The organism is Gluconacetobacter tumulicola, assembly GCF_014174215.1.
Taxonomy (GTDB): Bacteria; Pseudomonadota; Alphaproteobacteria; order Acetobacterales; family Acetobacteraceae; genus Gluconacetobacter; species Gluconacetobacter tumulicola.
On record NZ_JABEQL010000026.1, the window covers coordinates 1 to 55,533 of the forward strand.

Genomic DNA, 55,533 nt, shown 5'->3' on the forward strand with positions numbered 1-55,533 from the left:
GACGTGTCGATGGCAATGCGTTTAAACTCGCTCATGGGCGGCTCCTGGGTTCAGTGTGATGACCCCCTGAACCTTGGCACATGATGCCGTGGGGGCCGTCCACCCCAACACAGGCCATCAAGGTCGTGGCTGTGTTTGGAGCCGGATCGCGGAACCCATCTGGGCCCGCGGGCATGAGCCCGCACCAACAGGCCGGACACATGACCGCAATCGCTCCGATCCTCACATATCAGCCAGATCCCTCTTGCTTTCCCAGGGCCGTCCACACATGAGCATTGGAGCGCAGGAAACGCGCGTCGGACCGCCACCAGCGCGCGGTGACGGGCAGGCTTTCAGTTGACGCGAGGGAGGCTTCGGGCCCGGTTCCTGAGCACCTGCTCCTCGTAATCCATCTCCTGCATCAGGAGGGATTCGGTCTCGTCATTGATATACTGGGCGTCTCGCAGGTTGCGCAGCTCGATCCGCGAGGTGCGCAGGTTGTTCAGGCGCAGGGCCAGTTCCAGGCGCATGCGGCGGATCGAGGTGATCTGGGCCACGCTGGCCTCGCCATTGCTGTTGCGGCGGAGCTGGTTCAGGCGGTTTTCGTATTCCTGCATCAATCGGGCGATGATCTCGATGCGCATTTCGCCGGCTTCGTCGCGTGTCTTGGCGCGCGTGGTCAGGGTCTGCTGCTCGTCACGCATGGCGCGCAGCATCGTACGCACCAGGACCAGCCGCGCCCAGCTGACTTCCCGCGCCTGGGGGTCGACCATTCCGTCCATCAGGCCACTGGTCAGCCACGGTAGCGAGAAGCTGGCCGTCAGCAGCGACACCAGGATTACCCCCACCGACACCGTGACCAGCAGGTCGCGCGCCGGAAAACCCGCAACACCCTCTGCCGCCTGCGGCAGGGACAGCACGGCCGCCAGCGTGACGGCGCCGCGCACGCCCGCGACGGTGCTGACCAGCAATCCGCGCCAGCCGGGCCAGCGGAACACGCCGTGATCGTGCCGGGCGCGCCAGGCCGCGATGCCCAGGATCAGCGCCAGCCCGGCCGCGCGCAGGATGCACATCGCCGCATGGATGGCGACGATCAGCAGCAGCAGCATCCATGGCGAGCGGTCGGCGGCGCGTACCAGCGCCATTCCGTTGGTCGCCAGTGCCGGCAGTTGCAGGCCCAGCAGCAGGAAGATGACGGAATTGAAGATGAAGCCGACCATGTCCCACATCGTGCGGGCCTGGAGGCGGGTCGTGATCTGGGTTTCCTGCAGCACGCCCGTCAGCTTGATGGTCATGCCGCCCGCCACCGCCGCCAGAATGCCCGAGCAGCCGACTGCTTCGGCCGACATGTAGGCGGCGAAGGGCAGCAGCAGCATGAAGGTGATCTGCGTCGGCGGATCGTCATAGCCCCGGGCGAGCAGGATCTTGTCCAGCCGGGCCGCCGCCAGGCAGACGGCGATGCCGATCGCGATGCCGCCCAGCGACAGCAGGCTGAAGGTGGTCAGCGCGCCGCGGAGCGAGAAGGCGCCCGTCATGGCGGCGACGGTGGCGAAGCGGAAGCAGACCAGGCCCGATGCGTCGTTCAGCAGGGATTCGCCTTCGAGCATATGGACGATGGTGCGCGGCACCGATGTGCCCAGCATGCCGCCCACGGCCACGGCATCGGTCGGTGACAGGACCGCCGCCAGCGCGAAGCAGACCGGCAGCGGCATGGGGGGCAGCATCCAGTGAATGGCGTAGCCGCACAGGATGGTCGTCGCCAGGACCATCGGCCCCGCCAGGGCGAAGATGATGGTGCGCAACTGGCCGAATTCGCGCATCGGCATATGGAACGCATCGCGGAACAGCAGCGGCGGGATGAACAGCAGCATGAACATGTCCGGGTCGAGCGTGACATGCAGCCCGGCGATCGACCCCAGCACGCCCAGGGCGATCTGCAACAATGGCAAGGGGACCGGAACGGGCATCAGGCGGGCGGCCAGACTGCTGAAGGCCGCGACGAATAACAGGATCAGGCTGAGGATAACGTCATGCATGGGCGGTCCCGGGCTCGTGCCCCCGCTTCGGCGCGCGAGGCAGGCACCACCCCCGGTCCAAAGTGCGCGCACCATACACACGCCCCCCTATGCTGACCATCTGAGGCGGCCATGACAGGATGGTGACAGAAAGGCACCACCCGCGACCGACAAGGCGTCTCCCGCGCCAGGCGTGCGGGCAGTACAAGCGCCGTCGGTATGGCGTCGGTGGCGGCGCCCCTCCCCCCGCGATCAGGCCCTTCAGACAACGAGGACAGGCGACCATGTCATCCAGCAATTCCGCCCTTCAGGCGCGGCGCGAGGCGGCTGTGCCGCGCGGCGTCGGCTCGGCCACCACCATCCATGCCGCCCGCGCGGAAAACGCCGAATTGTGGGATGTCGAGGGCAGACGCTACGTCGATTTTGCCGGCGGGATCGCGGTGCTGAATGTCGGCCACCGTCACCCGAAGGTGATGGAGGCGGTGCGGCGGCAGCTGGACCTGTTCACCCATACCGCGTTCCAGGTTGCGCCCTATGAATCCTATATCGCGCTGGCCGAGCGGCTGAACGCGCTGGCCCCCTTTCCCGGCCCGGCCAAGACCATCCTGTTCACGACCGGCGCCGAAGCGACCGAGAACGCGGTGAAGATCGCCCGCGCCGCCACCGGGCGCAGCGGCGTGGTGGCCTTTACCGGCGGGTTCCATGGCCGCACGCTGCTGGCCTCGGCCCTGACGGGCAAGGTGCAGCCCTATAAGGCGCCGTTCGGCACCATGCCCGGCGGGGTCTATCACCTGCCCTTCCCGGCCGGCGATATCTCGGTTGCCGACAGTCTGCGCGCGCTCGACCTGCTGTTCGCGGCGGATATCGACCCGACGCAGGTTGCCGCCATCATCATCGAGCCCGTGCAGGGGGAAGGCGGCTTCCGCCCCGCCCCCACCGAATTGCTGCAAGCCCTGCGCGCGGTCTGCGACACACACGGGATCAAGCTGATTGCCGACGAGGTGCAGACCGGCTTTGCCCGCACCGGCAAGCTGTTCGGCATCGAGCTTTCCGGTGTGGCGCCCGACCTGGTGTGCGTTGCCAAGTCGCTGGGTGGCGGCATGCCGCTGTCGGGCGTGATCGGCCGGGCCGAGCTGATGGATGCTGTCGGCCCCGGTGGGCTGGGCGGCACCTATGCCGGCGCGCCGCTGGCCTGCGCCGCCGGGTTGGCGGTGCTGGACGTGATTGCCGAGGAAGGGTTGGTGGAACGCGCCAACGTGATCGGCGCGCGCATCCGCGACCGGCTGGACTCGCTGCACGGCAAGCCGGGCCTGGTGCCCTTCAGCGCCGCGCGTGGGCCCGGTGCGATGATCGGCTTCGATATTCTGGAAGCCGACGGAAAGACCCCGCGTAAAGGTGGCGCCGGCACCATTTGCGCCCGTGCCGCCGAACGTGGGTTGATCCTGCTGTCTTGCGGTGTGCTGGGCGAGACTGTTCGCATTCTGGTGCCCCTGACCGCGCCTGACAGCGTGATCGAGGAGGGGCTGGCGATTATCGAGCAGGCTCTGGCGGGGTGAAATGTGGGTAGGGTGTTTTGGAAAGATCCGTTTTTAACGGGATTTTTTGGAACAGCCTCTTCTTTTCCCGGACTATTTGCCGGGAGGGCTTGAATCCAGGGCTCTGCCCTGGACCCGGCAGGGCCTGAGGCCCTGCACCCCAATCATTTGATAACGAATGGGGCTCCAAAGGGCGAACTGCCCTTTGGTGGGTTCAAGGGCAGCGCCAGCCTGATCAGGCTGCTCCGGCAGTCGCCTTGGCTGCTGCCCGCGCGGCCTGCTTCTCTTCCTCGGTCCAGACTTTGCGTTCGCGCTTCTCCTGCGGCTTGGCTTCCTTGGGCGGCGCGCCGCCCAGCAGGGGCGGACGCATGGTCGAGTTGCGCGCCGCTTCCGAGTGCCACGGATGATCGTCCTGAACGGTCAGGGTGCGACCGATTTCCCGTTCCACATCCCGCAGCCAGGCGCGTTGCTCGGCATCGCACAGCGTGATGGCGAAGCCGTTGCGCCCGGCGCGGCCGGTGCGGCCGATGCGGTGGACATAGCTTTCCGGCAGGCTCGGCAGGTCATGGTTGAAAACATGCGTGACGGTATCGACGTCGATGCCGCGCGCTGCGATATCCGTCGCCACCAGGACCTGCGCGGTTCCGGCGCGGAAGGCATCGAGCGCGCGCTCCCGCTGGCCCTGCGACTTGTTGCCGTGCAGGGCCTCGGCCGTGATGCCGGCCTCGGTGATGAAGGCGCAGACTTCGTTGGCGATGTTCTTCTGCAAGGTGAAGACCACGGCCTGGCCGATGCCGGGCGTTTGCAGCAGTTCCAGCAATGCCGCCTTCTTGTCGGCGGCATCGACGAACATGACCGATTGCTCGATCCGGTCGACGGTGGTCGAGGGCGGGGCGATCTCGACCTTCGCCGGGTCGCGCAGGAGGCTTTCGACCAGTGCTGCGATGGATTTCGGCATCGTTGCCGAAAACAGCACCGTGTGCCGGTCCTTGGGCAGCGTCGCGACGATGCGCTCGATCGGCTTGGCGAAGCCCATGTCGAGCATCTGGTCGGCCTCATCCAGCACCAGCGCCTCGAGCTGCGACAGGTCGCACAGGCCCTGGTTGATCAGGTCCAGCAACCGGCCCGGCGCGGCCACGATGATGTCCACGCCTTCCTTGAGCGCATTGATCTGGTGAAACTGGCTGACGCCGCCGAAGATCGTCGTCACGCTGAAGTTGAGATGGCGACCGAAGCTTTCGAAACCGTCCGCGATCTGCGAGACCAGTTCGCGCGTGGGCGCGAGGACCAGGACGCGGGCCCCGCCCTTGGGCGCCGGGCGGGGAGACGCGGCCAGGCGATGCAGCAGCGGCAGCGCGAAGGAGGCCGTCTTGCCCGTGCCGGTCTGGGCCATGCCCAGCAGGTCGCGGCCTTCCAGCAGCAGCGGGATCGACTGGGCCTGGATCGGGGTGGGGGTGACATACCCTTCCTCGGCCAGTGCGCTCAGCAGGCTCGGCGCCAGAGAGAGGTCGGCGAACGTCATGGACATGGTCAAGCGGCGCCTCCGGCGCTTAAGTCAAGGCTGCGCCTGTTCGGGCTTCGCTGGTTGGGGACGCGGAGTTCTTACGGGGGATGCTGTATTGCGTCAACGCCGGGGATGAGGGGCGGTGGACAAGCTGTACTGCCAAGACCGCTTTGCGGGGTGAACGGTCGGTCGGCTTTCGGCAGCGAGAAGAGATAGTCGGACATCCGCGTCACGGATCGGAAGCCCGGTTCCTTGGAACGTTACCTACCTGACTGAACCGGTGCCGACCAAAATCAGACCCGAAAGCAATTTAGACGTGCACGCAGGTGTCACGCAGGGCACGAGATGATACCATCTGGTGCAGAAACGGGGACGCAGCAGGTTTGAGTGGCGTCCATCGTGCGGATTTCACGTCGATGAAGGCCGAGTGATCCTCATTTGCCGCTCGGCATGCGCACAACCGATCTGGGAAGCTAAACATCGGCCTCCTGATCACTGCCGCCAAGCCCGTCCACGATCTCGGACCGATGAGAAAGCCCCCAGTCGGCCATCGACTGCATGATCGGCCGCAGCGTATCGCCAAGATTGGTTAGACGGTATTCCGTCTTCGGCGGGATCACGGGATATTCCTTGCGGGAAAGCAGTCCCCATTCCTCCAGTTGGCGCAGTTCTTTTGTCAGCATGCGGTCGCTGATCGGCGGACAGGCTCTTCGTATCGCAGAGAACCGTAACGGTTGGCTCCGAATGAGTGACCACACGATACGAGCTTTCCATCGTCCGCCGAGGATCTTCGACGTAAATGCCACAGGACATGGGGTAGTGAGCTGCATAGCGCTTACACTAACAAAAATATCCGCACTTGTGTAAGGTAAGTGTTTCGATTTCGATGGTCGTCGAAGTCGATCCAGACTGGATCGAGCAAAGGAGACCTCGAAGATGAAGGCCATTTGCGTCACGGAAACCCGCCAGCTTGAGGTGCGCGAGGTCCCAACGCCCGCCTTTCCTCCAAGCGGACACATCCTGGTGGACATTGTTGCCTCCGCCATTAACCATGGGGACAAAGCCTTCCTCTCAAGACCGACGATTACCACGGGGTTGAAAACCAGTCTTTATGAAATCTGGGGAGCCTCTTCGTCCGGCAAAGTGCGCGCCATTGGCAACGATGTCCCGGCGGAGTTTGCGGGCAGGAATGTGGCGCTCTACCGCTCGCTGACGCCGAGCCCGCATATTGTCGGATTGTGGTCCGAGCAAGCCGTCGTGCCTTATACCAGCGCCCTTATTCTTCCCGAGTGCGTTGCAGTCGAGGATTATTCCGGTTCTCTGGTCAATGCGATGACCGGGTACGCATTTGTGGAAGAGATGTTGAGCGAAGGACACAAAGGCCTGATCGTGACGGCGGGCGCTTCTGCGACCGGCCTCGCCATCACGGCGATTGCCCGGAGAAAGCATATCCCGTTGCTCGCTCTGGTACGCTCCGAGCAGGCTGGCGAAGAACTTCGTAGATTTGGTGTAGAGCATGTGCTTGTTACGGAATCGAATGATTTTGAAAGTCAGTTTGCCACGCTTGCAGAACAGCTCGGCACAACGGCTGTCTTCGATGGCATTGGAGGAGAACTGATCAATCGGATCGCTCCTCATCTGCCGGTAAACAGCACCGTTTCGTTTTACGGCTTCCTTGGTGGAGCAAGCCCGATCTCGGTTCCATCCGTGCTCTTCGTAGCAAGGAAGCTCACGATGAAGGGATTCAGCAATTTCAACAGCAGGACCGTCAAGGACACCCAGAAGCTTCGTGCCGCGCTGACGTCTCTCGCAGATATCATCGCCGACCCGATGTTCAGGACACGTCCGGGAAAGAAGTTCAGCCTCGATCAGATAACAGAAGCTATGGCGTATGAGACCAGACCTGGAGCGAAGGCCATTCTTACACCGGCAGCCTGATGTGCATCACCCGAATGGATCAGCTACCGAACATGTCCAGTGGACGCCAGAATTGGCGAGGACTCAGGTGACGGTACTACCACCGGGCTGGAGAGAAGATGCGTCGGACCGGCTGAAAGCGGGGGCCGTAAGCAGGGGCCAGAAGGGCCGATGCTAAAATTCAGGGTGATCTTCGGCCGCTTTTTCAGCCCATCAGCGGTGCCGGCATGCAGCAAGGCCGTCGGAAACATGACCAAAGAGCGACGGAGAATGACTGCTTTCAAAAAACGAACATAGCGGTGAAAAGTCTGCTTTGAGGCGAAAACGGACTGAACCTTTCCGTGCCCAATCGAATGGGTTTCCAAAGGGCGACTGCCCTTTGGTGGGTCCAGGGCAAAGCCCTGGCCGTGCCTCACGCCGCCACGGAGCGGCCGGCGACGGTGGGTAGCAGGGCTTCGACCTGGCGGCGGGTGTTGACTACGTCGCGGGCGAGGATGGTGCCGTTGTCGTCGAGCAGGACCAGGGTGGGGAGGCGGTTGACTTGCAGGACAAGGCCGAGTTCGACGCCGGTGATGAAGGGGATGTTGGTGAGGGCGAGGCGGTCGCGCATCGCTGTGAGTTCGGGGGGGGCGCCATCGCCGACGAGGACGGGGTCTAGGCCGCGTTCGCGGGCGACGTCGAGCGCGATGGGCAGGACGCGTTTGCAGACGGGGCAGTCGGCGCCGACGAAGAGGAGCATGCGGATGGTGCCGGCGGGCAGGCGTTCGCCGACTGGGAAGGGGGTGCCGTCGAGCGTGCGCATGGTGATGCGGGGGATGGGTTGGCCGACATCGAGGCCGCGCTGGGGGTTTTGCTGGCCGATGGGGGCGATGCGTTCGTGCAGGATGCCGATCTGGCGCGCGAGGGCGAGCACCACCAGCACCAGGGCGACGATGGCGGCGAACAGCAGCACCTGCGACACGATCAGGGCAGTCATCATGCGGAATGTTCCTCGGGGCCGGGGATGGCCGATATCAGGTGCGACAGGGCGAGGGCGAGCGCCAGCAGGCAGGCGCCGGCGGCCAGCGCCTGGTAGCGCAGCAGCAGGGAAGCGGGCTGGCCCGTGAGGGCGGGCAACAGGGAGGCAGGGGCCAGCAGGGCGCTGCGGGCGACGGCGGCCCAGGACAGGCGGGCGGATGCCATGCCGGGCAGGCAGCCGCAGGAGAGGTCGGTCCGGCCGCGCAGCAGGTTGATGGCCATGGCGAGGGCGAACATTGCGAACAGCAGGGCGGCGCCGAGGCTGGCCGTGAGGGGGGCGAGGCCGGCCAGCAGGGTGACGCCCACGGCGGTTTCGGCACCGGCGAGGGCCCAGGCGGTGGATTCCAGCAGGGCGGCGGGCACGAGCCGGTAGGCGGCCAGTGTGGTGAGGAAGCCGTCGTGATCGCGCAGTTTGGCGAGGCCGGCGGCGAACAGGAGCGTGCCGATGCCGCCGGCCAGCAGCGTGCCGGCCAGAGGGAGGATGGTGAGGCCGGTCATGCGTGGGCCCTGTGATGGAAAGAGTCTGTCATCTGCCTCGTCCGTTTCCGGTCTGCCGCCTGCCCTGTTCGGGGCGCCATTATTGGCCCTCGCGCGCGGCCTGCGCCACATCATAGCCGTGCAGGCCGGCTGCGGCCGGGCAGGCATGGGTGACGGCGCGCACGATCTGCTCGCGGTAGCCGTGCAGGTCGGCCACGCGCAGGGGGTTGGCGCGCAGGGCGGCGATTTCGGCGGTGGTGTAGGGGCGGCTGTTGGCGGGCACGCTGGCGCCGCCGAAGGTGAAGACCACGAAGTTCATCATCCGGGCCAGATCCTCCGACGAGAGGTTGGCGAAGGCGACGTTGGGCAGGCGGACGAGATAATCCCGCCCCTCGGGCGTGCAGAGGAAATAGCCGACCTGACCGGCGAGATCGGGCACGACCTCGCGCCCCGAACGGCCCTGTATGCCGTGGCAGCCGCCGCAGCCCATCAGATAATGGCCCTGCGTCGCCGGGATGACGGGCAGCGCGCCCGCCATGGGGGCGGCGCGAGCCAGCCCCAGCACGGCGAGGGCCGGCAGGATGACGAGGGAGAGGATCAGGAAGCGCTGACGCATCGTCGTCCGGCGCCCCCCATGGGCGGCGCCCCTGCCCTTCATCCGGCCTGGCCGATGATGGCGGCGGTCGAGCAATGATAGGCGGTCGAGGCCGTGCCGAAGCACCAGATGATGTCGTTGCTGGCCTGGGGGCGGTAGATCGGCATTTCGCGATCGGCGGTGTTGCAGTCGCAGGATTTGGGGGCGGCGCAGATATTGCGGCCGCAGCAGTCGCGATAGGCGATGACGTAGGAGCGGCCATCGTCGGGGTTGCGGCAGGTGCCGATCCAGGAGACGGGCGACGGTTCGGTGCCCGGCGGGCAGGTGTGGATGCCGCCGCCGCAGCAGCCGCACAGCACGCCGTCGATGGCGCAGTGGCGCCAGTAATTGCATTTGGTCGGGTCGCTGCCCTGCGCCCGGCGCTCGAAATCGGTCAGGGTGGCGGCCGGGTTGGGTGCGGGGGTCGGCGCGGCGTCGGCCCGGCGTACCGGCAGCAGCGGGAAGGCGGGGGCCACCGCCATGGCGGCCCCCATGCGCCCCAGCACGCCGCGCCGCGAGGAGCGGGCCGCCAGCCGGCGCGTGACGGCTTCGCCCAGCGTGTCGAGGAAGGAAACCGGCATTGGCGTGTTACTCCTGAAGGGTCCGGAGGCCGGGGCGAGCCGGCGGGATCATGCCGCGTGGGGCCGCGCGTCCAGATAGGATTGCACCGAGACGTGGCCCGTTTCCCCGGCCACAACGAGGCTTTCGAGATGTTCGCGGTTATTGACCAGGCCCTTGGCCACGATCGTGCCCGATGCATCGAGCAGCAGGGCAAAGGGGAGCTTGTCGATGCCGAGGATGCGCCCGATCTCGGGATCGTTGACGAAGCGTGAAGGCGCCAGCCCGAAGCGGGCGACCAGATCCTGCTGCATGGCGTCGGTATCGTCGCCCAGGCACAGCAAGGCGATGGATTCGCGCCGCACGAAATCCTGCGCGATGGGCAGCATCTTGCGCGAGATGGGGCAGGTGCCGGACACGAACAGCAGCAGCGTGCGCGTACCCTCGGGCTGGGTGCCGCCCACCGTCAGCATGGTGCCGTCCAGCGCGCGCAGGGGGTGGGCCGGGAGCGCCTGGCCGGGGGCCGGGCCGCCGGACGTCATCAGCGCGCCGACCGGGGCGACCTTGGCAAACAGATGGCGCATGCGGCGGAACAGCAGCCCCAGCACCGGCACCAGTGCCAGCAGCAGCAGCCAGTCCAGCGCCTGGGCCCAGGCCAGGACGGTGATCGACGCAGGCTGGTCCATCATCCGTTATGACCGGGCATGAGGTCCGGCGCCACGATCATCGATTCCGCATGGGCCTCGACCGTGCGGCGGACGGCGCCGGTGCGGGCGTCGAGCACCGTCATGATGCCGTCCTGCGACGTGGCGTAGAGCAGCGGGGCGGCGTCACCGCTGACGGCGATGCCGCGCGCGGGCTGCGGCAGGTCGATGCGGCGCAGCAGCGTGTGGTGCGTGGGATCGAGCTCCCACACCTCGGTGCCGTCGGTCTTGTGCGTCCAGTGCGGGCCGACATGCATCAGCACGAACAGATGGCCGCTGGCGCGGTTCCAGGCGAAGGGCTGCTTGCCGCCGGGGCGCCAGGCCTGTTCCTGCACGCCTGTGCCGGCGACGGGCTGGCCGGCCGCTGCCTGGATCGACCAGGGGGCGGCGATGTCGGGCCTCTGGCCCAGCGTGACGTTGTAGACCTTGCCGGTATAGGAGATGAACAGGGCCTGGCCGGTCGCGTGGTCGACCAGCCCCTGCTCGAAGATCGGGTCGTTATTGGCGTCGAAGAATTGGGCGCTGTGGGTGACGGTCGGCTTGTCGCCCGCATAGCCCACATTGGTCAGCGAGCCGTCGCCGCACAGGCTGGAGAATCCGCCCTGCTTCCATGGAAAGACCAGGGCACAGCCGGGGATGTCGACCGTATGGGCCACCGCGCCCTTTGCCAGATCGACGATCGTGACCGAGGTTGCGGGGCTCATGTCGAACACATAGGCCCATTTTCCGTCAGGGCTGACATCGAAATCCTGGCCCTTGTAGACCGCGAGCGCGCGGGGCGGCAGCGTGATCTCGCGCCGCAGGGCCAGGGTGTGGGCGTCATATTCCTGGATCAGGTCCTGCCGCGTACCGTGATCGACGCGCGACCAGATCGTGTCGGCGACATAGAAGGTCCGCCGGTCGGGCGAGAGCGCGATATTGCCCAGGATGCTGGCCGGCACCGTGCCCAGGATCCTGCCGGCATCGGCATCGTAGATCGTGTAGGACTCGCGGTCGGTCGCGGGCAGGACCCAGTGCGCGCCGACCGGCGGCAGGGTCGCGACGTCGCTCTGTTCGGCCTGCAGGACCGGCGACGCGGCCAGGGCGCTGCCCGCCGGCACTGCCAGCATGGCGGCCATTGCAGCGCAGCATGTGGTCTTCATGTTCCAACCCACCATCGCGGCTTTCCTGCCCCCTGTTGAACGTGGCGTGTCCGGACCGCATGGCCCGGACATGCGTCCCTGATCAGTATTCGGCGCTGATCGTGCCGAAATATTCGCGCACCGCGCCGCGCTCCAGCGACTGGTAGTCGCCGCCGTCGCCGGACTGGCCGCCGATGGGGAAGCCGTTTTCGCCCATCATCGCGATATATTTCTGGTTGAAGAGGTTATAGACCTCGAACGCCAGCGTCACGTTCTTCAGCACGCTGAGATTGCCGAAGCGGTATTTGGCGCCCAGATTGGCCATCCAGTACGGCGAGATGTGGGTGTCGTTCATGTACGAGAAATAGCGCTTGCCGTAGTAATTCACATCGAAATGCGCCGATGCGCCCTTGTACTCGTAGGACAGGCTGGTCTTGTACATCACCTGCGGATAGGCGAGCATCTTGGTGCCCTTGATGTCGCAATCGCCCGCGAGCGGGCAGATATTGACGTGGTCCGCATAGGTGAAGTGGTTGTAGCTGATCGAGTTGGTCCAGGCGAGGCCGCGCGCCAGCCCCTCGAAGGGTTGGAGGGTCAGCGCGGCGTCCATGCCCCACATCACCGCGTGCTTCGAATTGACCACCGAGGTGATCGGATTGTTCAGCGAACCGACCGAGGCCGAGATCAGGCGGTTGTAGACGTCGGAATGATAGCCGTCGATCGAGGCCTGGAGCTTGCGCGAGGTGTAGCGGTAGCCGACGACATAGGTGAAATCACGCTCGTTCGGCAGGCTGCGCTGAAGGGCCTTGAACGCGTCCTGCGACGACACCGCCCAGGGCGAGACCGATCCACCCGAGGGGGCCACCATGAACGGGCGCATGTTCTCGGCGAAGTCGAAATAGACTTCGTGACCGCGCCCGAAATGGTAATCGAGGTTGACCGCCGGCAGGAACGCGGCCGCCGACGTCATCGATCCGCTGGGCAGGCCGGAATCCACGCCGACGCCGGTGCCGTAGCCGGCATCGACATTGCCGTAGTTCGCACCGCCCGCTGTCGTCTGCAGCATCGAGCGGAAGCCGTACGTCACCGTCAGCCCCTCCACCGGACGCCAGGCGTCCATGACATGGAACTGGAAGCTGTTGGTGTTCCACGTGAAGCCGTAGCCCTGCTGGAACGCGGCGCCATAGGTGGTGTAGGGGCCGACCGTCTTCAGCGGGGCGCCCTGGCCGTAGACCGGCTCGTTGTACCAGTACAGGCCGGCGCGCTGGGAATTGTTCTCGTACCAGCCGCCGACATTGATGGTGTGGCGACCGATATGCCAGGTGAAGGCGCTGGTGAAGCCGAAGCGGCGATAGGCATTCTGCCACACTTCTTCCGACAGCGGCGCACCGGTGCCCGGCGACTGCGTCCAGGGATCGCCATAGGTCGCATTACCGTCGAACGCGCCGGCGTAGAAGACCGTGTTCCAGCGCAGGGCGTTGGTCAGCGCCAGGTCGGCGTCGATGCCGCCCAGATAATCCCGCGTCGACTGGCCCGCGTCGTAATAGGCGGTGCCGACACCTTCGTTCGTGTTCTGCCACGAGGCCGGAATGGTGGGCGTGGTACCGGCAGGGAAGACCAGCGGCGTGCCACTGCCGACATCATAGGTGCCAGGGCCGGTACAGGCCGGCGTGCAGGTGCCGCTGTTGCCGGCGCCATTCATCCACGCATATTCGGAAGCATTGTAGGCGCCCCGGTAGTTCGGCGCCCAGGATTCGGTCCGCCAGCCGGCGTTCTTGAGAATGCTCAGCGACTTGTCGGCGTAGCCCCAGACCTCGGCGTCGTTCCAGTTGAACATCGCGGTGATCCGGCTGTCATGGCCGATCGGCTGGACGAGCTTGCCGTTGACCGTCTGCATGAAGCCCGGCGTGTCGGCATCGTATTTCCGCTCGTCCGACCGCGAGTAGGCGGTGTAGAATTTCGTCCCGGTCTGGTTCAGCGCGCCGCTGTCGACGCGCGCATAGGTGCGTAGCGTGCCGTAGCTGCCGAATACCTGCGACACCTTGGCGCCGACCTTGTCCTTGGGATCGGCGGTGTGGAAGCGCATCGTGCCGCCCAGGCTGGAATTGCCCGGCAGGTCCACGCCGCCCGCGCCCTGCGAGGTCTCGACACCCGCGATGTCGTCCGAAATCCAGGCATCGGCGATATTGACGCCGTTGACGCTGGTGTAGGTCTGGTCGTTCAGCGGGATGCCGTCCAGCGTCATCCCGATCGAATCCTGGAAGAAGCCGCGCACATAGACGCTGGTGCCCCAGGTATCGATGCCGAGCGGATCGCTGGAGCTGAAGCTGACGCCCGGCAACTGGCCGACCGCCTTGAGAATGTTCGTGCCCGCGACCTGCGATTCCAGCATCGCGCGGCTGATGCTGGCTTCGGCGCCGTGCGAGACATGGCGGCTGGCCGTGACGTCGAGCGCCTCGGCCGCCGCGCGGGGAGCGGCGGTGGGGCGCACGGAGACATGCGTGCCGCCGGACGACGCGGCGGGCGTCGCGGCCTTCGCCGCGCCGTGGCGCGCATGGACCGGCTTCTTCGCGGACGGGGCCGATGACGTGGCGGGCTGGGGCGCCGTCTGGGCGAATGCCGGGGCGCCGATCATGCTGCCGATGACACCGCCCAGGACCGCCGTTCCGAGAAGTCGCGCACGCAAGAATTGTCCGTTTCGCACCGAAACCCGTCCTGATCGCATATGCCGTCTTTCCCCCAAAACGCCGCGTCGCGCGTCCCCGAATCCCCGGTTGCCCGCTTCAATTCAGTCTCGAAACAAGAAAGTTCCGTTGACAAGACAATTTGTTCCGGGACGTCCGCTTTTGGTGAAACAGATGCACCCGTGACACACCCGTTAATCCATCGAAATAATATGTAAAAGTTGCCTTCGTTGCCATTGTGGTGACCAAAAGGCACCACTATCCTGTTCCGGAGACCCGTTCGTTTCCTCCCGTTTCCGGCATGCCATGGCAGACAGACGCAATTTTCCGCCCTTTGGACCGCTCCGTGCCTTCGATGCGTTCGGCCGCACGCGCGGCATCCGTCGCGCGGCCGAATGGCTGCAGATCGATCACGCCGTCGTCAGCCGCCATCTGCGGGCGCTGGAAAAATGGGCCGGGGTGCCGCTGCTGGACCGGGCCGGCGGCGGGCTGACCGAGGCGGGCCGGATCTATCACGACCGGATCGCCACGGCGCTGGACGAGATCGCCCGCGCGACCGAGGCGCTGCGCGCCGGCGACCTGCCACAACTGAGCGTGTGGTGCGTGCCGGGCTTCGCCTTTCACTGGCTGGTGCGCCGGCTGGGGAGTTTCCGCGCCGAATATCCGGATATCGACCTGCTGCTGCGCCCGACCGACGCGCGCGCGCGCTTCTGGTCCGACGGTGTCGATGCCGATATCCGCTACCAGATCGACGGCAAGCCCCACGAATCGCAGCCGGGCATTCGCCGGGCGGAACTGGCCCGGCCGCCGGTCTTTCCCGTCGCCAGTCCGGATTTCCTGCGCCGGGCCGGGCCGATCCGCGCGGTCGGCGACCTGCTGTCGCACCCGCTTCTGGCCGAGGAAGACAGCAACGAATGGCTGACCTGGCTGGCCCGGCAGGGCGTGGCGGCGCCCTCCATGATCCCGGCGGTGCGGCTGTGGCATGCCCATCTGGTACTGGCGGCGGCGCGGGAGGGACAGGGCGTGGCCCTGGCCAATCCGTTTCTGCTGGAAGACGATCTGCGCAACGGAACGCTGGTGCGGGTGGGGCCGCCGGAGGCGCCGTTCGACGGCGTTGCGATCGGTGCCTATACGCTGTTCATCCCCGAAAACAGCTGGGAGCGCCCGGCACTGATGCGGCTGCGGTCCTGGCTGATGCATGTTGCAGGGGCGTTTCTGCCCCCCAAGGAGCCGCCTGCCGCCGCCGCCGGAAGCTGAAGCAGCCGGGGCGTCAGAACCTGACCGAAAATGCGGGCTGGCTCGCCGCCAGCGCGCATTTTCCGTCAGGCTCTCAGGCGGTCGAACAATGCGATGTCCTGGCGGTAGATGGCCTGGATGCGTGCCCGCTGCCGGTCGGTCGGCACCAGGGAATGGGGCCGGCCTTCATTCAGGCGCGGCAGGCGGATGGGGCCCAGTTCCGGCATCAGGTCGGACAGGTGCGCGACATCCTCGATGCGCAGCAGGTGGCGCACCGCCGGCTGGCCGGCCCGGCCGGTGACGTACCAGGATTGCGGGCGGAAAATATGGTCCATCCCGTAGACCGAACGGGCCTGTTCGACATGATCGAGCGCATCGTCCAGCGACTGGAAGCCCATATAGCGGTCGCGGAAGCCGGATGCGACCATGCGGTCGCGCGTGCCGCCGTTGCGGGCATAGCTGTAGGCCGACAGGAACCGCTCCACCGGGTCGCGCAGGATGGCGAAGCTGGGCAGGTCGCGCACCAGGCCCGGCACCACGCCCTGGAAATAGCGGATGGATTCGTGCGAGAGCGTGCGACCATACAGCGCGGTGGCGATCGAGGTCCCGGCATTCTTGGGCACATGGACGAACAGGACGCCGCGCCGGGCGATCAGCGCCATGCGCTCGCGCCGCTTGACGCCCATGGGCAGGCGGATGCCGGCCCGTGCCGTCCATTCATGGATGTCGGTCGGCAGGCGGAAGCCCATGAGGCGGGTGACATGCGCGAAGGCCCGCGCGGAAGACGAGGCGACGGGCGCCCGGTCGAAGGCACTGCTTTCCTTGACCGCCGGCAGGGGTGACATCGTCTTCTGGTGGGCAGCCACGATTTGTCCTCCGGTCGAAACAGGTGAACAGGACCCTAGCAGCAGAAACGGGCATGGAAAGCCATGAAGCCCATCACGTTACAATTGGAAATTATTTGTACAAGTGGAAATCATTCTTCGGCGCGATGCCTGTCTTTCTCTATTCTCCTGATAAGGAAGACATATTCTTGCCGGATTCTCTCGGTTCGGCCTCTGGCCGGCGTGCGACGGGTGCGCAGTCCGGCGTGACGGGCGTGCCGCCCATGACCGAACGGGTGAAGGCAGCGGAATCGGGCAGCGACGCCATCACCGTCTGCGAATGATCCAGCCCCCGATAGAGATGGGCCTGCACCGTCGTGCCGGCCCGGCATGCGTCGCGCACCAGCAGGAGCTGCCCCTGGGGCGCGACGTCGCGGTCTTCGCTGCCCGTCCCGACGAAAAGCGGCGCCGCCAGCTTGAGGGTTGGAAAGGCCATGGCCTTCAGCGCGGGAGCCAGGGCGCGCGGCAGGGTCGGCCGGAAGCTGTTGGCCCGCGTCAGCCCGTCATCGCGCACGATGTCCAGCAGGGCGGGAAGACATTGTTGCGACGCCGCGTGGAAGGCGTGCATCGCCCGGGGGGTGAAGGCTTCGGCCGGATCGAAGGACGGGTCGAGACCCGCCGACGATGCCGCGATCAGCAGGGCATAGGCCACAACCGGGTCCACCTCCCCTTTTGGCGTCTTTCCCGCCGCGCCGTGGGGCCCGGCCATGAGGGACTTCGCAATCTGGGGCGTCATGTAGGGAATGCCGGTCGCCACCGTCCCCCTGATGTCGAGCGCCGGCGCATAGGACGGCGCATAGGACGCGGCGGCGAAGGCGGCGCCCGCGCCCTGCGACTGGCCGACGATCATGACCGTATTGCGCAGGTGCGGCAGGCCCGACAGGGCGGCGCGCACGCCGTCCAGCACGCTGTAGGCCGCGGCGCGGGCGTTGAGGTAGGGATGGGTGCCGCCGCTGCCCAGCCCCTGATAGTCGGTCGCCACGATGGCGAAGCCCCGGTGCAGCCACGCGCCCAGATAATCCTGGTCCCGCACCGAATGCGGATTGCGCGAGGGCGCGCAGGCCATGGCGATGCCCACCGTACCATGCGCCCAGGCGACGATGGGCCAGCCGCCGGGCGGCGGCGAACCGGCGGGATAGAGGACCTCGCCAGTGACGGGCACGAGGCCGGTGCCCGTCACCCCGTCGGTGGAGAGATAGGTGATGGCCAGCGCCTGCCCCGCCCCCGGAACGCCGTCGGCCGGGTCGAGCGGCGCCTGCCCGGTCAGCGTGCCGGCGGCGCGGATGGCGGGGGCCGGCGGTGCGCGGAGGGGCGCGGCCTGGCAGGCGGCAAGAGCGGGCAGACATGCCGCCATCAGGAGAGAACGCAGGTTCATGACATGGCCCCGATCCTTGCTGTCGCGCCCGGCCGGCGCGGGGGAATTAGCGCGCCGGCTTGCGGAATTTCAGCACGACCTGATCGGTATGGCCGCGGATCGCGGGATCGAAGACCGGCAGGTCGTGAGTATCGTCCGGATTGGCGAGCACCTTGCTCTCGCTTTCGAAATGGAAGCCGGCGGCCTGGACCTGCTGGCGGATGATCGCCGGGTCGATCCGGTGCAGCTTCGCCACGTCGCCCCCTGCCCCGGGATTGGCCACATGGTCGATCACGATGAACGCGCCGCCCGGACGCAGGGCGGCGAAGACCGATCTGTCGAACGCCAGCGCGGCGTCGGGCCCGCCGGCATAATAGATGTCGTGATAATTCTGCGACGTCCACACCAGGTCGAGCCGCTTCGGCACCTGGATCGCGTCCAGCGGCTGGACCAGGACCGAGACATTGGCGAATACCGGCATGGCGGCAATGGCGTTGACCGCATCGGCCGCCGCCGGCTTCTTCGTCACCAGCCAGGTCGGGACGATGGCCCAGACATGCCCGTCGCCACCGACCACGTTGCTGAACAGGCGGGTGAAATAGCCCTTACCGGGCATGATGTCGGCGACGTTCATGCCGCGCTTGAGGCCGGCGAAGGCGAGCAGGCTGGCGGGCTTGCGATCCGCATCGAGGGCGACGTCCTCGTCCGGCCGGTCCTTGCTGGCGACGGCGGCGGCGATGCCGACCGCGGCACCGCGCCGGCCCTGATAGAGGGGGGATTGCGCGCAAGCCGGCACGATGGCGGCGGCGACAACCGTACCCATCATGACGGTGGCGAGAAGACTGCGAACGGCCATGCCTTGTTTCTCCATACCCGCGCCACTGCGGCGCGCCGGCGGCCGGTCTGCCGCCCTGTCAACCGCCGGGAGGGTCGGGGCCGGATCGGCCTGCCCTGCCGGGACCTGCGAGGAGCATAAAACCGATTGGGAACAGGCGAAAGGCCATGGGACATGACCGGATTCAACGGCCCGCCCGCCCGAGCGTTCCTGCCCCCGTTCCCGCCCCCCGTTCCTGCCCCCCCGTTCCCGCCCATGACATTTCGATACCGATATCTATAATCGGACCGGACAGGCCCCGGAAGAGCAGGACAGGACACCACGCCGATGACCGAACAGCCCGCGCCCTCCGTCCTGCACAAGCGGCATGTGGCCATGATCTCGATCGGCGGGGTGATCGGCGCCAGCCTGTTCGTGGGTTCGTCCGCGTCGATCGCCACGGCGGGGCCGGGGGTCTTCCTGTCCTATCTGCTGGGCGGGCTGATCATCCTGTGCGTCACGCGCATGCTGGGGGAAATGACGGTGGAGGCGCCCCAGGCCGGGTCGTTCGTGGCGCATATCCGCCGGGGGCTGGGGGCGCGTGCCGCTTTCATCGGCGGCTGGACCTACTGGGTGATGTGGGCGACGATCCTGGGGATCGAGACGATTGCCGGCGCCAGTTTCCTGGCCCCGTTCGTGCCCCTGCCCTTCCTGGCGATCGAATGTGCCGTGCTGGGGGCCATGACTGCGATCAACCTGTTCTCGGTCCGGGGGTATGGCGAATTCGAATACTGGTTTTCCATGACCAAGATTTTGACCATCGTGCTGTTCATGGCGCTTGGCGTGGCCGTGCTGGCCGGGGTGGGGCACCGCCATGTCGACATGGTGGCCAACCTGACGGCGGGCGGCGGGCTGTTTCCGCATGGCGGCTTTGCGCTGATGGCGAGCATTCCGGCCATCATGCTGTCCATGTCCGGGACCGAGATCACGACCATCGCCGCCACCGAATCCAGCCATCCGGCCGACAGCGTGCGCCGGGCCGCGCGGTCGGTCGTGATCAAGATCCTGGTCTTCTATCTGGGATCGATCGGGCTGATCCTGTGCCTGATGCCGTGGAACCGGATCGTGCCCGGCCATTCGCCGTTCCTGGCGGCGCTGGAGCATGTGGGCCTGCCCTATGCCCCCATGCTGATGACGGCGGTGATGCTGGTGGCCACGCTCTCGGCGCTGAATTCGGGCCTGTACATCACCTCGCGCATCCTGCGCGAACTGGCCGAGGCCGGGGATGCGCCGCGCTGCTTTGGCGCGCGCGGCGGCAACGGCACGCCGCGCGTGGCGATCCTGGCCGGCAGCGCGGTGGCCGTGATCGTGGCGCTGGCGGGGATGGCGGCGCCGGGGAGCGTGTTCGCCTTCCTGGTCAGTGCCACGGGCACGTTCGTGCTGTTCGATTATGTGCTGGTGGCGCTGGCACAGATCCGGCTGCGGCGGGAGGCCATCGCGCGGGGCGCGCGGCCGGCGCTGCCGATGTGGTGCTTCCCGTTCCTGTCCTATGCCACGCTGGCCACGCTGGTGATGTCGCTGCTGACCATGCTGGTCGCCAGCCCCGGCACACGGCGCGAGATCGTGCTGGGGGCGCTGACGCTGGGGCTGATCATGCTGGCCGAGCGGGCGACGCTGACCCTGCGCGGGGCCGGGCGGGCCGATAACACAGCACTGCCCGGCGGAAACGATGCGACCGCGATCGCAGAGACCGGCTGAAGGCCGGGGTGCCGGCCGGATCGAACCATCCGGCCGGCGGTCGTCGTTTTTCAGAACTCGGCGGAAACCGTGCCGAAGAACTCGCGGGGGGCCGCGACGTACAGGACCGGGTTGTCGTCACCCGAGACGGACGCCGCGCCGTAGACACCGCCGATATAGTTCTTGTTGAACAGGTTGGTGATGCCGAGGGTCGCCTTCAGGTTGTTGGCGAACCCGATGCGCCCGAAATTGTAGGCGGCGCTGAGGTTCGACGTCCAATAGGCGGGGATCTTGACGTCGTTCATATACGTCATCGGCCGCGCACTGTTGTAGGTCGCGTTGAAGTTGAAGGTCGCCTGACGATAGGTATAGGACAGGTTCGCCTTGTACATGAACTTCGGGTAGAAGACCTGATGCTTGCCCTTGTAGGGCAGATTCGCATTTTCGTAGACTGCGTCGTTCCAGCTGAAGCTGTTGGAAATCTCCAGCCCGCGCACCGGACGGATGGTGCCCATCACGTCCGCGCCGTTCATGCTCTCACGCCCGATATTCTCGATCGAGCTGTACTGGGCGCCGGTGGGACCGGCCGTGATCGCCGCCAGACGGTTGTAGTAATCCGTGTGGTAGTAATCGACGCTGCCTGAGAAAAACTTCGAATCGTAGCGATAGCCGACGACATAGTTCCATGTCCGCTCGGGCTTGAGCTTGTTCTTGTTGGCGTTGAACACGGCCTGCGCCGGGTTGCTGGCATTGCCCAGGCCGCCCCACGGATTGCCGCTGCCGCTCTGCGTGCCGTAATCGTAGGCGCGCATGTTCTCGGCAATGTCGAAATACACTTCATGATGATCCAGGAAGTGATAATCGAAATTGAAGTGCGGCAGGAAGGCATTGGCCGCCGTCATGCTGCCCGACGCGGGATGGCTGTAATAGACGCCCCAGTCCGACAGGCTGCTGGTATTGTCGACGCTGGTGCCGCCATGCGTCGTCTGCAGCAGCGAGCGGAAGCCGGCGGTGACGGTCATGCCCGGAATGATGTGGTAGGTGTCCTGCAAATAGTACTGGAACGTGTTCGTGTTGAACGAATCTGCCCACCAGGTCGTGGCCTGCGAGGCCTTGAAGTCGCTCTTGGAATTGTGCGCCGCGTCCACGCCGTCTTCGTACATCCGCATCGCGTAGTTGAACGTGTCGTTCTCGTACCAGATGCCGGTCTTGATGTCGTTCTTGTTGACGGTGATGTCGAAGCTCTGGGTGAAGCCGATGCGGCGGACGTCGACGTGCCCGGTTTCAAGCGCCATCGGCACCTGCGAGGTGGGCGAGATCAGGAACGGATTGGTGCCGCTGTAATCGCCGCTGGAGACGTGGGCGTAGGCCGCGGTCTTGGACAGCACGTTGGGGAAGAACTGATAGTCGGCCTTGATGGCTGACAGGTAGTTGCGCTGCGTCTGCGTGCCGTCATAGGCGTAGTCGCCGATTTCGTCCGGCGTCAGCACGCCCTGCAGGTTGGTGGGCACCGTGCCCGCCTGGGCATTGGCCGCCCATTCCTTGGACAGCGCATAATCGGGCTTCAGATAGGTCGTGTCACGGCCCATCTTTTCCCACATGTTCCTGGTCAGGCCCAGATAATTGTACTGGATGAAGTTCGAGTAGTCGAAGATGGCCGTGATCTTGCCCTTGTCGCCCAGCGGCTGCACGAGCTTGAAATTGGCCTGGTGTTCCTGCTGGTCGCCGAAACCCTTCCACAGATCCTGCGCGGTGCGGGCATAGGAGGCGTAGAATTTGGTGCCGGTGGCATTCAGAACGCCGCTGTCCACGCGGGCGAAGGTGCGGAAGGCGTCGTAGCTGCCGAAGCTCTGGCTGACACGGCCGCCCGCCTTGTCCAGCGGATCGGCGGAGGTGTAGGTGATCGCCCCGCCCAGCGTCTGCGCCGAGGGTGTGTCCAGCGCGCCCGCGCCCTGCGACACCGTCATGCCGGCGAGGTTTTCCTGGATTTCCATCTGGTCGACGCCCAGGCCGTTCCAGTTATGGAATCCCTGGCCGCCCATCGGGATGCCGTCCAGCGTCGCGCCGATCTGGGTCTGGTTGAAGCCGCGGATATACAGCGTGCTGGCCACCGTATCGAGGCCCAGCGCGTCGTCCGAGCCGAAGCTGACGCCGGGGGTGGTGAGTGCCAGCACCTGGAGCGGGCTGGTGCCGGCCACGAACTGGTCCATGGTGGCGCGCGTCACGGCCGTTTCCGCCCCGCGCGAATGGAAACGCGCGCCGCTGACCTCGACCGTCTCGGCCTCGGCACGGACGCGTGCCGCCGGACGGGCGGCGGCGGCCGGCTGCGCGGCAGCGGCGGCCGAAGCATGATGCGCCGCCTTAGCGGCACGATGGCGGGCATGGGCCTTGCCGTTCTCGCCGCTGGCGGCAAGCGCGGGCAGGCTGGCCGAGGCCATCAGAAGGGAAGCCGATCCCAGCAGGAACGATCGGCCGTGGCGTCGGAGAAATCCGGTCTGTCTGGTCATACTCACCTTGTCAGGATAGGGCACGCGCGCCCGCGCGCGGCGCCGTGCGGCAGCCCGCGGGACCGTCATGCCCCCTTGTCGATCGCGTCGGACGGGATCGTCGCGCCGCGTTTTGGCGGATCAGGAATCGCGGCGGGAAGCACCTGGAACGATGTCGGTCATGTCAGGCGCCCGGGCTCCCTTCGTCGCATTCCACTGGGATTGTGGCCGCCGGCATCCGCGGGCAGCCATTGGGACTAAATCAAGCGTAATCCGAGATGAAAATGCAACAGACCCGGAAGATGCTCGCCTCTCATTCTTTAATGATGCGGCAAATATGACACATTTGTGAATACATTATGTTTCATTTTTCACAACTTTTATAATTTGACATATAATTTATACGCATAAATTCCGAGTAATATTATTATAGTAAATTATCTATTTTTGATACCCAATATTCGATCGTATCGTATATGCATTTATATTCGTTTCATTTTCGTCTTTTATTTTTCTGAGCCGGCGGCGGCATGCGCTGTCAAGCCCGGCGGACGCATGGTTTCGTCTTCTGCAAGGCTCGGTTTCCCAACTGGAGCAAGACAGGGACGTTCCCGAGGGAGGACAATGCGCGATCAAGAAAGAACCGGAATGGACATAGCCATGGACCAGATCTCCCTCACCGAGCGCGATGCCATCGGAATCGGGATGCCCGACCTGCGCACGATCGATTGCGACCCCGATTTCTGGTACCCGGTGGCGTGGTCGCACGAACTCAAGGCCGGCAAGACGATCGGCACCCGCTATGCCGGCCAGCCGGTCGCACTGGTCCGCCCCACCGAGGGCGAGGTCTTTGCGCTGGAGGATCGCTGCGCCCACCGGCAGGTGCCGCTGAGCAAGGGCACGGTGAAGGGCCAGGCGGTGCAATGCTGCTATCATGGCTGGGCGTATGGCCGGTCGGGCCGCTGCATCGACGTGCCCTATCTGGGCAAGGGCAAGCTGCCCAATGGCGTGCGCACCTATCCCTGCCGCGAACAGGGCGGGCTGATCTTCATCTTCCCCGGTGATCCGGCCCTGGCGGATTCCGTCCCCATGCCCACGCTGGCGCATGTCGGCGACCCCGATTTCCGCACGCGGCGGTTCGGGCCCCGCGTGGCCTGCCACTATACCTTCATGCATGAGAACCTGATGGACATGAACCATCAGTTCCTGCACCGCCGCCAGATGGGCCAGATCCGCGCGCGCTTCCTGGGCCAGGACCGGGGCGAGAATTTCGTCGAGGCCCGCTACAGCTTTGCCCGCACCGATACCCACCAGCCGCTGGCCGAGGCGCTGATCTTCGGCCGCCATCGCGACCTGAAGGGGCGCGAGCAGCCGGTCGAGGAAGTGGTGACGGTGCGGACCGAATATCCGTACCAGACGCTGCGGATCGTCGACAAGGATGGCGACCTGATGATGGATCTGTGGGTGGCCTATGTGCCGCAGAGCGCCGACCAGCGCACGACCCGCGCCTTTGGCCTGCTGTCGGTGCGGCGCCCGAAGATTCCGTTCCTGATCGACCTGATCTGGCCGGCGCTGGCGGTGTTCACCAACCGGATCTTCGAGGAAGACCGCGAGGTGGTGGAACTGGAACAGCAGGCCTGGGACGCCCAGGGCGGCGACCGGAACCGCGAGGTCTTCCCCGTGGTCAACCACCTGCGCGCGCTGCTGGCGCGCTGCGGCCAGCCGGGGCAGCACGCCGCAGCCGGCCGGACCCTTCCGGCCTGACCACACGCGGGGGCGCCGGCTGGCCGGTGCCCCTGAACCCGCCCTACGGCATCTCGCGGGCCAGGAACGACGCGACCTCGGCCGTCAGCCAGTTGCGGAAGCGCACGAACTGCGGCCGGTTCCAGTTGCTCTCGGGGGCGATCAGGTAATAGCCGCCGATGAAGACCCGCCGGAACGCCTGCCCCGGCACCGTGACCTTCACCAGGGTTCCGCGCTCCAGATCGTCCGACACCAGGAAGACATTGGCCAGCGAGATCCCCTGCCCGTGTCGCGCCGCCGCCAGGGTGACGCTGGCATGCCCCAGCCGTCCGAACGGCACGAACGAGGCCGGGCTAACTTTGTGGCCCGACAGGAAGAGATGCCATTCGTGGCTGTCCTCCGCCTCGATCAGCGGCTCGGCCAGCAGGTCGGTGATCGTGCGCACGCGCCCCGCCACCTCCGCCGCAAGGACAGGACTGGCCACCGGGAACATGGCGGGCCGCCCCAGCAGCACCTTCTTGAAGCCGGCAGGAAAGGTTTCCAGCTCCTTGTCGCGCAGATAGCGGATATCCGCGTGCAGGTCGTCGCGATCGAAATCGGGAAACCGGTCGAACGGGCGCACCATCAGGTCGATCGACGGTTCGCTGCGCCGGAAGGCCCCGAGCCGCCCCGCCAGCCACAGCGAGGCGAAGCCCGACACGCAACTGATGCGGATCGAGTCCTCCATGCGCGGGCGCAGCCGCTCGGTGGCGCGCGACAGGCCGTTCAGCGCCTCGGTGATGTCCTTGTGATAGGACAGGCCCTTCTGCGTCAGCGTGCCGCTGGCCCGGTCGATCAGCGCCACCCCCACCCAGTCTTCCAGCGTGCGCAGATGGCGCCCGACGATCGTGTGGCTGACGCCCAGATACTCCGCCGCCTTGCGTACGCCGCCGGTGCGGCCATAGGCATCGAAGGCGCGCAGTGCCCCGAAGGGCGGAAGAAGAAGCCGTTTCTTCGTCGACACGATCCAATCCGCCGGGCTGTCCGGCGGAATCTTACGGGGCCGCGACCGGCGCTGTAAAGCGGTTGGAAACCCAGAGTTCCCACCCGCGAACAGGAAGGCACCTTCGCGACGGGCCCTCCCGCCCTCTACCCTCGGCCCGGCATCACCGTCAGCGAACCGGGACCACGACCATGAACGACCAAGAGCTGCGCGAAGACCTGGCGGCGGCCTACCGGCTGATCGCCCTGTTCGGCATGAGCGACCTGATCTACACGCACCTGTCCGTGCGCCTGCCGGGCGACGGAAACCGCTTCCTGGTCAATCCCTATGGCTGGCTGTTCGAGGAAATCACCGCCAGTTCGCTGGTCGAGGTCGATGCCGACGGCCTGCCGGCCCAGCCTTTGTCCTTTCCGGTGAATCCGGCGGGTTTCGTCATCCACTCCGCCATCCATCGCGCGCGGCACGACGCGGCCTGCGTGATGCACACCCACACCCTCGCCGGCATGGCGGTCGCGGCCCAGAAGCAGGGCATCCTGCCGCTGAACCAGATCAGCATGGAATTCACCAACCATGTCGCCTTCCATTCCTACGAAGGCATCGCCGCCGATGACAATCTGAGCGAGCGCGAACGGCTGGTCCGCGATCTGGGCGACCATCCGGCGATGATCCTGGAAAATCACGGGCTGCTCACCGTCGGCACCACGGTGGCCGAGACCTTCTATCGCATGTACTATCTGGAGCAGGCCTGCCGCATCCAGATCGCCGTGCAATCGACCGGCGCGCCCTTGAGCCTGCCCGGCGCCGCGACGCTGGAGCGCACCCATGCCCAATTCGCGAACGAGCCGGACAAGGGCCAACTGGTCTGGACGGCGCTGCGGCGCAAGCTGGACCGCGAGCAGCCCGCCTATCGAAGCTGAACGGCGCCATGCCGGTCATCGCCGTTCATATCCACGATCTGCCGGACTATCGCGCCCGCCTGGCCGAGCCGTTCGCCGCCTCGATCCCTCCGTCACCCTGCTGTCGTGGGAGGAAGCCCTGGCCCGGCCGGCATGTGTGGACTACGCGCTGGTCTGGTGCCCGCCGCCCGGCGACCTGCGGCGTTTCGGAAACCTGAAGGCCATCCTGAGCAGCGGCGCGGGCGTGGACCATATCGTGGACCGCGACCCGGACTGGCCGGCGCATCTGCCGCTGGTCCGCATGGGCGGCGACGCCACGGCACTGCTGATGGGCGATTATGTTCTCTGGGCGTGCCTGATGCTGCTGCGCGATGCCCGAAGCTGGGCGCTGCGGCAGCGCGACCATGCATGGGCCCGCCCGGCGGCAACACGCGGCAGCGCCGGCTGCACCGTCGGGGTCATGGGCATGGGCCATCTGGGCGGCCATGCTGCCCAACGGTTGCGGCAGGCGGGCTTTGCCGTGCGCGGATGGTCGCGTCGCCCCGCCACCTTCGAAGGCATCCGCCCATTTCGCCGGGCCCGAGGCGCTGGAGCCGTTCCTGAACGGCACCGATATCCTGGTCTGCCTTCTGCCGAACACGCCCTCGACGCGGCACATCATCGATGCCGGCCTGCTGGCGCGCCTGCGGCCCGGCGGCGGCGTGGTCAATGTCGCGCGGGGCGACCATCTGGTGGTGGACGACCTGATCCAGGCCCTGGAGTCCGGCCATCTGGCGGGGGCGGTACTGGACGTGTTCGACCACGAGCCCCTGCCGCCATCCTCCCCCCTGTGGGACCATCCGCGCATCACCGTCACCCCGCATGTCGCGTCCGAGGCACCGATCGCCGATCGCGCGCGCTATATCCTGGACGTCATCGCGCAGATCGCACGCGGCGACCGTCCCGCCCTGACCTTCGACCCCACCCGCGGCTACTGACCCGGACACATCGCCCGGCCGGACCGGGCGCGCACGCATGCCGCATGTGGAAACTTTTCGTTTCCACATGCGAAGAAAAAGTCGCTTCCGAAACGTTCTCCGGAGATGATAACGTCAATCGTAATGAAATGGATTTTTCCTCCATTTCTTTAGAAATTAGAACAATTATTAAAACAGAATTACCTGTTCTTTCTACACGCCGACTATTCCGCGGAACGACCCGGCGCAGGCCGGATACGGCCAGATGCTTCGCCCCCAGGAGGTCCTGTCATGCGATCACCGACCATTCCCCGACGACGGCTCATGATTTCCGGAACCATCATCGCCTGTACCGGCGTCTGGACATTCTGCCCCGGCGGCCGGGCGGCAACGCCCGCCGCGACACCCGCCACCAGCCACGCGCACCGTGCCGCACCGCCCGCCCACTCCGCACCCGGACCGGCCACGCGCACCGCGCCGGCGGCCGAGACCATCTCGGTCACCGGCGGCATCACCACCCCCACCGGCGTGCGCAACACCACGCCCGGCGGCGGCATGATGCCGGTGCAGACCGCGCCGAAATCCCGCAGCGAGGTCACGCGCGACTTCATCGCCAAGAAACCGTCCAACACCACCGTGCAGGCCATGCTGGCCAGCATGCCGGGCGTGTCCTATGCGCGCTCCGATCCCTATGGCCAGATCTCGCGCGGGATCATGGTCCGTGGGCTGAACTATACGCAGGTCGGCTATCTGGTGGAAGGCGTGCCGCTGACCGACGGCGTGTATCTCAGCCCCGATGCCATCGGCGGCAGCCCGGACATGGAAAACGTATCGTCGGTGGCGCTGACACAGGGTTCGCCCGACATCAGCAGCCCGGCCTATTATTCGGTGGGCGCGGAAATCCGCACCACGCTGCGCGATCCGGCACGCACCGCCGGCGGCCTGCTGGAATCCAGCTACGGCACCTGGAACATGAAGAAGGAATTCGCCCGGATCGATACCGGCGAGATCGGCCATACCGGCGTGCGGGCCTTCATGTCCTATTCGTGGAGCTACAACCAGTTCTGGCAGACGCCCGGCTCGCTGATGCGCCACCATGTGGATGCCAAGGCGATCAAGGAATGGGGCCATGGCAACAGCGCGGGCCTGACCTTTTTATGGGGGCATTATACCTCGGCCGGCATCAACGCCAACGGTTCGGCCACGCCCACCAAGGCCGCGTTCGAAAAACTCGGTACGTCTTCGCTGTATTACAACACGAACTACGCGCCCGGCGTCGGCAGCTACTGGCAACTGGCGCGCCTGCGCAACGACGTGCTGTCCATCATCGCGCCGGTGCATCTGAATCTGGGCAGCGGGTTCAAGCTGTCGGCCACGCCCTATTTCATCAACTGGGACAAATGGACCAACTATGGCGAAGCCATAAGCCAGAAGAACAGCTATTACGGAACCCATCTGGTCGGGCCGCTCAGCCTGCCCGATGTCGGCCCCAACGGCAAGCAGACGGTCGAGGTCGTCGATCCGCAGCACCAGCATACGCTCAGCCTGATGACGGACCTGGCCTGGACCCGTGGGCACAATACGCTGCGCGTCGGCTACTGGTATTCGTATCTGGACATGACCGAGCGCGCCAATTACGCCGCGACCAGCAAGCAGGGCCTGCCGGCCAATGCCTGGGGACGCTTTGGCGTGACCACCGCCGACGGGCAGGTGATGTCGGGATGGGACATCGTGTTCCGCCAGCAGACGAACGCCATATTCATCGAGGATACGTTTACGGCTTTCAACGACCGGCTGAAACTGAATGCCGGATTCAAGGAGGTCATGATGCAGCGCTGGGTCAGCAACCTGATCCCCGGTGCCGCGACCTACAAGAACGGCGCGAACTATGCCGAACCGCTGCCGCAGGTTTCCGCCAGTTTCGACATCACGCCCAACGACCAGATCTATGTCAACGGCACCACCAGCTTCAAGGCGCCCGATCGCAGCGAAGCCTATATCGACATTTATGACGCGGCCTCGCCCATTCCGATCCAGGGCCATCCGCAGGACATGAAGCCCGAATATGCGATCGGCGAGGAGCTGGGCTATCGCCATAGCGGGCTGGTACATGTGTCGGCCGCCCTGTTCAACTACAACATGGTCAATCACGATGTGCTGTCGACCGCCTTCGTCGGCGGATCGCTGGTGACGGCGCCGATCATCCTGGGCGGGCAGACGATCCGTGGCGCGCAGCTCGAGGTCGGGCTGCGGCCGTGGCATCATTTCAGCCCCTATGTCTCGGGCTCGTACGTCCACGCCACCACCGATAATGATTTCAAGGTGGGCAATGACGTGCTGCCCACCGCCGGCAAGATCGCGGTGAACACGCCCGCCTTCACCGGCGCGATCGGGCTGGCTTATGATGACGGCACGTATTTCGGGAATTTCAACCTGAACTATATCGGCCGCCGCTACAGCACCTTCATGAATGACGAGAGCATTCCGGGCTATCTGACGTCGGACGTGACGCTGGGCTACCGGCTGCCCAATGTCCATGTCGCCCACGCCACGCTGTACCGGCCGCAGATCCAGCTGAACCTGATGAATATCGGGAACAATCTCTACTACGCCCAGACGGCGGGCCTGACATCCAACGCGCACACCATGACGGGCCTGCGCGGCACCCCCATCGCGGGCAAGAGCCCGACCTACCAGATCGGCGGCGGCTTCGCGATCGCCGGCGCCGTCACGGTCGGGTTCTGACGGGGGAGGCCGCGTGCGCAACAGACAGGAACCATCCAGCCCATGACAGACGATATCATGACACCGGAAATGCGTGACGCCCGCTACGTCATGCACCCGCTGACCGATGCCCGCGCCAACCTGCAAAGCGGGCCGCTCATCATCGACCGGGGCGAGGGCATCCATGTCTACGACCTGGCGGGCAACCGCTATATCGAGGCGATGGCAGGCCTGTGGAGCGTGGGGCTGGGCTTCAGCGAGCCCAGGCTGGTCGCGGCCGCGACGCGGCAGATGGAACGCCTGCCCTACTACCACCCTTTCAGCCAGAAAGGGCACGGCCCGATGGTGGATCTGGCGGAGCGGCTGGTGACGATGGCGCCGGTGCCGATGAGCAAGGCGTTCTTCACCAATTCGGGCTCCGAAGCCAACGACACCGTCATCAAGATGCTGTGGTATCGCGCGAACGCGCTGGGCCAGACGCAGCGCAAGAAGATCATCAGCCGGCAGCGCGCCTATCACGGCATCACCATCGCGGCCGCCAGCCTGACGGGCATACCGGCCAATCATACCGGTTTCGACCTGCCTCTGCCCGGCTTTCTGCACCTGACCGCCCCGCATTACCGCCGTTTCGCGCGGCCGGGCGAAAGCGAGGAGGATTTCGCCACCCGCCTGGCCGGCGAGCTGGAAGAACTGATCCTGCGTGAAGGCCCGGAGACCATCGCCGCCTTCTTCGGCGAGCCGGTGATGGGCGCGGGCGGCGTGATCGTGCCGCCACGGACCTATTGGGAAAAGATCCAGGCGGTGCTGGAACGATACGACATCATGCTGGTCGCCGACGAGGTGATCTGCGGCTTCGGCCGCACCGGACGGATGTTCGGCTGCGAGACCTATGGCATCCGCCCGGACGTGATGGTGCTGTCCAAGCAATTATCGTCATCCTACCTGCCGATTTCCGCCATCCTGCTGAACGGGCGGATGTTCGAGCCGATTGCCGACCTGACGCACAGTATCGGCACGTTCGGCCATGGCTTTACCGGCGGCGGCCACCCCGTCGCCGCCGCCGTGGCGGTCGAGACGCTGCGCATCATCGACGAGCGCGGCCTGGTGGCGCGCGCCGCCGAAGCCGGCGCCTGGATGCAGGAATGCCTGGCCACGCTGGCCGACCACCCGCTGGTCGACGAGGTCCGGGGCGTGGGGCTGATGGCGGCGGTGGAACTGACGCCCGCGCGCCTGGCCGACCCGGCGGCATGGCCCACGGGCGCGCTGGGACGCCGCGCCGCCCAGTTGCTGCAACAGCAGGGGGTGATTTCACGCGCGATGGGGGACGCGCTGGCCTTTTGCCCGCCGATGATCATCGACCGCGAGGGGATCGACGCCATTGTCGCGGCCCTGCGCACCACGCTCGATCTTTGCCTGAAGGAAGCGACGCCATGACCGATCTGTGCGATCTCGACGCCACGACCCTGCTGGCGCTGTACGCCGCCGGCGATACGTCGCCGGTCGAGGTGACCCGCGCGGTGCTGGCGCGCGCCGATGCCATGCAGGGGGTGCTGAACCCGTTCGTGCGCGTCGATGCCGACGAGGCCCTGGCCGCCGCCGACGCGTCCGCGCGGGCGTGGCGCGCCGGCCTGCCGACCCGGCCGCTGGAAGGGATTCCGGTGTCGGTCAAGGACACCGCCATGACGCGCGGCTGGGTACTGGGGCGCGGATCGCGCCTGTCGATCGGCCAGGCGCCCGCCACGGAAGATGCCCCGTCCGTAGCGCGGCTGCGCGCCGCGGGGGCGATCATCTATGCCTGCACCACGACGTGCGAGAATGGATGGAAGGCGGTGACCGACAGCCCGCTGACCGGCATCACCCGCAATGCCCACGACCCGGCCGTTACCCCCGGCGGCAGCAGCGGCGGCGCCGGGGCGGCGCTGGCGTCGGGCTGCGGCCCGCTGGCGCTGGGCAGCGATGGGGGCGGATCGGTGCGCGTGCCCGCCAGCTTCAGCGGCGTCTTCGGCCTGAAGGGAACCTTCGGGCGGGTGCCGCAATGGCCGATCGGGCCGCATTATTCCGATATGGCGCATTACGGACCGATGGCGCGCTCGGTCGCCGACGCGGCGCTGATGCTTTCGGTGATGGAGGGATATCACCCAAGGGACCCGTACAGCTTCCCGCCCGCGCCGCCGGGCGCCTTTCTGGCCGGGCCGCTGCCGCTTTCGGGCCTGCGCGTGGGCGTGGCCGAGGATTACGGCTGCCTGCCCGTCGACCCGGAGGTGCGGGCCGTCTTCGGCGCCAGCGTGGCGCTGGCCGAACTGGCGGGCGCGACCCTGGTGCCGGTGCCGGATTTCGAGGATTGGCGCCCCACCTACCGCACCTTGTGGCAGGCCGGGGCGTGGCAGGCGCTGCGCCGCCTGCCGCCCGAACGGCTGGAGCTGGTCGATCCCGAATTCCGCACCGAGGCCTTCAAGGGCGCAGCCATCGCGACCGGCGACCTGATCGACGCGCAGATGCGGCGCATTACCTACCGGCAGGAAGCCGCGCGCCTGCATGAAACGATGGATGTGGTGCTGTCGCCCAGCGTGTCAGTGCTGCCGTTCACCGCCGGGCAGACGGTGCCCGACCCGTCCTGGCCCGACTGGCTGGAATGGGGGGGCTTTGCGTTCCTGGCCAACATGACGGGGCAGCCGGCGGCGTCGATCCCGGCCGGGTTCTCGGCCTCGGGCCTGCCGGTCGGCGTGCAGGTGACCGGCCGCTGGCAGGACGATGTGACGGTCATGCGCGTCTGCCACGCCCTGGAAGGGTTGCTGGTGGAAGGGCGCCGCGCGCCGTCGCGGCTGGTGGAGCGGCTGGGCGCATAACCAAGAATCAAGGGAGGCCCGCCAATGGGTATCGCGTTCGGAATCGTCGGAGTGTTCTGCGCCGGGCTGGTGGTGCTGCTGCAGGCCAGTTATCGCAAGGACCGCTCGTTCTCGGATTACGCGGTCGGTGGCCGGTCGTACGGGGCATGGCTGCAATCCATGTCGTTCCTGAACAGCTGGTGGCCCGGCGGCATCCTGCTGTCGCTGACCGGCATGGCGCTGGGCAGCGGCGTGGTGGCCTTCTACATGCCGATCTACAGCCTGCTCACCGTACTGCTGATGTATCTGATGGCGCGGCGGGTGTGGCTGTGGGGGGCGGCGAACGACCTGAAGACCCAGGCCGACCTGCTGCGGCTGCGCTATGATTCCACGGCGCTGGCCGTCACGTCCTCGGTCATCAGCGTGCTGTCGATCATGCCCTGGCTGGTGCTGGGTTTCAAAGGGCTGGGCGCGATGTTCTCCGCCCTGTCGATGGGGCGGCTGACGCCGGGGCAGTCGGTGGCCTGCGGCGTGGCGCTGATCCTGGTGCGCCAGGTCTGGACCATTCGCATGGGCATGCGCGGCCTGGTCATTTCCGACATGTACCAGGGCATCGTCGCCTATGTCGGCGGCACGGCGCTGATCCTGGGGTTGATCGCCTGGATGGCCGGCCAGGGCCTGTCGCCTTCCCGCCTGCCCGCGCACATGCTGCGCGTGCCGGGCGTGGGCGGCGATGGCGGGGGACCGCTGACGCTGTTCTCGATGATCCTGACCGGCACGCTCGGCGGCTGGTGCTGGCCGCCGATCTTCGTGCGGCTCTACACCGCCGACAGCGTGCGCAGCATGCTGCGCGCGGGCGTGTTCAGCGCGCCGCTGTCGATGCTGTTCTCGATGGCGCTGGTGGTGATGGGGCTGATGGCCGCCGCCCTGCCCGGCCTGCATGGCGAGGCGGACATGGCGTGGTTCGAGGTGGCGCGCCTGGCAGCCGGGCCGGTGGGGCTGGGCCTGGCCGGCACGGTGATGCTGGCGGCGACGATGGGCGGGGTGGATGCCATCATCCAGGCCATGGGCACGCAGGTTGCCAACGACATCGTGGGCGCGGGGCGCACCCTGCCCTACCGGACGTCGATCCTGACGGCGAAGGGAACCATGGTCGTCGCCACCGCGCTGGCGGCCGGGATCGCCTGCCTGCCCATCGCGCATCTGTCGATGCTGGCGCTGCTATCCTATCAGGGGATCATCCAGGTTGCGGTTGCGCAATATGGCGGGCTGTTCTGGCGCCGGGGCACCGCCACCGCCGGCATCGCCGGCATGGTCGCGGGCTTTGCCACCGCCATCCTGCTGGAAACATTCTTCCACGGCGCGGCGGCCCATGTCGGGGGGCTGAGTTCGGGCGTGATCGGGCTGGCGGTCAATGCCGCCACCTATGTCGCCCTGTCGCTTCTGGCCCCTCACACGGCCCCCGAGACCCACCGCGTGGCCCGGCTGTTTGCCGGCGCCGATACCAGCCGGCGTGACACCGCGCCCCCCATCGCCCTGGCGCAGGGAGATGCCGCATGAGCCCCGCCCGCCCCCGCGCCACCCTGGTCGTGGCGTGGATGATCGGCAACCTGGCCGCCGCCCTGCCGCCGCCGGTCTATCTGGCGCTGGGCACCGCCGCCCCGGTCCTGCCGGGCCTGCCGGGCTCGATCGTCTATTTTCCGGTGCTGGGCCTGTCGATCGTCCTCTGCCTGCTGGCCGCCTATCGCGACGACGAGAAACGCGGCTATTTCGCTACCTGCCGCCTGCCCGAACGGAGGGGAGACGAACCGCCCGCCCCGCCTTGACGCCCCGGGGGAAAGGGCGCGATGGAAGACCATGCTGATCCGCCCCATGATCCCGGCCGATTTCGATGCGGTCTGGCCCGTCCTGCGCGACATTGCCCGCGCGCGCGAAACCTATGCGCTGGACCCCGAACTGGACCGCGCGGCGGGCTGGGCCCTATGGGGCGAGGCGCCGCGCGCTACCTTCGTCGCCGAGCGCGATGGGGTCATTCTGGGCAGCTACTACATCAAGCCCAATGCCGCCGGGCCGGGCGACCATGTCTGCAATGCCGGCTATATCGTGGCGCCGGCGGCGCGCGGGCAGGGTGTGGCGGCCGCGCTGTGCGCGCATTCGCTGGCCGAGGCCGCGCGGATGGGATTTGCGGCCATGCAGTTCAACATGGTGGTGGCCAGCAACCAGGTTGCGGTGCGGCTGTGGCGCCGGCACGGGTTCCTGATCGTCGGCACCCTGCCCGGCGCCTATCGCCACGCCACGCTGGGGCCGGTGGACTGTCATGTGATGTACCGCACGCTCGACGACCAGGCAGCCTGTGAAAGATCAGGACGGTTCGGGAACCGGCATGCCGGCGGACGGACGGTGGACGGCCATGCCGGATAGCACGCTGGCGCAGACCAGCAGCATCGCCGCGATTTCGATCGCGGTCGGCAGGCGCTGGTCCCACAGAAAACCGTAAAGGAGCGCGAACAGGGTTTCGAACAGGATCATCTGTCCCGCCAGCGTCAGCGGCAGCAGGCGGCTCATGCGGTTCCAGAAGGCATTGCCCACGATCGACACCAGGAGGCCGCTGCCGGCCGCCACGGCCACGAACCGCGTCCAGTCCCATCCGCCGGGCGTGCCCGGCACCCCGAACAGGAAGGCCGGCCCCGCGGCCAGCACCGCCAGGATGAAGGTGGCGGCCCCGGTCAGCAGGTTCCAGTCCTGTGCCGAGATGTGGCCCAGCCGCGCCAGCCAGCGCTGGTTGCTGACGGCATAGGCCGCCCAGGACAGCATCGCGCCCAGGGCGCACAGCCAGCCCAGCAGGGACGCCCCCGGCGCCGGGCCAGCCATGCCGATCGTCCCCCAGCCGATACAGCCTATCGCCGCCAGGCTGAACAGCAGCGAGGGCGCGAGCCGCCCCAGCGACACAGCGCCGTCGTCACGGCTGCCGATCAGCGTCAGCACCGCTGGCAGCAGGCCGATGATCAGCGAGGTGGCGGCGATCCCGCCCAGCCGCACCGCATAGGACAGCAGCACGTAATAGAGGATGTTGCCCAGCAGGCCGAGCACGAACAGGGCCCGGATTTCCCGCGCCCCGACCATCGCGCGCACCGTCGGCCAGCGCGGCGCCAGCGCCAGCAGCGAGAACGCGCCATAGGCCAGATAGCGGCCGATCGAGATCTGCACCGGCGTGAAATCGCCCGCCAGCGCCGGTGCCAGGAACGCCAGCCCCCAGAACGCACCGGCCGCCACGCCGTATCCCAGCCCCGCCCCGAGTCCGGCCGTCACGACCCGCCCCCGGCACGCCGCCTGTCATGCCCCATGCCGCCGCTCAGTCCGGGTTCTCGGCGAAGGCCAGCCGGTTTCGGCCCGCCTGCTTGGCCGCGTACAAAGCCTTGTCCGCCCGCGCCAGAACCTGCTCGCCGTTCCTGTCGGTGGGCAGCATTGGGGCAATGCCGATGCTGACCGTCAGCGAAATGGCAATGTCCTCGAACCAGGCCTGTGTTTCCGCGATCTCGGCCCGCAGGCGGTCGCCGATGCGGCCGGCTTCCTCCATGCCGAGATTGGGCAGGCAGACGGCGAATTCCTCGCCCCCCATGCGCCCGGTCATGTCGTTGGACCGCAGGACGGAACACATGATCGCGGCGACATGGCGGATCACCTCGTCGCCCGCCGCGTGGCCATACCGGTCGTTGATCGATTTGAAATGATCGACGTCGATCATCATCACCGCCACCCGCTCGTGCCGTTCCTGCACCAGGGCGGACCAGGTCTTTTCCATGCGTTCCAGGAAAGCCCGCCGGTTTGCCAGGCCGCTCAGATGGTCCAGCCGCGCCAGGTCGTGAAGCTGCTGCTCCATTTCCATGCGCTCGGTCACGTCCGTCACCAGCCCGTGCCACAGCGTGTCGCCATCCGGCAGCCGGGCCGGCCGGGCGTCGATCTGCCGCCAGCAGAGTCCCCGCACCGGCAAGTCGACACGGAAGATGCATTGCCAGGACACAAGATCGCGTTGGGATGCATCCAGCGACGCATGATACATCGCCCGGTCGTCGGGATGGATACGATCATGAATCGCCGCGGTGCTGATCGCCACATCTTCGGCCGTCAGCCCGAAGATCTCGCCGATGCCGGAACTGACATAGGTCATGCGGGCCACGCCGTCGGGCGCGCGCCGGGACTCGAAGATCAGCCCGGGGATCTTGTTGGTCAGGTTGGCGACCAGGTTGGTCGTTTGCCGCAGTCGCTCGGCCATGAGATGGGTGGAGGTGATGTCGGCGGTCGTGCCGACCATGCGCAGCGGCCGGCCCTGTTCGTCGCGGCTGATGACCATGCCGCGGCTCAGCACCCATTTGTAGCTGCCGTCCTTGCAGCGCAGCCGGTGCTCGACCTCATAGACCGATGTGCGTCCGTCGAAATGATCCTGCATGGTCGCCTGGACATAGGCCAGATCGTCGGGATGCACGCGGCCGTAACTGTCCTCTATCCGTGCCGGGATCTCGTCGTGCGCATAGCCCAGTATTTCGACCCAGCCGGCTGAATATCTGATTGTACCGCTAATGACGTCGCGGTCCCATATGCCGGTTCCGCTTCCCTCGATCGCCAGTGCCATGACGTCATGAAAGTCGTCCACCATGCGCCATCAAACCCCGTCCATCCCCCGTTAACTTTCATAGCCGACCTTGGCCGCCTCGGGAACCGGGTGGCAGCCATGTTCGATCACGATGACAATCAAATTCCCCCGGCCACGTGGACGATGGCGCGGCCGGCACGGATCGCGGGATGCAGGGCGGTGAAATAGGCGTCCGCTCCGGCGACCGCCGTGATCCGGTGCCGGTCCATGTCGGCGCGCAGATAGGGCGAAACGCGGCCGAACAGCACGCGCACGCCACGCCCGCGCAGTTCCGCCAGCAGGTCGCGCAGCGTGCCGGCGGCCGAGAAATCGAGATCGGTGATCGCGCTGGCATCGACGATCAGGCAGCGCAGCCGGGCCGGCGCGCTGTCGACCAGCAGCCGCGCATCGTCCGCGAAACGGGAGCAGTTGGCATAGAAGAGATCGGCGCCGAACCGATAGATGATCAATCCGGGCTCGGTCTGCATGCCCCGGCCGACCGGTACCGGCTCCAGCATGCCGGTGGCGTCATCCACCAGCAGCACCACGCTGTGCGGGCGGTAGCTGTGGCGGACATGGCGGAACAGCGACAATGCGATCGCCAGGAAGATGCCCTGTTCCACCCCCACTCCCACCACGGCGGCGGCGGTGGCCAGGGCCAGTTGGAATTCGCCGGGGCTCTCGCGGCGGATATCCAGCAGGCCGCGCCAGTCGATCATGCCCGCCGCGACGGCGAAGACGATGGCGGACAGCACGCAGCGCGGCAGGTCGCGCAACGGCCCGGTCAGCACCAGCAGCACGAGCAGCGTAGCCAGCGCGAAGACAAGCTGCGCGCGCTGGCTGCGCGCGCCCGCCCGCAGCGCCATCGCCGTCTGGGTGGGGCTGCCATTGACCACGAAGGTTCCGGTCAGCGCGGCGGCGGCATTGGCGGCGGACAGGCCCAGTATGTCGGCGTTCTCGTCCACCTCTTCGTGGCAGCGCAGGGCGAAGGCGCGCGAGGTGGCGGCGCTCTGCGCGATGATCACCACCACGCAGGAACCCGCGACCGGCAGCAGGGCCAGCATCTGGTTCCACGTCACGTTCGGCGGGCGCAGCGACGGCAGGCCGCCCGCGATCGGGCCGATGACCGCCACCCCGTGCCCCGCCAGGTCCAGCGCCCGGCTGGCCACGATGGCACCCACCACCGCGACCAGCGCCATCGGCGCGCGCGGCAGCAGGCGGCCGCCTGCCAGGATCAGCGCCACCACCAGCAGCGACAGCCCGGCGCACAGGAAGCTGGCCCCCGGCAGCCCGCGCGTGACCTGCAGCAGCTGCGCCAGCGGATTATGCGCCGGGGCCGCCACGCCCAGCATGTCGCGCGACATGGCGATGCAGACCTGCACCCCGACCCCGGTGAGGAAGCCGACCAGCACGGTGCGCGAGAAGAAATCGGCCAGGAAGCCCAGCCGGAACAGCCGCGCGCCCAGCAGGAACGACGCCACCAGCCACGCCACCGCGCCGACCAGCGCCACGTAGCGCGGGCTGCCCGCCGCCGCCATGCCCGCCAGCCCGCTGGCGATGATGGCGGCGGTGGCGGAATCGGCCGCCACCACCAGATGCCGCGACGACCCCAGCAGGGCGAAGGCCACCAGCGGCAGCAGCACCGTATACAGGCCCGTGACCGCCGGCATGCCGGCGATGGCGGCATAGCCCAGGACCTGCGGAATGTTCATCGAGGCCAGCGTCAGTCCGGCCAGCGCGTCGTGCCACCCGCCGGGCGCGCGCAGGGCCGCCGCCGCCCTGGCCCCCTGCGCCCGCAGGCGTGCCAGCAGGCCCCCAGGCGGCGCGGCCCCGTCTCGCGGCCCGGCCTTGTCTCCCGGCCCGGTTCCGGCCGTCATGATTCAGACCCCTCCGTTCCCCGCCGGCAGGCGCCCGGCGGCGATCGCCGCCCGGAACGCCGCCCAGTCGCGGTGGGTCTGTGCGGCATAGAGCAGCGAGAAGCCGCCGATCGCATCGGCAAAGGCGCGGCCCCGCCCCAGATAGGCCGACAGCGCCACCACATCGCCGGTGCGGGCATGGGCCCGGGCCAGCGTGCGGCCACAGAGCGGCGCGTAATCGGCCAACCCATCCTGCGCGACTTCGGTGCCGATGGCGGCCAGGCGGGCATCCTTGAGGCGGCGGACATAGAATTGCCGGCCGGCGCCCGAGAGATCGTGATGCGCATCCTCGGCCTCGTCCTGCGTGTGGGTCCAGCCCAGGAAGACATCCGACGCCGCCTGCATCATGCGCTGGCCGGCCACCACCCGCTGCCCCTGGTTGCGGAAGGCCGAAACCCCGGCGAAGGGCGCGAGCACGGAATCCTGTGCCTCCTTGATCTGCAGCAGCAGGCTGTCGCCATCGGCGGTGGTGAACAGGCCGATGGCGCAGAACGTGCCGACGCTGCCCACCCCCACGACCTTGAAGATCACGTCGCGCAGGCGGTACTGCGCCAGCAGAATGGCGCGCTCGGGCGGCTGGGTGGCGACATAGCGGGCGAAGGCGCCGCGCACGATCTCGTCATGCTCGGGCAGGCGCATCACCAGCGGCGGCTTTTCGCGCAGAGACGGCGTGCCGCCATTGTCGGCCACCAGCCCGAAATGGCGGCGCGCGCTGTCCATCCGTTCGGCCAGCAGCGTCCCCGCGCGCCGCCGCGCCCGTCCGTCGTCGAATGAAGCGATCGCGGCGGCGAGGTCGATCCGGTTGGTCCAGATCTCCAGCGGCGTCAGCGGGGCCAGGCGCGCCATCTCGGTGGCGTAGGCCTGTGCCGCCAGAACGGCCAGCGCGCGCGCCGCCTTGTCCGACAGGCCGGTCTCCTGCCCCGCCAGCACCAGGGATGCCCCCAGGCGCTTGATGTCCCATTCGAAGGGGGCGGGCAGGGTTTCGTCGAAATCGTTGATATCGAAGACGGGCGCGCCCTCGGGCGAGGCATAGGCGCCGAAATTGGCCAGGTGGCAGTCGCCGCAGCCCTGCACGCGCGGGCCGGTCCAGACCGTCTGCGCCAGGTCCGCCGCCATCACCGCCGCCGCACCGCGCAGGAAGGCGAAGGGCGAGGCCGCCATGCGCTGATGGCGGATGGGCAGCAGGCCGGCGATCCGGTCCGCCCCCTGCCGTTCCAGGATCGCGACCGGGTCGGCGCGGCCGGGCGGCGGCGTCCAGTCCGCATGGGCGCCGCGCGGCAGGCTATGCCGCAGGGCGCGGCCGCCGGCGTGGCGTTCGCGCCGGGTGGAGAGGGCGGCGGCCCGGTTCAGGGTCGGGAAATCGGCGGGATAGGCGATCATCTCCCGATCCTTGCAGGTCGCAATGCCCCCGTCACGTGCGAAAACCGCTCCCCTTCGTCCGCGACCAGCAACCCGTCATCATGTCATTTCGAACATTTCCCCCGGTCCTTCGTTTCAGACGGACCAGACATGCCGCGCGTCCAGAACCAGGCTCTGAAGCCAGCACAGCCCGGCATCGTTCCTGTTCGCGACGGGGGACAGCAGACGGATCTCGCGCGGCCCCACGATATCGGGCAGGCCGGCAACACACAGCCCGGTCATTTCGCGAAACGCATGGGCTATATATTCGGGCACCACGGCCACCGTCCGCGCCTTTCGCAGAAACAACGGAAGATGTCCGAAAGACGGCACCACCGCGCGGATGGTCCGGCTGAATCCCAGATTGCGCAGGGCGTGGTCGAACACGCTATGCTGCCGCGCGCCTTCGATCAGGATCTGATCCCACACGCAGAGTTCCTCGAGCCGCAGGGTCTCGGGCAGATTGACGAATTCCGGGTCCCCCACGCACACCATGCGGTACGGCGCCAGGGAAAGCGCGACGCAATCAGGCCGCGTCAACGGATAGATCGTGACGGCAAGGTCGATTTCCCGGCGCTCCAGCGTCAGGTTCATCGTATCGGCCGGAACGGCCCGGGCCGTCAGCGTCACGTTTGGCGCCACCTCCCTGATTTTGGCCATCAGGTGCGGTCCAAGCGCATAATCCAGACCGCCGTCGCAGCCGACCACGAAGCTGCGCGACGAAAACGCCGGATTGAACTCACCCCGCTGCCCCAGGGCGCCGCGCAACGTATCGACGCATTCCTCCAGGACCGACGCCATCGTCGTCGCCCGGGACGTCGGCTGCATGCCGTAGCGCGTCCTGACGAACAGCTCGTCACCGCACAGGGCGCGCAGGCGCCGCAGGGACGCGCTGACGGCCGGCTGGGTCAGGGCCAGCCGCACCGCCGCGCGACTGACGCTGCGTTCATGCCACAGGGCGAGGAACACCTGGGCCAGATTCAGGTCCATCCGCGAGATATTCATAAGATTTATAATAAAGCAGAAAACTCGTTATTTGACGATCCCTTTCGAAATCAAAACAGTGTGCGAAGGAAAAATTCTTGCCTGCCCGTTCCGCCAGAAGGAGGACCTTCCCTTGTCCCGCCCCAGATCCCTCCTTGCCCGGCTCCTTGTCTCGACCACCCTGATTTCCGTCACGGCGCAGGCCCGCGTGCCGTACGATTCCAGGCACGCGACCCCTCATCCCCTTTCACGCCACGCCACGCCGGCCACCGCCGCGCCGGCGAAGGCAACAGCCCCGGCGGCCGCGCATAAGCCGCCCGCCGGTATCCAGGCCGCCAGGAGCGAAGACGTTTCAGTCACCGGCGGCATGCGCACGGCCAACGGCGTGACCAACACCACGCCCGGCGGCGGCCTGATGGCGCGGCAGACCCTGGCACGCTCGCAAAGCACGGTGACGCGCGATTTCATCGCCAAGCAGGCGCCGACCGGCAACGCGATCGCCATGATTGCCGCCTTGCCGGGCGTCATTTCCGCCAGCACCGACCCGCTGGGCCAATCGAACACCGCCATGTCGATCCGTGGCCTGCAACAGGCGGAAATCGGCTTCGTCTATGAAGGGATTCCGCTGAACGACAGCATCAACTACACGCCCTATACACAGGCGATGGTGGATACCGACAACATCCAGTCCGTCACGGTCGCCCAGGGCGCGCCCGATATCGGCGCGCCGGTCTATAACGATGTCGGCGGCCTGGTGACCGTCGCCCTGCGCGGCCCGCAGGATCACCGGAGCGGCATGGTCGATTTCAGCTTCGGCTCGAAATCCCTGCAGCGGGAATATATCCGCTACGACACGGGCGAGATCGGCCATAGCGGGGTCAAGGCATTCGCCTCCTTCTCCTCCACCACCAACGACCAGTGGCGCGGATCGGGCGTCTTCAAGAAATATCATGTCGATTCGAAACTTATCAAGAACTGGGGCGAAGGCAGCAGCGCGGGCCTGACCTTTTCCTACGACAACTGGCAGCAGGGCAATTACCGCCCCGTGACGCTGACGCAGTGGGAGCAATATGGGACATCCTTCAACTATACGAAGGAATATTTCCCGGGAAATACGAACTGGATCGGCCTGCAGCAGTACCAGCGCCGCTCGACCGTGCTGATCGCCCCGATCAAGCTGAAGCTGAGCCGCTCCACGACGCTGGACGTCACGCCTGCCTATAATGAACTATTCCGAATTCTACTTAGGCGGCGTAACCATAAAGAACAAGGGCTCGTATTTCGGGAACCAGGCCATTCCCGACCTGAACCTGCCCTACCAGACCCATGGCGTCATGACCGCCTCCAGCATCAACCCCGTCCCGCAGAAGACGGGATTCCTCAACGCGGCCCTGACGTGGAAGGCGGGAGCCAACATTTTCCGCGCCGGATATATCTACAGCTATATCGCCCTGGAAGAGCCCATCTACTACGCGCCCGTCGGTTATGACGGCAGCATCGCCAACCGATACAGCAAATACATGGTCACCCTTCCCGACGGCCGCGAGTACAGAACGCTCGACATGAATTTCAAGCATCAGATGAACGAGATCTTCATCGATGACGAGCTGAAGCTTCTGGGAGGCCGGCTGACGCTGGATGCCGGATTGCGCTACCTGATGATCACCCGCTGGGCGACCAACCTGATCCCCGGCGTCACCCACTACAATGTCGGTGGCAGCTATTCCCAGCCCCTGCCGCAGGTTTCCGCCAGCTACCAGATCACGCCCAACGACCAGATCTATATCGACGGAACGACCTCCTACCGCGCGCCTGCCTCCGTTCAGGTCTATGGCGAGGTCTTCTCCACCTCCAGCCCCAATCCGGCCTCGAAGCAATCGTCGCTCAAGGGCGAATATGCGATCGGCGAGGAAATCGGCTATCGCCACTATTCGACGGTCAACGTCGCCCTTTCGCTGTTCAACTACAACATCACCAACAACCAGATTACCTCGTCGCAATATATCAACGGCATTCCCCTCCCCTCGCCGATCGAGGCGGGTGGCAAGACGTCGCGCGGCGCACAGGGCGAAATCGGCCTGCGCCCCTGGCATCACTGGAGCCCCTATGTCTCCGCCCAGTATCTGCACGCGACGACGGACAACAATATCATAAAGGGCAACGACCTGCTGCCCACGCGCGGCAAGCGCGCCGTGCAGAGCCCCGAATTCTCGGCCGCCGTCGGGATTTCGTATGACGATGGTTCTGTCTTCGGAAACTTTGCGTTCAATTACGTCGGTTCCCAATATTCCACGATCATGAACGACGAGAAGATTCCCGGCTACGAGACCGCCAACATCACGCTCGGCTATCGTATGCGCAAACTGTGGTTCGCCGAGCATCCGCAGTTCCAGCTCAACGTCGTCAATATCGGAGCCAGGAACTATCTGTCCGGGTTCCAGAGCATCTCCACCAACGCAAAAGCCACGCGGGGCATTTACGGCACCACCATTGCCGGCTCTTCGCCGCTTTATCTCAGCGCCGGCGGCGTGGCCGCCATCGCCTCGCTCAGCACCGGCTTCTGACCTCATTCAAGGGTTCAAGACGCACCATGTCTCGATTTTCCTTCCTGGGCCTTGCCACCGCGCTGGCCTCGACCGCCCTCGCCACCCCCTCCCTGGCCGCGTCCGGCCCCTGGCCGACCAGTGAGGGGCGCGGAGCCTGCGCCGTCACCAAGACATCGAACGTTCCGGCGAAGATGCGCGACGGCACCATTCTCCGCGCGGATGTCTACACCCCGACCACCACCGGGAAGGTGCCCGTCCTGCTGATGCGCACCCAGTACGGCAAGGAGGCCGCGCAGGTGCAGCCTTCGCGCTTCCAGTCACCCGCCTGGTTCGCGTCGCAATGCTACATCGTCGTCGTCCAGGACATCAGGGGACAGGGAAAATCTGGCGGTACGTTCTACGAATATCGCTATGATCGCGACGACGGGTACGACACCGTGCAATGGGCTGCCGCGCTGCCGGGCGCGGACGGGCAGGTCGCGATGTACGGCTCTTCCTATGTCGGCGCGACCCAGTGGCTGGCCGCCACCGCGACGCCGCCGGCGCTGAAGGCCATCATCCCCTCCAACACGGGGGACGATTATTACGATGGCTGGAGCTATGAGGACGGCGCCTTCCGCCTGGCCTTCATCACGCCCTGGATGATGGAGACCATCGCCTCCTCCGCCGCCGCCAATCGCGGCGACAAGGACCTGTCGAAGGCGCTCTTCGCCGACGGCAAGAACCCGTCCACCTGGCTGTCCTTCACGCCCTATGGTGCCTTCCCGGCGCTCCATCCGGAAAAGCCCGAGGTCGCCCCCTATTTCTACGATACAGTCGCCCACCCGACACGCGACAGTTTCTGGGAGGCGTTTCAGATCCGCACCCATTACGACCGCGTCAAGGTCCCCGTCCTGGCCTTCGACGGCTGGTATGACTCGTTCCTGACCGGTGCCATCAACAATTTCAACGGCATGAGAATGTCGGGCGGCAGCGCGCAGGCGCGCGCCAACCAGCGTCTCGTGCTCGGCCCGTGGGAACATATCGGCTGGGGACGCCCCGACGCGGTCGTCAGCCCCATGCTGGAGGATATCGGCCCCGTCGCCAACAGCCCCGTCAACGAGCTGACCATCCGCTTCCTCGATCATGTGCTGAAAGGCAAGGATAACGGCTTCACCGACGGTCCGCGCGTCGATTACTTCACGATGGGCGAGAACCGGTGGCACACGGCAACGTCCTTCCCCGTCGCGGGCACGCAATACCGCACCTGGTATCTGGGCAGCGAGGGACGGGCGAATTCCTCGATGGGCGACGGCAGCCTGACGCCGGACAAACCCGCAGGCTCCCCGTCGTCCGATCACTTCATCTACAATCCCGCGAACCCGGTTCCCAGCCTGGGCGGTCATTCCTGCTGCGCCTGGACGTCGGGGCCGCAGGGACAGTTCGACCAGTCCGCCATCGAGCAGCGTCCCGACATCCTGGTCTACACCAGCGCCCCCTTGAAGGAGGCGCTCGATGTCACCGGCCCGATCACGGTCGATCTGTTCGCAGCGACGGACGCGAAGGATACCGACTTCACGGCGAAGCTGATCGACGTCCTGCCCGACGGCCGGGCGATCAACCTGAACAACGGCATCATCCGCGCCGCCTACCGGGATTCGCTCAGTCATCCGACCCCGATCGTTCCCGGCAAGGTCTACGAATATCACATCAAGGTCTGGCCGACCTCGAACCTGTTCAAACCGGGCCACCGGATAAGGCTGGAAATTTCCTCCAGCGACTATCCGCAGTTCGCGCCCAACCCCAATACAGGGGAGCCGCTCGCCACGGCGCGCACGGCGGTGATCGCCAACCAGACCATCTGGCATGACGCAACGCACCGTTCGTCGGTCATCCTGCCCGTCCTGCCGGCAACGGTGGCGGGCGACGGCGCGGACCATCCGCCACAGGACTGACGCCACCCGGTGCGCGCCGCCGGGGGACGGGCCTCAGTCCCCCGGCGCGTTCTGGTCCACCAGCCGCCGGATCGCATCCAGATAGGCGATGAAGGCGGACCGGCCGCTGTCGGTCAGTATCAGCCGCGTCAGGGGACGCCGGCCCGCGAAGCCCTTGTCCTGCACCACATAGCCCGCATCCTCCAGCTTGCGCAGATGGGTCGACAGATTGCCGTCGGTCACGCCCAGATGAGTGCGCAGCGCCGTGAAATCCGCCATTCCGGCCGAGGACAGATAGGCCATGATGCCCAGCCGCACGCGGCCGTGGATCACGTCGTCGATCTGCCCGATATCGAAATTATCCATGGTCCGCGTCACGCCGCCCGGCCTTCGCGGCGCAGCAGGACCCAGCCCGGCAGCGCCACCAGCAGCAGGATCAGCAGCCCGTAGAGCAGGAAGATGGCGGGGCTGTCGATTGCAGCCGCCACGGCCAGCGCGCCGGCAAACGCCCCGGCCGCCACCGCCCGCAGCCATGCCTGGCCGGAGATGAAGGCCGTGGCGCTCCATCCCGCCCCGTACAGCGCCAGGACCAGGGACGGAAACATCACCCAGACGATTGGCGTGCCGCAGCGCCAGGCCAGGATCATGCCGGCGACGAACATCACGCCGATCCCGGTCCCCAGCCCGCTCCACATCATGCCGATGGCGCGGTTGACCATCACCACGCTGCCGGGGCGGCCCGGCAGCGCGCGGTTGAGGAACCAGATCACCGGCAGGTAGGCGACCATCGCCGCCAGCCACACCCAGACCTGCGCCTGCGGCGGCAGGACCGTCCGGCCGGTCGCGATGGCCCAGGCGGCGAAGCTGGTCAGGCCGAACAGCAGGCCGGCGCTGAGGAAATAAGGGCCGCTGGTCAGCGGCGCGTTGCGCCCGGCCTCGGCCAGGCCGCGCAGGAAGGTCAGGTCGTCATGCAGCGACGTTTCGGTTCGGGTCGTCATGGGGGCCTCGAGTTGAGGGGGTTGAGGGGGTTGAGGGGCGCATCGCACTCGCCCCGGCAAGACGAAGCATAGGCAAACCACTCTCTATTTCAAAGTTATTTTTTATGAAGATTCTTTTCCTTCCGCCAGCCTTGCAGTGCTGCACGACAGCGCGGGCCGCCCAGTCATTGCGTCTCTGACAGGAGTGGCGCCGGGCTGGGAGGGGCCGGATGCGGGGCCATGCGGAACCGCGCCCCTCCGTGCGCGTTTACGACGCGCGGGCGCCGGTTTCCCTTTCCTGCGTCGGCATCACGCCTCCATGTGCATGGCACAGACGAACGAAAATGATAGTCCTCAGGATTGGCCACAAAGATAAGAATTTTCCAATCGCTGCGCCGTACAACATAAAATGTCGTACCGTGGGATCTGTGCCATACCCGACAAAGAAAAATGTGGCGTGCCAGAGGTTTTGGCTAGAACTCTGCAATAAAAATAAATAAAGATATCGACGATGTGGAAAAAATCACGCAGCAATGCCCCATCCGCCCCCCCCTCCTTCCCCGTTTCCCTTGAAAAGAACTGTCGTTTTTGCTTATCCTCCCCGACAAGATGCGAAAGCGTGACCGATTTTCCCGGAGCCCGAGCCCTGCGCGCCCTCTCGCGCCGGCTGACCGCCACGCGGTGGCGTGCGGGGCTGGTCGCGCTGGCGCTGGCGGCCGCCTTCGTGGCGCCGGGCACCCTTCCGGCCCGGGCCGCCGCCCCGGATGCCCCGGCCACGTCGCCCTTCGCCCGGCCGAGCCAGACGGCGGCGGATACCCAGCCGGCCGGCAATCTGGAACAGACAATCCCCGGTTTCCTGCAATCGCCCTACGGGCCGCCGTCATTCGGCGCGCCCTATGGCACCACCCATGCGTTGGGTGCCTGGGGCGGCGCGCAGCCCTGGCTGCAGAAGCATGGCGTCTATGTCGCCCTCGCCCTCTATGAAGGCATTTCCGGCAATGTCTCGGGCGGCAAGACGCAGAGCTACACGCTGGCCGGCCAGGTCGGGGGCACGGTCGATATCGACTGGCAGAAGCTGCTGGGCGCGGGCGCATGGTCCAACGATCTGTGGCTGCATATGCTGGCGGTGAACGGCAACGGGCAGAATCTCAGCCGGCTGTTCGGCGACAACGGCAACCAGGTGCAGCAGATCTATGGCGCGCGCGGCAACGTGGTGGCGCATCTGGTCTGGGCCTATTTCGAGAAATCATGGTTTCAGCACAAGGTCGACCTGGCTGCCGGCTGGATTCCGACCGGGACGTTCTTCAACAACTCGCCCTGGGTGTGCAGCTTCATGAATGTCTGGGTGTGCGGCAACGTGACGCCGACGAAATACCTGACAGCGGGGCGCGACTGGCCGTCGGGCAATATCGGCACCGTGCTGCGCCTGATGCCGACCCGCCATTTCTATGTCATGGGCGGGCTGTTTGCCGTATCGCCGCATTCCTATAATGGCGGCATTTCGGGCTGGGCCTGGGGACAGGACAATCTGGGCAAGCTGGGTACCGAGGTCGAGATCGGCTGGATTCCGGAATTCGGGCCCGACAGGCTGGTCGGCCATTACAAGGTCGGCTTCCTCTACGACAATTCGCGCTATGACGATCTGTACGAGGGTGTGAACGGCCAGCCATGGATCGTGAGCGGCCTGGCGCCCCGCCGGCACAGCGGGCAGACATCGGCCTGGGTCATGGCCGACCAGATGCTGATCCGCCATGGACCGGGCGAGATGAACGGGCTGGTGCTGGCCGGGCAATATTCCTATGCCGACGGCCGGACGTCGCAGATGAACCATCATCTGGTCGCCGCCCTGCTGGATACCGGCTATCTGTGGGGCCGGCCGCTGGACAGTGTCGGCATCAACTTCCAGTGGGCCAATTTCAGCCGCAGCGCCACCCTGTCGCAGGAAGCGGCGGTGGCCTATGGGCTGCCGTTCCGGGGCGCCAATTTCGGCACGCCCTACGGCATCCAGGGGCATGAGGACATCTACGAGGCCTTCTATTCGGCCCATCTGATGACCGGCGTGTCGCTTCAGCCCGATTTCCAGTATGTCAACCATGTCGGCGGAACGACGGTGTTCAAGGATGCCGTGGTCCTGAGCACCGCGCTGAACGTGCTGTTCTGAAGCCTGTGCGGGCCGGAGCGGAAAACCGCCCGGCCCATGGCGCGATGCGTGCTCCGACCGGGCGGAAGACACGGAAGGCCCCCGCGATTCCGCAGGCGCCTGCTCGCCGCCCTCCGTCCTGAAACAGAAAGACAGGAGAGCCAACGCCATGCAGAAACGTTCGCTGGGCCATGCGGGCTTCGAGATCGCGCCGATCGTTTTCGGCGGCAATGTCTTCGGCTGGACGATCGACGAGAAGGCGAGTTTCGACGTGCTGGATGCCTTCGTCGATCACGGGTTCGATGCCATCGACACCGCCGATGTCTATTCGGCATGGGCGCCGGGCAACAAGGGTGGCGAGTCGGAAACGATCATCGGCAAATGGCTGAAGGCGCGGCCCGGCATGCACGACAAGGTGAAGATCTTCACCAAGGTCGGCTCCGACCTGGGCGTGCCGGGCCAGAAGGGCCTGTCGGAGACGTGGATCCTCCAGGCCGTCGATGCCTCGCTCGCGCGGCTGGGGGTGGAGCGGATCGACCTGTATTTCTCCCACTGGCCCGACCCGCACACGCCCTATGCCGAAACGCTGGGCGCGTATGACAAGCTGCTGAAGGCCGGCAAGATCCGCGCCATCGGGGCGTCCAACCTCGATGCCATGCAACTGGACGAGGCCCTGCACGTCGCGCGGGCCAAGGGGCTGCCGGCCTATCAGGTGCTTCAGCCGGAATATAATCTCTACGACCGGGGCAGCTTCGACGGCCCGCTGCGCGATCTCTGCCTGCGCGAGGGGCTGGGCGTCGTGACCTATTTCAGCCTCGCCTCCGGCTTTCTCTCGGGGAAATATCGCAGCAAGGACGATCTGGGGCAGAGCCGGCGTGGCGAAGGGATCGGGAAATATCTCGATGCGCGCGGCATGCGGATTCTCGCGGCGCTGGATGACGTCGCCGCCCGCCATGGCGCGCGCGATGCGGAAGTGGCGCTGGCCTGGCTGATCGCGCGGGAAGGCGTGACGGCGCCGATCGCCAGCGCCACGAAGCGCAGCCATGTGGAAAGCTTCGCAAAAGCCGTCGCGCTGTCGCTGGATGCGGAGGATATCGCCGCGCTGGATCAGGCGAGCGCGCCCTGACGCAGCCGGCCGCCCTGCCTATCCGGGGCCGGGCGGCCCTTCATCGGGCGTCAGGCCGTGCCCGCGCCCGCTCGTGCGGCCTCGATCCGCGCGATGTCGATCCGGCCCATGGTCATCATGGCTTCCATTGCCCGCTTCGCGGCCGCGCGATCCGGGTCCTGCAATGCGGCCAGCAGGATGCGGGGCACGATCTGCCATGAAAAGCCCCAGCGGTCCTTGCACCAGCTGCAGGCGCTCTCACTGCCGCCATTCCCGACGATGGCATCCCAATAGCGGTCGGTTTCCGCCTGGTCTTCGGTCATCACCTGGAAACTCACCGCCTCGTTCGGCATGAAGCCGCGTCCGCCATTCAGGCCGACGAAGGCCTGGCCCAGCACGGTGAATTCCACCGTCAACTCGCTGCCCTCCTGCCCGCCTGGATAATCGGCGGGCGATCGAAGCGTCTGCCCGACATGGCTGTCCGGAAAGGTGGCCGCGTAGAACTCCGCCGCATTGCGCGCCTCGCCATGGTCGAACCACAGGCAGGTCACGATTTTTCCGGGCATGGATATTCTCCCCCGAGCCCCAGCGCCACGATCGGTGCGAACAGTCAGGACGTGGAGCGCCATGGACCTGTTTCAAGACCGGGCCGTTCGTTCGTCCGCTCAGGATCGGGGAACGGATACCGTGCCGCGGGCATTGTAGGGGGGTCCATGTCATGCGAGGGCCCGATGACAGCAACCCGACGCGATCTGCTCGCCATCTCTGCCCTGGGGGGCGCCGCGGTCCTGATGTCCCGCAGCGCCCATGCGCAGGATGCCCAGCATGCGGGGGACGTCATGCCCACGCTGGGGCGTGTGACCCGGAATGCGCTCCCGCTGAATGCGGCCCAGCCGGGGCAGCGCTTTCGGCCCGCCACGCGGCTTGGCCTCGGCGGGGTGCCGATCGGCAATGGCTTCGCCCCTGCCACGGACCAGGATGCCGAGGCCACTCTTGAGGCCGCGTGGGCGTCCGGGGTCCGCTATTTCGACACCTCGCCATGGTATGGGCTGGGGCTCAGCGAGCGGCGGTTCGGCCATTTCCTGCACACGAGGCCGCGCGATGAATTCGTGCTGTCCACCAAGGTCGGCCGGCTGCTGACGGCGGCCCCCCAGCCGTCCGGCGGGACGATGTGGCAGGACCCCTCGCCCTTCGCCTATCGCTACGATTATTCGGCGGACGGTGTGAAGCGATCCATCGAGGACAGTCTTCAGAGACTGGGTATTTCCCGGATCGATATCGTCTATATCCATGATCTGTCCCCCGGGAACAGGGACATGGGGGCGAAATGGACAAGCTATTTCGAGCAGGCCGCCAAGGGCGCGATCCCCGCGCTGACCAGACTGCGCGAAGAGGGCACGATCAAGGCCTGGGGGCTCGGCATCAATACGCCCGAGGCGGCGTTCCGCACGCTGGACATCGGCGACCCCGACATCATTCTGCTGGCGACGCAATATTCCATCTTCCACCATCAGGAGGCGCTTGATCGCACGCTCCCCGCTCTCGCCCGGCGGGGGATTTCCGTCGTGGTCGGCGCGCCACTGAATGCCGGTTTTGCAGCCGGCCGCGCGCGCTATGATTATGGGGGCAGCATCCCGGCCGGCATGGAACGCAAGCGCACGCGGATGAATGCCATCGCCAGGCGCCACGGTATCGACCTGCGCACGGCGGCACTTCAGTTCGCTGCCGCCAACCCGACCGTCGCGGCCGTCATTCCCGGCGCACGCAATGCCGCGCAGGCGCAGGCCAATGCGCAATCCATGGAGGTCGCGATTCCATCCGCGTTCTGGAGCGATCTGAAACAGGAAAAACTGATTGCGCAGGCTGCGCCTACACCCGCCGAAACGTGAAGCAAACCGCTGGCGGAACAGGCCTGTCAGCGGCAAAGGCCGAAGCCGGTAGCCTGAAGATGGAAGTGGCTGGCATGCAGGCTGTTGTAATCGGGCGATAGAACGGTGCTAAAGACGCGGTAGGCCTGGTCGCGCACCTGGTGTAAATAGGGGCCGACGGCCCCTCCCGCATTCCAGGCACTGACAGGAATTTCCCGCCCATCGGCAAGGATGAAAGCAGAAACATCGATCGCATCGGCGGTGGCATGACTGCTCTCGGAACCTGGCCGGTCACGGACATCTCGACAGGCGAAGCTGCCGACATGCCGGATACGCCCGAGGCCGGTATGGAACACAGCCTGCGTGACCGGCCTGGCAACCCGTGCTTCGAACAAGGACCGCTGCACCGCCAGATTGCACGACGCCAGAAAGCTGGCGGGGAGCAGGGGAACATCCCCTCCCCCGACCGTAAAGACATCCTGAAGCGGACAAGCTTCGGTGCCGCTATGCGCATGTTCCTGAACAGGCAGCGGGGAGGTGAGAAGTGCCGCGTGGCACAGCTCCGGCGAACTGGACAACAGACGGAGCTTGAAGGGCGTCATCACGGTCCAGGCCGCGCCGAAATCAAGCGGCTGCGTAGGGTCGTAGGCCGGCGGCAGCCAGCGCCGATGAAACACGGCCAGGACGAGCAGGGCGGCACCGAACAGCAGTATCACGAGACGCATGATGCGCATGGTGTCGTTCCGTTCTCCGGCATGTCAGAATGCGTTTTTTGAAATCCGGTGACCGATAGGCGTTATTCCACCGGCATCGCCTCCCCCTGGCCGGTGGAATGCCCGAACGATCATGGCATGGAGAGGGCCATTCCTGTAAAGTCCGCCCCCCTTTTCAGGGTAATTATACCCTTCCCAAACACGACTGCTTACGCTCTCATCCTGGACATTCGAAGCCGTAAAGCGCTTTTCCGAAAGCGGACGTCGTCAGCTAGAGAGAACTTTTCGACACACCATATATACTGTGTTGCGAAGCCAGCGGTGGTCAGGATCGGCGTCCAGCCTGGGGTGCCACATGGCGGAAACGGCGATTTCAGGTGTTTTTACGGGAAGCTGAAATGTTCTCAGGCCCGATGTCTCTGCGAATTCGTCGGAAAGGTTCGCGAGACACAACCGTGGCACATGCGTCACCAGATCCGTTTGCTGCACGATCTTGATCGCATCCGGAAATCCAGGCACGACGACCGACACGGTGCGTTGGTAACCCAGTTGCTCAAGCGCATCATCAACTGGTCCTCTGAACGTTCCTCGTCGCGAGGTCACGACATGACGGCATGCTGCGTAGCGCGGTAGACTGATATCTTCGTCATGAAAAAGAGAATGGCCGATGCGCGCCACGCCGACGAACGTATCCCGGAACAGAAGCCGGCTTCGGATCTCTGGCGCAGAGGCGCCCCGGACGCCGATTTCCAGATCGATCCGCCCGTCTCGTAGCGGTAGCACATCCTTATCCGGCTTGGGCGCAAACCGCAGGCGCACCCGTGGTGCTTCTTTCATGATGGCTGTCACCAGAGGCGCTGCAGCAACATTTAGAAAGCCTTCACTGGCGCGAAGGACGAATGTCCGATCCAGCGCTTTCAAATCCAGTTCCCGATGCTGCGGGCGCAGGACAGCCTGCGCGTCGCGGGTCAGGGCATGAACGCGCTCGCGGATATCCGTTGCATAGGGCGTCGGCACGAGATGTCGGCCTGCCCGAACCAGCAACGGATCACCAGTGGTCAAACGAAGCCGCGTCAGTGTCCGACTCATGGCAGAAGAACTGAGCCCAAGACGACGAGCTGCGCCTGTCACACTGGCTTCGTCGAGCAGTACGTCTAGCGCGGTCAGAAGATTGAGATCGATGTTCTGCATGTAATGACCCTATCAACGATCATCGGCAATATATAGCGTCACACGCAATGACATATTGATCCGCAAGCGCCTGGCGCCTGCTCCGGTTTCATACCTATTTTGACAGGCATGTCCCGTCATGACGAGTAGCCTGCAGAAAGGAGCCATTCCATGAAGCTGATCGGCATCGAAGAGCATTTCTTGACGCCTGAGATAAAGGACGCCTGGTCCGCCATTGGTCTTGGAGCCTCTGATCCAAGCGTTGCATTCCACGGTGGCCCACTTGAAAAGCGGCTAACCGATCTCTCGGAAGAGCGGCTCGCTCTTATGGACGAGACCGGGCTGGACGTTCAGGTGCTGTCGCTCACCACACCGTCACTGCACGATCTTGGCCCCGGCAGTCTCGATCTGGCGCGCCGCGCGAACAATGCTCTTGCGGAAGCGATTGCACGCCATCCGGATCGCTTTCAGGCGCTGGCGACGCTGCCCGTAGCGATGCCCGATGAAGCGGCCCTAGAACTCGAGCGCTGTGTCAGGACGCTCGGCTTCAAGGGAACGATGCTGTGCGGGCGAGTGGGTCATCGCAACCTGGACCATGCTGACTTGCTCCCGGTCTTTCAAAGTGCTGCGGCGCTGAAAGCGCCCGTCCTACTCCATCCCAGAGCGCCGGATAAGGCTGTCCGAGATGCCTACTATTCCGGGTTCAGCCCGCAGATCGATGCCGCTTTTTCCTGCTTCGGTCTCGGCTGGCATTATGATGCCGGTATCCAGTTCCTGCGTCTGGTGCTGGCGGGCCATTTCGATCGCTTCCCGGATCTGCAGGTTATTCTGGGCCACTGGGGCGAACTGGTCCTGTTCTATGCCGAGCGTATAGCCAACATGGATCGCGCGACCGGTCTGAAGCACACCATGATGACCTATTTTCGGCGCAATCTGTATGTCACGGCGAGCGGCATGTTCCTGCCGCATTATCTGGAACAGGCAGCACGGATCGTCGGTCACGACCGTCTTCTGTTCTCTACCGACTATCCCTATCAATACCGCACCGGCGGCGATGCGCGGCGCTTTCTCGAAAACTGCGGCCTGGAGACGTCTGACAGGCAGGCGTTCGCGCATGGAAACTGGGAGCGGCTCACAGGAAACATGTCGTAAGCAGAATAAAAAATCCCGTTCCGCAACGGTTGCCACCCCACAACAATATCAACGGCGCGGCTGATGCAAAAGCCGTTGCAGAAAGTCGGCTTCCCGTGGGAGCGTTCCCGAAAGCGGACAGCCCGCACTCCTGAAGAGTTTCGGGCGCCGTGAGGCGTACGAAAGTCGGGGAGGACCGAACCCGCGACACCGGGACTCAGTTATGGGGAATTTGCAACTGGCGCTGCCCTGAGGCGCCC

Annotated in this window: 44 protein-coding genes and 2 pseudogenes; 21 read left to right on the plus strand and 25 right to left on the minus strand. The window is 66.0% G+C overall.

The genetic code is table 11. The annotated features are described in order from the left end of the window. Positions 1-332: 332 nt before the first annotated feature. Positions 333-2,015 carry a Na+/H+ antiporter gene (locus tag HLH29_RS15395; protein WP_182968268.1) on the minus strand — a complete coding sequence of 561 codons (1,683 nt, stop codon included), beginning with the start codon at positions 2,013-2,015 and terminating at the stop codon, positions 333-335. Between the two features lie 263 nt (positions 2,016-2,278). On the opposite strand from HLH29_RS15395, the gene gabT reads away from it, so the two are divergent. Then, on the plus strand, positions 2,279-3,550 hold the full coding sequence (gene gabT, locus HLH29_RS15400) for a 4-aminobutyrate--2-oxoglutarate transaminase (protein ID WP_182968269.1): 1,272 nt from the start codon (positions 2,279-2,281) through the stop codon (positions 3,548-3,550). Positions 3,551-3,764: 214 nt separating this feature from the next. On the opposite strand, the gene HLH29_RS15405 is transcribed toward gabT, so the two are convergent. Beyond that, the gene (locus HLH29_RS15405; RefSeq protein WP_182968301.1) at positions 3,765-5,057 is read right to left on the minus strand and encodes a DEAD/DEAH box helicase; all 1,293 of its coding nucleotides are present in this window, start codon (positions 5,055-5,057) and stop codon (positions 3,765-3,767) included. A 449-nt stretch (positions 5,058-5,506) separates the two neighbouring features. Next, on the minus strand, positions 5,507-6,079 hold the full coding sequence (locus tag HLH29_RS20015) for a winged helix-turn-helix transcriptional regulator (RefSeq protein ID WP_338030259.1): 573 nt from the start codon (positions 6,077-6,079) through the stop codon (positions 5,507-5,509). Between HLH29_RS20015 and HLH29_RS15415 the strand changes: the two genes are divergently transcribed. Next, positions 5,970-6,971, plus strand: coding sequence for a zinc-binding dehydrogenase (locus tag HLH29_RS15415; RefSeq protein ID WP_182968271.1), 1,002 nt, complete (start codon positions 5,970-5,972; stop codon positions 6,969-6,971). The genes HLH29_RS20015 and HLH29_RS15415 overlap by 110 nt on opposite strands. 391 nt (positions 6,972-7,362) lie before the next feature. Here HLH29_RS15415 and HLH29_RS15420 read toward each other — a convergent pair whose 3' ends face one another. The 7 genes from HLH29_RS15420 to HLH29_RS15450 form a co-directional block, all read right to left on the minus strand. Beyond that, positions 7,363-7,929: a redoxin family protein gene (locus HLH29_RS15420; protein WP_182968272.1), complete on the minus strand. Its 567-nt coding sequence runs from the start codon at positions 7,927-7,929 to the stop codon at positions 7,363-7,365. Beyond that, entirely contained in the window at positions 7,926-8,465 is a 540-nt protein-coding gene (locus HLH29_RS15425; protein ID WP_182968273.1) for a MauE/DoxX family redox-associated membrane protein, read from the minus strand. The genes HLH29_RS15420 and HLH29_RS15425 overlap by 4 nt, the downstream gene beginning before the upstream one ends. Positions 8,466-8,544: 79 nt before the next feature. Then, positions 8,545-9,060, minus strand: coding sequence for a hypothetical protein (locus HLH29_RS15430; RefSeq protein WP_220791540.1), 516 nt, complete (start codon positions 9,058-9,060; stop codon positions 8,545-8,547). Between the two features lie 38 nt (positions 9,061-9,098). Beyond that, positions 9,099-9,659, minus strand: coding sequence for a methylamine dehydrogenase light chain (locus tag HLH29_RS15435; protein WP_182968275.1), 561 nt, complete (start codon positions 9,657-9,659; stop codon positions 9,099-9,101). A gap of 48 nt (positions 9,660-9,707) precedes the next feature. Beyond that, positions 9,708-10,325 carry a thioredoxin domain-containing protein gene (locus tag HLH29_RS15440; RefSeq protein WP_246374302.1) on the minus strand — a complete coding sequence of 206 codons (618 nt, stop codon included), beginning with the start codon at positions 10,323-10,325 and terminating at the stop codon, positions 9,708-9,710. Beyond that, complete coding sequence (locus HLH29_RS15445) at positions 10,322-11,482, minus strand: amine dehydrogenase large subunit (RefSeq protein WP_246374303.1); 1,161 nt, start codon at positions 11,480-11,482, stop codon at positions 10,322-10,324. Before HLH29_RS15445 ends, HLH29_RS15440 begins: the two co-directional genes overlap by 4 nt. An 82-nt stretch (positions 11,483-11,564) precedes the next feature. Next, positions 11,565-14,147 (minus strand): TonB-dependent receptor, encoded by a 2,583-nt coding sequence (locus tag HLH29_RS15450; RefSeq protein ID WP_246374304.1) that lies wholly within the window; start codon positions 14,145-14,147, stop codon positions 11,565-11,567. A gap of 304 nt (positions 14,148-14,451) precedes the next feature. Between HLH29_RS15450 and HLH29_RS15455 the strand changes: the two genes are divergently transcribed. Next, positions 14,452-15,402: a LysR substrate-binding domain-containing protein gene (locus HLH29_RS15455; protein WP_182968277.1), complete on the plus strand. Its 951-nt coding sequence runs from the start codon at positions 14,452-14,454 to the stop codon at positions 15,400-15,402. Between the two features lie 65 nt (positions 15,403-15,467). Here the strand turns inward: HLH29_RS15455 and HLH29_RS15460 are convergent, their stop codons facing one another. The 3 genes from HLH29_RS15460 to HLH29_RS15470 form a co-directional block, all read right to left on the minus strand. Further along, the gene (locus HLH29_RS15460; protein WP_338030260.1) at positions 15,468-16,247 is read right to left on the minus strand and encodes a sulfotransferase family 2 domain-containing protein; all 780 of its coding nucleotides are present in this window, start codon (positions 16,245-16,247) and stop codon (positions 15,468-15,470) included. A gap of 139 nt (positions 16,248-16,386) precedes the next feature. After that, a complete protein-coding gene (locus HLH29_RS15465; protein WP_182968278.1) occupies positions 16,387-17,640 on the minus strand; it encodes a lipase family protein in 1,254 nt (417 codons plus the stop codon). 46 nt (positions 17,641-17,686) lie between these two features. Beyond that, positions 17,687-18,475, minus strand: a complete 789-nt coding sequence (locus HLH29_RS15470; RefSeq protein WP_220791541.1) for a class I SAM-dependent methyltransferase — start codon at positions 18,473-18,475, stop codon at positions 17,687-17,689. Positions 18,476-18,781: 306 nt separating this feature from the next. Between HLH29_RS15470 and HLH29_RS15475 the strand changes: the two genes are divergently transcribed. Beyond that, positions 18,782-20,191, plus strand: coding sequence for an amino acid permease (locus HLH29_RS15475; protein WP_246374305.1), 1,410 nt, complete (start codon positions 18,782-18,784; stop codon positions 20,189-20,191). Between the two features lie 50 nt (positions 20,192-20,241). On the opposite strand, the gene HLH29_RS15480 is transcribed toward HLH29_RS15475, so the two are convergent. Continuing rightward, complete coding sequence (locus tag HLH29_RS15480; RefSeq protein WP_182968307.1) at positions 20,242-22,608, minus strand: TonB-dependent receptor family protein; 2,367 nt, start codon at positions 22,606-22,608, stop codon at positions 20,242-20,244. Between the two features lie 708 nt (positions 22,609-23,316). Between HLH29_RS15480 and HLH29_RS15485 the strand changes: the two genes are divergently transcribed. Beyond that, positions 23,317-24,420 (plus strand): aromatic ring-hydroxylating oxygenase subunit alpha, encoded by a 1,104-nt coding sequence (locus HLH29_RS15485; protein ID WP_182968279.1) that lies wholly within the window; start codon positions 23,317-23,319, stop codon positions 24,418-24,420. 43 nt (positions 24,421-24,463) lie between these two features. Here HLH29_RS15485 and HLH29_RS15490 read toward each other — a convergent pair whose 3' ends face one another. Beyond that, positions 24,464-25,402, minus strand: a complete 939-nt coding sequence (locus HLH29_RS15490; RefSeq protein WP_182968280.1) for a LysR substrate-binding domain-containing protein — start codon at positions 25,400-25,402, stop codon at positions 24,464-24,466. 125 nt (positions 25,403-25,527) lie between these two features. On the opposite strand from HLH29_RS15490, the pseudogene HLH29_RS15495 reads away from it, so the two are divergent. From HLH29_RS15495 to HLH29_RS15530, 9 genes and pseudogenes are all read left to right on the plus strand, one after another. Continuing rightward, positions 25,528-26,298, plus strand: a pseudogene (locus tag HLH29_RS15495) (class II aldolase/adducin family protein); the annotation flags it as partial. Between the two features lie 337 nt (positions 26,299-26,635). Then, positions 26,636-26,764 (plus strand): annotated as a pseudogene (locus HLH29_RS19925) (2-hydroxyacid dehydrogenase); the annotation flags it as partial. After that, on the plus strand, positions 26,763-27,254 hold the full coding sequence (locus tag HLH29_RS19715) for an NAD(P)-dependent oxidoreductase (RefSeq protein ID WP_275944191.1): 492 nt from the start codon (positions 26,763-26,765) through the stop codon (positions 27,252-27,254). The pseudogene HLH29_RS19925 and the gene HLH29_RS19715, both read left to right, overlap by 2 nt. Positions 27,255-27,557: 303 nt before the next feature. Continuing rightward, complete coding sequence (locus HLH29_RS15505; protein WP_182968282.1) at positions 27,558-29,978, plus strand: TonB-dependent receptor; 2,421 nt, start codon at positions 27,558-27,560, stop codon at positions 29,976-29,978. Between the two features lie 42 nt (positions 29,979-30,020). Beyond that, positions 30,021-31,391 (plus strand): aminotransferase, encoded by a 1,371-nt coding sequence (locus HLH29_RS15510; RefSeq protein WP_182968283.1) that lies wholly within the window; start codon positions 30,021-30,023, stop codon positions 31,389-31,391. Next, positions 31,388-32,803, plus strand: a complete 1,416-nt coding sequence (locus tag HLH29_RS15515) for an amidase family protein (RefSeq protein WP_246374306.1) — start codon at positions 31,388-31,390, stop codon at positions 32,801-32,803. Before HLH29_RS15510 ends, HLH29_RS15515 begins: the two co-directional genes overlap by 4 nt. 24 nt (positions 32,804-32,827) lie before the next feature. After that, complete coding sequence (locus HLH29_RS15520) at positions 32,828-34,342, plus strand: sodium:solute symporter family protein (RefSeq protein WP_182968284.1); 1,515 nt, start codon at positions 32,828-32,830, stop codon at positions 34,340-34,342. Then, positions 34,339-34,608: a hypothetical protein gene (locus tag HLH29_RS15525; protein ID WP_182968285.1), complete on the plus strand. Its 270-nt coding sequence runs from the start codon at positions 34,339-34,341 to the stop codon at positions 34,606-34,608. The genes HLH29_RS15520 and HLH29_RS15525 overlap by 4 nt, the downstream gene beginning before the upstream one ends. 31 nt (positions 34,609-34,639) lie before the next feature. After that, entirely contained in the window at positions 34,640-35,203 is a 564-nt protein-coding gene (locus HLH29_RS15530; RefSeq protein WP_182968286.1) for a GNAT family N-acetyltransferase, read from the plus strand. Here the strand turns inward: HLH29_RS15530 and HLH29_RS15535 are convergent. From HLH29_RS15535 to HLH29_RS15555, 5 genes are all read right to left on the minus strand, one after another. After that, positions 35,144-36,091: an EamA family transporter gene (locus HLH29_RS15535; RefSeq protein ID WP_182968287.1), complete on the minus strand. Its 948-nt coding sequence runs from the start codon at positions 36,089-36,091 to the stop codon at positions 35,144-35,146. The genes HLH29_RS15530 and HLH29_RS15535 overlap by 60 nt on opposite strands. Before the next feature lie 43 nt (positions 36,092-36,134). Next, on the minus strand, positions 36,135-37,436 hold the full coding sequence (locus HLH29_RS15540; protein WP_182968288.1) for a sensor domain-containing diguanylate cyclase: 1,302 nt from the start codon (positions 37,434-37,436) through the stop codon (positions 36,135-36,137). A gap of 95 nt (positions 37,437-37,531) precedes the next feature. Beyond that, a complete protein-coding gene (locus tag HLH29_RS15545; RefSeq protein ID WP_182968289.1) occupies positions 37,532-39,289 on the minus strand; it encodes a SulP family inorganic anion transporter in 1,758 nt (585 codons plus the stop codon). A gap of 3 nt (positions 39,290-39,292) precedes the next feature. Continuing rightward, positions 39,293-40,708 carry a DUF2252 domain-containing protein gene (locus HLH29_RS15550; RefSeq protein WP_182968290.1) on the minus strand — a complete coding sequence of 472 codons (1,416 nt, stop codon included), beginning with the start codon at positions 40,706-40,708 and terminating at the stop codon, positions 39,293-39,295. A gap of 114 nt (positions 40,709-40,822) precedes the next feature. Beyond that, the gene (locus HLH29_RS15555; RefSeq protein WP_246374307.1) at positions 40,823-41,716 is read right to left on the minus strand and encodes a LysR family transcriptional regulator; all 894 of its coding nucleotides are present in this window, start codon (positions 41,714-41,716) and stop codon (positions 40,823-40,825) included. Positions 41,717-41,843: 127 nt separating this feature from the next. Between HLH29_RS15555 and HLH29_RS20020 the strand changes: the two genes are divergently transcribed. From HLH29_RS20020 to HLH29_RS15565, 3 genes are read left to right on the plus strand one after another with little or no spacing between them, the layout of a single operon-like run. After that, on the plus strand, positions 41,844-43,199 hold the full coding sequence (locus HLH29_RS20020; RefSeq protein WP_338030261.1) for a TonB-dependent receptor: 1,356 nt from the start codon (positions 41,844-41,846) through the stop codon (positions 43,197-43,199). Next, on the plus strand, positions 43,144-44,274 hold the full coding sequence (locus HLH29_RS19725; protein WP_338030264.1) for a TonB-dependent receptor: 1,131 nt from the start codon (positions 43,144-43,146) through the stop codon (positions 44,272-44,274). The genes HLH29_RS20020 and HLH29_RS19725 overlap by 56 nt, the downstream gene beginning before the upstream one ends. Positions 44,275-44,300: 26 nt before the next feature. Further along, a complete protein-coding gene (locus tag HLH29_RS15565) occupies positions 44,301-46,190 on the plus strand; it encodes a CocE/NonD family hydrolase (RefSeq protein WP_182968292.1) in 1,890 nt (629 codons plus the stop codon). Positions 46,191-46,223: 33 nt separating this feature from the next. Here the strand turns inward: HLH29_RS15565 and HLH29_RS15570 are convergent, their stop codons facing one another. Both HLH29_RS15570 and HLH29_RS15575 read right to left on the minus strand, forming a co-directional pair. Next, positions 46,224-46,547, minus strand: coding sequence for a winged helix-turn-helix domain-containing protein (locus HLH29_RS15570; protein ID WP_338030262.1), 324 nt, complete (start codon positions 46,545-46,547; stop codon positions 46,224-46,226). Then, on the minus strand, positions 46,544-47,167 hold the full coding sequence (locus HLH29_RS15575; RefSeq protein WP_182968293.1) for a hypothetical protein: 624 nt from the start codon (positions 47,165-47,167) through the stop codon (positions 46,544-46,546). The genes HLH29_RS15570 and HLH29_RS15575 overlap by 4 nt, the downstream gene beginning before the upstream one ends. A gap of 598 nt (positions 47,168-47,765) precedes the next feature. On the opposite strand from HLH29_RS15575, the gene HLH29_RS15580 reads away from it, so the two are divergent. Then, positions 47,766-49,307 carry a carbohydrate porin gene (locus tag HLH29_RS15580; RefSeq protein ID WP_338030263.1) on the plus strand — a complete coding sequence of 514 codons (1,542 nt, stop codon included), beginning with the start codon at positions 47,766-47,768 and terminating at the stop codon, positions 49,305-49,307. A 148-nt stretch (positions 49,308-49,455) separates the two neighbouring features. Further along, entirely contained in the window at positions 49,456-50,412 is a 957-nt protein-coding gene (locus HLH29_RS15585) for an aldo/keto reductase (RefSeq protein WP_182968295.1), read from the plus strand. 50 nt (positions 50,413-50,462) lie between these two features. On the opposite strand, the gene HLH29_RS15590 is transcribed toward HLH29_RS15585, so the two are convergent. Further along, entirely contained in the window at positions 50,463-50,957 is a 495-nt protein-coding gene (locus HLH29_RS15590) for a VOC family protein (protein ID WP_182968296.1), read from the minus strand. Between the two features lie 165 nt (positions 50,958-51,122). On the opposite strand from HLH29_RS15590, the gene HLH29_RS15595 reads away from it, so the two are divergent. Next, a complete protein-coding gene (locus HLH29_RS15595) occupies positions 51,123-52,280 on the plus strand; it encodes an aldo/keto reductase (protein ID WP_182968297.1) in 1,158 nt (385 codons plus the stop codon). Positions 52,281-52,306: 26 nt separating this feature from the next. Here the strand turns inward: HLH29_RS15595 and HLH29_RS15600 are convergent, their stop codons facing one another. Continuing rightward, the gene (locus tag HLH29_RS15600) at positions 52,307-52,993 is read right to left on the minus strand and encodes an extensin-like domain-containing protein (protein ID WP_182968298.1); all 687 of its coding nucleotides are present in this window, start codon (positions 52,991-52,993) and stop codon (positions 52,307-52,309) included. A 246-nt stretch (positions 52,994-53,239) separates the two neighbouring features. Then, the gene (locus HLH29_RS15605; protein WP_182968299.1) at positions 53,240-54,163 is read right to left on the minus strand and encodes a LysR substrate-binding domain-containing protein; all 924 of its coding nucleotides are present in this window, start codon (positions 54,161-54,163) and stop codon (positions 53,240-53,242) included. Between the two features lie 150 nt (positions 54,164-54,313). Between HLH29_RS15605 and HLH29_RS15610 the strand changes: the two genes are divergently transcribed. Further along, complete coding sequence (locus HLH29_RS15610) at positions 54,314-55,294, plus strand: amidohydrolase family protein (protein WP_182968300.1); 981 nt, start codon at positions 54,314-54,316, stop codon at positions 55,292-55,294. Positions 55,295-55,533: the final 239 nt, after the last annotated feature.

Coding starts and splice junctions, on each gene's coding strand:
- HLH29_RS15420 (WP_182968272.1), bottom strand. CDS start 7,929: ATGATGACTGCCCTGATCGTGTCGCAGGTGCTGCTGTTCGCCGCCATC.
- HLH29_RS15575 (WP_182968293.1), bottom strand. CDS start 47,167: ATGACGACCCGAACCGAAACGTCGCTGCATGACGACCTGACCTTCCTG.
- HLH29_RS20015 (WP_338030259.1), bottom strand. CDS start 6,079: ATGGCGGAGGCAACAATGTCCACCAGGATGTGTCCGCTTGGAGGAAAG.
- HLH29_RS15515 (WP_246374306.1), top strand. CDS start 31,388: ATGACCGATCTGTGCGATCTCGACGCCACGACCCTGCTGGCGCTGTAC.
- HLH29_RS15405 (WP_182968301.1), bottom strand. CDS start 5,057: ATGTCCATGACGTTCGCCGACCTCTCTCTGGCGCCGAGCCTGCTGAGC.
- HLH29_RS15430 (WP_220791540.1), bottom strand. CDS start 9,060: ATGCGTCAGCGCTTCCTGATCCTCTCCCTCGTCATCCTGCCGGCCCTC.
- HLH29_RS15585 (WP_182968295.1), top strand. CDS start 49,456: ATGCAGAAACGTTCGCTGGGCCATGCGGGCTTCGAGATCGCGCCGATC.
- HLH29_RS15395 (WP_182968268.1), bottom strand. CDS start 2,015: ATGCATGACGTTATCCTCAGCCTGATCCTGTTATTCGTCGCGGCCTTC.
- HLH29_RS15605 (WP_182968299.1), bottom strand. CDS start 54,163: ATGCAGAACATCGATCTCAATCTTCTGACCGCGCTAGACGTACTGCTC.
- HLH29_RS15470 (WP_220791541.1), bottom strand. CDS start 18,475: ATGGCCGTTCGCAGTCTTCTCGCCACCGTCATGATGGGTACGGTTGTC.
- HLH29_RS15510 (WP_182968283.1), top strand. CDS start 30,021: ATGACAGACGATATCATGACACCGGAAATGCGTGACGCCCGCTACGTC.
- HLH29_RS15540 (WP_182968288.1), bottom strand. CDS start 37,436: ATGGTGGACGACTTTCATGACGTCATGGCACTGGCGATCGAGGGAAGC.
- HLH29_RS15440 (WP_246374302.1), bottom strand. CDS start 10,325: ATGATGGACCAGCCTGCGTCGATCACCGTCCTGGCCTGGGCCCAGGCG.
- HLH29_RS15475 (WP_246374305.1), top strand. CDS start 18,782: ATGACCGAACAGCCCGCGCCCTCCGTCCTGCACAAGCGGCATGTGGCC.
- gabT (WP_182968269.1), top strand. CDS start 2,279: ATGTCATCCAGCAATTCCGCCCTTCAGGCGCGGCGCGAGGCGGCTGTG.
- HLH29_RS15550 (WP_182968290.1), bottom strand. CDS start 40,708: ATGATCGCCTATCCCGCCGATTTCCCGACCCTGAACCGGGCCGCCGCC.
- HLH29_RS15530 (WP_182968286.1), top strand. CDS start 34,640: ATGCTGATCCGCCCCATGATCCCGGCCGATTTCGATGCGGTCTGGCCC.
- HLH29_RS15590 (WP_182968296.1), bottom strand. CDS start 50,957: ATGCCCGGAAAAATCGTGACCTGCCTGTGGTTCGACCATGGCGAGGCG.
- HLH29_RS15595 (WP_182968297.1), top strand. CDS start 51,123: ATGACAGCAACCCGACGCGATCTGCTCGCCATCTCTGCCCTGGGGGGC.
- HLH29_RS15445 (WP_246374303.1), bottom strand. CDS start 11,482: ATGAAGACCACATGCTGCGCTGCAATGGCCGCCATGCTGGCAGTGCCG.
- HLH29_RS15565 (WP_182968292.1), top strand. CDS start 44,301: ATGTCTCGATTTTCCTTCCTGGGCCTTGCCACCGCGCTGGCCTCGACC.
- HLH29_RS15545 (WP_182968289.1), bottom strand. CDS start 39,289: ATGACGGCCGGAACCGGGCCGGGAGACAAGGCCGGGCCGCGAGACGGG.
- HLH29_RS15555 (WP_246374307.1), bottom strand. CDS start 41,716: ATGGACCTGAATCTGGCCCAGGTGTTCCTCGCCCTGTGGCATGAACGC.
- HLH29_RS15600 (WP_182968298.1), bottom strand. CDS start 52,993: ATGCGCATCATGCGTCTCGTGATACTGCTGTTCGGTGCCGCCCTGCTC.
- HLH29_RS15455 (WP_182968277.1), top strand. CDS start 14,452: ATGGCAGACAGACGCAATTTTCCGCCCTTTGGACCGCTCCGTGCCTTC.
- HLH29_RS15465 (WP_182968278.1), bottom strand. CDS start 17,640: ATGAACCTGCGTTCTCTCCTGATGGCGGCATGTCTGCCCGCTCTTGCC.
- HLH29_RS15415 (WP_182968271.1), top strand. CDS start 5,970: ATGAAGGCCATTTGCGTCACGGAAACCCGCCAGCTTGAGGTGCGCGAG.
- HLH29_RS15480 (WP_182968307.1), bottom strand. CDS start 22,608: ATGGCCTCGGCCAGCCTGCCCGCGCTTGCCGCCAGCGGCGAGAACGGC.
- HLH29_RS19715 (WP_275944191.1), top strand. CDS start 26,763: ATGCTGCCCAACGGTTGCGGCAGGCGGGCTTTGCCGTGCGCGGATGGT.
- HLH29_RS15425 (WP_182968273.1), bottom strand. CDS start 8,465: ATGACCGGCCTCACCATCCTCCCTCTGGCCGGCACGCTGCTGGCCGGC.
- HLH29_RS15610 (WP_182968300.1), top strand. CDS start 54,314: ATGAAGCTGATCGGCATCGAAGAGCATTTCTTGACGCCTGAGATAAAG.
- HLH29_RS15505 (WP_182968282.1), top strand. CDS start 27,558: ATGATTTCCGGAACCATCATCGCCTGTACCGGCGTCTGGACATTCTGC.
- HLH29_RS15525 (WP_182968285.1), top strand. CDS start 34,339: ATGAGCCCCGCCCGCCCCCGCGCCACCCTGGTCGTGGCGTGGATGATC.
- HLH29_RS15520 (WP_182968284.1), top strand. CDS start 32,828: ATGGGTATCGCGTTCGGAATCGTCGGAGTGTTCTGCGCCGGGCTGGTG.
- HLH29_RS15435 (WP_182968275.1), bottom strand. CDS start 9,659: ATGCCGGTTTCCTTCCTCGACACGCTGGGCGAAGCCGTCACGCGCCGG.
- HLH29_RS15485 (WP_182968279.1), top strand. CDS start 23,317: ATGGACCAGATCTCCCTCACCGAGCGCGATGCCATCGGAATCGGGATG.